The following is a 56,498-nucleotide window of genomic DNA, read 5'->3' as shown; positions in this document are numbered from 1 at the left end:
CGCCTATTCTCGGAGATGAGCAGGCATGGACGTATCGGTATGAGTGGATCGAAAAAGGGCGGGTCGCGGCTTGTCGCGGACAAACGCCCCAAAAAATCCAAACCCGCCCCGGCGGCCCGGACAAAACGAAAGCGGCGGACGAGCCGTTCCAGACGCAGGGGCCCCATCGCGTGGCTCTTCGGCGGGCTCTTCCGGTTTGTCTGGGGGATCGGCTGGCGCGTGACGGCGCTGGTCGCGCTCGCGGTGGGCGGGGCGGTTCTCTATTATGCCGCCACCCTGCCCCCGGTGACCGCCCTTCTCGATGGCCGCTCGAAAGGGTCCGTCACGCTTCTCGACCGCGATGGCGAAGTCTTCGCCTGGCGCGGCGAACAGTTCGGTGGCCAGATCACCGCGGAAACCGTATCGCCCGACCTGAAGAACGCGATCATCGCCACCGAGGACCGCCGCTTTTATCGCCATTTCGGCATCTCGCCGCGAGGCATCGCCAGCGCGGTCCGCATCAACCTCAGCGAAGGGCGCGGGCCGCTATCCGGGCACGGCGGGTCCACGATCACGCAGCAGACCGCCAAGCTGCTCTGCCTCGGCACCGTCTACGATCCCGCCTCGGGCCTGACCGAAGCCGAGTTCGAGGCAGATTGCCGCCGCACCACCATCGCGCGGAAGATCAAGGAAGCCGTCTACGCGATGGCGATGGAGCTGCGCTATTCCAAGGACGATATCCTGACCATCTACCTGAACCGCGCCTATCTGGGCGCAGGCTCACGCGGCTTTGAGGCGGCGGCGCAGCGCTATTTCGGGCGCTCCGCGAACGAGGTGCTGCCGTCCGAGGCGGCGATGCTGGCCGGTCTTCTGGTCGCCCCCACGCGGTATGCCCCAACCGCGAACCTCGAACGCAGCCAGAACCGCGCCAACCTGATCCTCGGCCTGATGGAGGAGCAGGGATACCTGACCACCGCCGAGGCGACCCGCGCGCGCCAGAACCCCGCGCGCCTGTCCGAGGCGGCCGAGGCCCGCGCCGGCGGATATTTCGCGGATTGGGTCATGGATCAGGGGCCGACCTACCTGACCGACGAGACCACCGAAGACGTCATCATCCGCACCACCTTTGACCAGCGCATCCAGAATGCCGCCGAAGAGGCCCTGCAATGGGTTTTCGACAACAAGGTGCGCGAAGGCTCCAAGGCGCAGGCGGCGATCGTCGTGATGTCCGCCGATGGCGCAGTGCGCGGCATGGTCGGCGGGCGAAAGTTCCGGGGTGTCGCAGGCCAGTTCAACCGAGCGATCCAGGCCAAGCGGCAGACCGGCTCGGCCTTCAAACCCTTCGTCTACGGCGCGGCGCTGGACCTCGGCTACAGCCCGAACGACACGGTGATCGACGAACCATATTGCCTCGACATCCCCGGCTCGGGCCGCTGGTGCCCGTCAAACTACACGAACGACTACAAGGGCCGCGTGACGATGACCGACGCGCTGGCGCAGTCGCTGAACATCCCCGCCGTGAAGGTCTTCGAAACCGTGGGCCGCGAGGCGGTGGTCAATATCGCCAACGATTTCGGCATCGAAAGCGATATCGCCGGCGGCCCTGCCGTTGCGCTCGGCGCGTCGGAGTCGACGCTGCTGGAGATGACGGGCGCATTTGCGGGCATTCTGAACGGCGGCTCCTCGGTCGATCCCTATGGTCTCGTCACGCTGAGCCTGAAGGGAGACACCAGCCCGCTTCTGGAGCAGGAAGGCGGGATCGGTGAGCGCGTCATCACGCCCAAGGCGGCGCAGGAACTGGTCTGGATGATGCACCAGGTAATCGAGCGCGGCACCGGCACGCGCGCCAAGCTGCCGGGCGGCCACCCCGCGGCGGGCAAGACCGGTACGACACAGGCGGCGCGGGATGCGTGGTTCATCGGCTTCACCGCCGACTATGTCGCGGGCGTCTGGATGGGCTATGACGACAACACACCTCTCAGCGGCGTGACGGGCGGCGGCCTGCCGGCGGAAATCTGGCGCGAGACGATGGCGCGGGTCCACGAGGGCACCCCGCCTCGCCCGCTGCCGATGATCGCCCCCGCCCAACAAGCGCCTCAGGTCGCCCGCGACCAGACCGCCCCCCGCCGGCAGACGCAGCCCGACAATGCGGTCGAGCGTGTGATCCTGAACGTGCTGAACGAGCTTTTCGGGAACTGAGCGCCCCTGACGGACGATCGGTTGGGGCTCCGCCCATTCGCACCTTGAAAGGTCCACCGGACCTTTCACCGGCTGCGCCGGACCGGTGCTCATTCTTCTTGGCGAAAGTACTCCGGGGGGAGAGGCCCGTGGCCTCGGGGGGCAGCGCCCCCCTTTACGGCACCGCCGCGAGGAAGGCGCGAATGAGCGCCGCATCCTTGACCCCCGGCGCGGTCTCGACGCCCGAGGACAGGTCCACCTGTCGCGCGCCGGTCAGCGACACCGCCTGCGCGACGTTCTCGACGGTCAGGCCGCCCGCAAGCATCCAGGGCTTGGACCATTTACGTCCGGCGATCAGGCGCCAGTCGAAGGTGACGCCGTTGCCGCCTTCCAGCGTTGCACCGCGGGGCGGCTTGGCGTCCACCAGAACCTGATCGGCCACGGCCTCAAAGGCAGCGATGGCGGGCAGGTCCTCGGCGTCGCGAAGGCCCACCGCCTTGATCACGGGCAGACCATAGCGCGCGCGCACCTCGCTCACGCGTTCGGGCGCCTCGGACCCGTGGAGCTGCAGGAAATCGAGCGGAACGACCTCGAGAAGCGCGTCGAGCGCCGCATCGTCCTGATCGACAACGAGGCCGACCTTGGCCACGCCCTCGGGCACATCGAGCGCCAGCGTGCGCGCCAGTTCGGGCGCGGCGTAGCGCGGCGACTTCGGCACGAAGTTGAACCCGACATAAGCCGCGCCGGCCGATACGGCGGCCGCGACGGTCTGGGGCGTTTTCAGCCCGCAGATCTTGGTTCGGACGGTTGGGCGCATGGCCGGTGGGGTGTCAGCTTTTCTCGACGAGCGCAAGAATGTCATCGCCGCCCTTTTCGCGGGGGGCGGTGGCGCGCACCTGCTTTTCCAGCTCCTGCCGCTGGCGCCGCTCGGTCGTGGCGGCGGCCCGGTGCTTGTGCTCGCGCACCCATTCCCAGACGAAACCAAGGAACACGCCGACGGCGACCGCGATCACGAGGATCACGAATACGGGCAGCGTCACCTCCCAGTCGATACCGAAGAGCGCCTGAAGCGGCTCGGGCATCAGCCTGAGCGTCATCGGCCCGCGATTGGCGAGCGCGATCGTAATTAGAAAGATAGCGATGACGGCAAGTACGGCCGAGCGGATATAGCGCATGGAAGCCCCGTTATTCCTTGCCGTTCAGACGATCCCGCAAGAGCTTGCCTGTCTTGAAGAACGGCACGTGTTTCTCTTCCACCTGAACGCTGTCACCGGTGCGCGGGTTCCGCCCGACGCGGGCGTCGCGCTTCTTGACCGAAAAGGCACCGAAGCCCCGAAGCTCGACCCGGTCGCCGCGGGCCATGGCCTCGATGATCTCGTCGAAGATCGTGGACACGATCCGTTCGACGTCGCGTTGATAAAGGTGGGGGTTCTCGTCGGCGATTTTCTGGACCAGTTCGGATCTGATCATGCTTCCCCCCGGGATGGTTCTGACATCGTTATGTCCGGATCATCTCCCGCAGATGGGGCGCCCGGTTCTGGCCGATTATATTCCGAATACCGCCGCGCCGAAACAGATCTGTCATACCAAAAGCGCGGAATCTTCAGCCTATAGTGCTGAATTCCGTGGATAATCAGGCTTCCCCAACGGAATCCGAAGGACCGAGTATTGCGCGGCCGCCGGTGCCGCGCTGCAGCACGCACGCGATTCGCAGCCGGCCCCAGTGATGTTTTCGCCGGTTTTTCCGCCCCTGTCCCACGATCGGATGACAGGTCATGCGGCCAGCACGTGTCATTACGGATGCATATCGAAATCCTTGAAGGAGAGACGACATGGACCCGACACATTATCTTGCCAGCCCCTCGCGGGCGCCCCGCAGCAGCGGCAACAGGACCGAACAGGCCTTCTACGAGGACCACGCGACGAATCCGATCACCACGGTGGCGCGCACGGCTGCAGCCCTTCGCACCTGGTTTTCGCGACCGACGGATGGCTCTCCTGAGGCCCGCTTTGCGCCAGGCGTTCCTGCCGAGTAGACTGCATCTGAGAAGGAGCCTTCGCCATGAGCCTTGCCGAACAGATCCACCTGACAGACGAGGACGCGGTCCGCGCCGTCATTCACGAAGAAACCCGGTCTTTCATGGTGGGCGACATCGAGGCATGGAAAGATTGCTATCTGCATGACGACCGCACCACAGATGTCATGTCCGGGCCCGGTATGGGGCTTGTCGTGCATCGTGGCTGGCAGAATATCTACGACCACACGATGAGCGCCATCGCGCGCGGCAAGCGCTGCGACATGGTCGCCTTCGAGAAGCGCGAATACTCGATCACCATCGACCGGGATACCGCGTGGGCCACCTATGAGGGGATCACGCACCACGCGGATGGGCGCATCAGCGAGAATTTCGAGACCCGCATAGTCGAGCGCCATCGGGGCCGCTGGAAGATCGTCTACAATGCGTTCATCACCAAGCGCTCGGTTCTTGCGGGTGCGCCGCGCATCGCGCTCGACGCCGAAGGGCATGTCATCTGGATGAGCGACGAGGCCCACGAGAGCCTGCGCGATCATCCGGGCCTGACGGTATCGCACGACCGCCTCAGGGCGCGCCGCCCGGCATGGGACAGCGCGCTTCAGGAAGCGATCTCCCGCGCGGCCACGCTCCACGGATATTTCGATCAGTTCAGCTATATCCACGACACGGGCGACGCGTTCCGCTGCCCCGTGGTTCTGGGCGAAGATGACGAGGGCGGTATCGTGACCTGCGTGGTGACGGTCAGCGACGGGGTGACATATGTCGATATCGGCGGCGCAGATCAGCTTGCCCGCCGGCTTGCTGCCGCCGCAGCCATCTTCGGCCTGTCGGAGACGCAGGTGCATGTGGCGCGCGAGATCGCCAATGGTCACCCCCTGCCCCGTGTGGCCGAGCGTCTGGGGATCAGCGCGAACACGGTGCGCACGCATCTGACACGGATATTCGAGAAGACCGGCGTGAATGCTCAGCCCGCGCTTGTGCGGCTCTTGCTGAGCGTGGGGTGAGGGACGCTAGAGCACGGTCTTCCGGCGGTCGCCCAGAACGTCGACCACACCTGCCCCGATGACCAGAAGCGCGCCTGTTGCCTCGATCAGGCCGAAGGGTTCGTCGGTCAGGATCGCGGCGCTGCCTATGCCAACGATCGCTTCCAGTTGCAGAAGGATGCCCAAGCGCCCCGCGTCGATCTCTTTCGCGCCCCAGATCAGACCCCAGACCACCGGGATGACAAAGCCAAGCGCCGCTACGATCAGCCATGGCGCGAGCTGCAGCATGTCGGCCCCGGACGGCGCGGCAGCGTCCGGCTGGAACGGCAGGAAGACGATGACGAGCGCGGCGAGGCTGCCATAGAGGAAGAAGGAGAAGACCCCCTCGAAGGCGGAGAGCGACGGCGTCATCCGAACGCGCATGCTGCCCACCGCCCAGAGCATGCCCGCCACCAGCGCCATCACGTCGCCCGCGTTCTGCGGCAGCGGCACGCCGGTCCGTCCGCCAAGGATGATGACAAGCCCGAGAAGGCCAAGGATCAGCGCCAGCGCCCTCGCAGGGGTCAGGCGGCGGCCAAGGAGGAGGATTTCCAGCGCGGTGCCCCAGACGGGCGTGACGTAGAACAGGATCAGTGCCCGCGCCACATCGGTCCAGAGCAGGCTCTCTGAGTAGAGAACGACCGCACCCCCCACCAGAACGCCCGGCAGAACCTGACCCGCGCCTGCGGGTAGCCCTCGCATCCGGCGCCAGGTTGCCAACGGCACAAGCAGGAGCGCCGGTGTCAGAAAGATCGCGAGCGTGGTCCAGCCCGCCCCGAGCCCTGCCTCTTCGAAGGCGCGGATCGGCAGCCAGAAAAGGCCCCAGGCCGCTGCGGCTATCAGCGTGACGAGGATGGCCACTCGTTCCCTCTGCACGTTTTACCCTTCCCTGACGAACTGCCGGCGTTGGCCCGACCGGTATGGTCGAAAGTCCGTGGCAAGGCGAGGACCGCACAAAAGAAAAAGGCCCCGCCGGTCTGGCGGGGCCTTTCGGTCCGGACGGTGCCGGTAATTACTTGTCGTCGCCCTTGAGCGCGGCGCCAAGGATGTCGCCGAGCGACGCGCCCGAGTCGGACGAGCCATACTGCTCCACGGCTTCCTTTTCTTCCGCGATCTCGCGTGCCTTGATCGACAGGCCCAGGCGGCGGGTCTTGGGATCGACGTTGGTGACGCGGACGTCGACCTTGTCACCCACCGAGAACCGCTCGGGGCGCTGCTCGGCCCGGTCGCGCGACAGGTCGGAGCGGCGGATGAAGGACTTCATGCCCTCGTACTCCACCTCGATACCGCCATCCTCGATCGAGGTCACGACAACGGTGACGATCGAGCCGCGCTTCACACCGTCAACAACTTCGGTGAAGCTGTCGTCGAGCGCCTTGACCGAAAGCGAAATCCGCTCCTTCTCGACATCGACCTCGGTGACAACGGCCTTGACCATGTCGCCCTTGCGATAGTCCTGAATGGCGTCCTCGCCCCGCTGGTCCCAGCTGAGGTCCGACAGGTGGACCATGCCGTCGATGTCGTTTTCGAGACCGATGAACAGACCGAATTCGGTGATGTTCTTGACCTCGCCCTCGACATGGGTGCCGACGGGGTGCGTTTCCGCGAAGACTTCCCACGGGTTGCGCTGCGTCTGCTTCAGGCCCAGCGACACGCGCCGCTTGGCGCTGTCGATTTCCAGAACCATCACGTCGACTTCCTGAGAGGTCGAGACGATCTTGCCCGGATGGACGTTCTTCTTGGTCCAGCTCATTTCCGAGACGTGGACCAGACCTTCGACACCGGCTTCCAGCTCGACGAACGCGCCGTAGTCGGTGATATTCGTGACGCGGCCCTGATGGACCGAGCCAAGCGGGTAGTTGGCTTCGACGGCATCCCACGGATCGTCCTGAAGCTGCTTCATGCCGAGGCTGATGCGGTGGGTTTCCTTGTTGATCTTGATGATCTGGACTTTCACCGTCTCACCGATCGACACGATCTCGCTCGGGTGGTTGACCCGGCGCCATGCCATGTCGGTGACGTGCAGAAGGCCGTCAACACCACCCAGATCGACGAAGGCGCCGTATTCGGTGATGTTCTTGACGACGCCGTCCACGGAGTCGCCTTCCTGGATCTTGGCGATGACCTCGGCGCGCTGCTCGGCGCGGCTCTCTTCCAGAATGGCACGGCGCGACACGACGATGTTACCGCGGCGGCGATCCATTTTCAGGATCTGGAAGGGCTGCTTCATACCCATGAGCGGGCCGGCGTCGCGCACGGGGCGCACATCAACCTGAGAGCCGGGCAGGAACGCGACGGCACCGCCCAGATCGACGGTGAAGCCACCCTTGACGCGGCCGAAGATCGCGCCTTCGACGCGAGCGTCGTCGGCATAGGCGGCTTCGAGCTTGTCCCACGCGGCTTCGCGGCGGGCCTTGTCGCGGCTGATGACGGCTTCGCCACGGGCGTTCTCGACACGGTCAAGGAACACCTCGACCTCGTCGCCGACTGCGATCTCGGGCGCTTCGCCCGGATTTGCGAATTCCTTGAGTTCGACGCGGCCTTCCATCTTGTAACCGACGTCGATGATGGCCTGTCCCGCCTCGATGGCGATGACCTTGCCTTTGACAACAGACCCTTCGTCAGGCGTGTCGATTTCGAAGCTTTCGTTCAGGAGGGCTTCGAATTCCTCCATGGATGCGTTCTGAGCCATGTGGCTGTTCAGTCCTTTTCTCGGTTTTTAACTGGCCGTGCGGTTGGGTCCGCCGGTCTTTGGGTTGGTCTCTGTCAGGACGCCGCGTGCCGCAAACAAGAAGGGTCGGCGGTGACCGACCCTGCTCAAGTCTTCGCGTTCACGACTGTCCCGCCGCTTCGACGGGCGCTCTATAGGGCGTTTCGCGCTTCAGGGCAAGGCCCGTTGCCCCGCGCGGGCGAATCCGACACCCTGTCGCCATGACCGCACCCTCTGCAGCACATGAAAACCCCTGGAAGATCAGCGACGTCGTCATCTTCCCGCTCATCGCACTGGGACTGACCCTGGAATGGTTCCTGCCCACCTCTTTTGGGGGGCCGCGCACACTGACCCTTGTCGCGGGGCTTTTGATCGTCGGGGCGGGGTTTGGGCTGATCACGTGGTCGAAGCGCACTCTGGACGCCTCCGAACAACCCTCGCTGCCCGGCGCGCCGACCACGGAACTGGTCACTGGCGGTCCCTTCGCCCGGTCCCGCAATCCAAATTACCTCGGCGCGATCGTCGCCATTCTTGGCGGCGCGCTGGCATTCGACGCGCTCTGGCTGATCGGCGCCGCGTTTTTCGCAGCCCTCGTTCTGGACCGCTGGATGATCCGGCCGGAAGAGACCTATCTGGCCGAAACGTTCGGCAAGACATATGCAGACTACGCTGGGCGGGTCAGGCGCTGGTTCTGATCACGTTGACAGCCTGACATCCAATGCGGGAACCAAAGCGCGCTCTTGCGAATTTGCGTTGAAGGGAAAACGGCGAAGCGTGCTTGGATCACCTTTGTACTGCCGGTCGGCAAGCACATCGTCTGAAGGCTCGGGAAAGGCCTCGATATGTCCAGAAAACGTCGTACCGTCGCAGTCATCGGGCTCGGCACCTTCGGCAGCACCGTCGCCGCCGAGATGGCGCGGTTCGGCAATGACGTGATCGGCGTCGATATCGATGCCAAGCGCGTCAACGCACAGGCCGACAATCTGGCGCAGGCGCTGATCCTCGACGCACGCGACGACGCGGCGCTGCGCGAGGCGGGGTTGGAGGAATGCACAATAGGTCTTGTGGCCATCGGCTCGGATATCGAGGCCAGCATCCTCGCCACGATGAACCTGAAGACCCTTGGCGTGGGCGACATCTGGGCCAAGGCCGCCTCCAAGAACCACCACCGGATCCTCTTGAAGCTCGGCGTCTCGCGGGTGATCCACCCTGAGGCCGAGGTGGGCCAGCGCGTGGCGCAGATGATGAACAACCCGATGGTGCGGGATTTCGCCAGCCTCGGTAACGGCTTTCACATCGTCAGTTTCCGCGTGCCGGACAGCCTGGACGGCGCATCGCTCGACGACCTCGACCACACCCGCTTCGATCTGCGCTGCCTCGGCGTGATGCGCGGAACCGAGTTCCGGGGCCGCGACGGCGAACCCTGCCCGCTCAAGGAAAAGGACCTGCTGATCCTTCTGGGCGAGCGCGGCAAGCTGCGCGACTTCGGCGACAGCCTGCACTGATGAGCCTCGCGGGACGCGTCCGCCTGTCGCTGACCCGGCGACGGCTGAGCCCGCCGGCCGTTCTGGCGGTGATCTATGGCGCTTTCATCTGCGTTGGCGCCCTCGTTCTGTGGCTGCCGGTCAGCAACTCGGGCGACGTGACCCTCAGCGATGCGGTCTTTACCGCCGCCTCCGCCGTGACGGTGACGGGGCTGGTCGTGGTCGACACGGGCAGCGATTTCACCCTTCTCGGCCAGATTGTGATCGCGCTTCTGATTCAGGTGGGCGGGCTGGGGCTGATGACCTTCGCCGCGCTTCTTCTGTCGATGCTGGGCGTCAGCATCGGGATGCCGCAACGTCTGGTCCTGCGCGACGAACTGGGTCAGACATCACTAACCGAACTGGGCGCACTGGTACGCGCGGTCATCATGGTGGCGCTTCTCTGCGAGACGGCGGGCACGCTGATCCTGATGACCGTTTTCGTGCCGGAGTTCGGCTGGGCCGAGGGCACGTGGCAGGCGATCTTTCACGCCATATCCGCCTTCAACAACGCGGGCTTCTCGCTCTTTCCCGACAGTCTGACGGGCTATGTGGGCGACCCGGTGGTCACGATCACCATATCGCTCTTGTTCATGATCGGCGGGCTGGGCTTTGTCGTGCTGACCGACCTCTACCGGATGCGCCGCTGGCGGAAGCTGTCGCTCCACAGCAAGCTGATGCTCACGGGCTCGGCCGTGCTGATCCTGACGGGCTGGGTTCTGGTCGCCGCGCTCGAATGGGACAATCCGGGCACACTCGGGGCGCTCGAAGGCACCGGCACCAAGCTGCTCGCCAGCTGGTTTCAGGCGGTCACACCGCGCACGGCGGGTTTCAACTCGCTCGATTACGCAGAGATGGAGACCAGCACGACGCTGATGACCATGACGATGATGGTGGTGGGCGGCGGGCCGACCTCGACGGCGGGCGGCATCAAGGTCACGACGCTGATCGTGCTGATCCTCGCCACCATCGCCTTCTTCCGAAAGCAGGAACGCCTGCATGTCTTCGGGCGGAGCCTTGGCCTTGAAGAGGTCATGAAAGTGCTGGCGCTGACTACGGTCAGCCTGTTCCTCGTGCTCGCCGGGCTCTTCCTGATGTCGATCACATACGAGGGCGACTTTCTCGACATGGTGTTCGAGGTCACCTCGGCCTTCGGCACCGTCGGCCTGTCGCGCGGCGCCACCGGAGAGCTGTCCGAGGCCGGGCGCGCGGTCATTATCGTGATGATGTTCTTCGGCCGCCTCGGCCCGCTGACGCTTGGCTTTTTCCTCGCCGTGAGGTCGCAGCCCCGCGTGCGCTATCCCGAAGGTCAGGTGTTCCTCGGCTGAGCGCTCGCGGCAAGCACAGCCTCGACCGCCCGCTCCACCGCCGCCTCGATGGACAGATCGCTCGTGTCGATCACGACGGCATCCTCCGCCGCAACAAGCGGCGCGTCGGCGCGGCCCATATCGCGGGCGTCGCGTGCGCGGACCTCGGCCAGTACCGTCTCGTAATCGGTGCCGCTCGCCTCGCCGCCCAGCTCGTCGAAGCGCCGCCGCGCGCGCACCTCGGCGCTGGCGGTGACAAACAGCTTGGCATCGGCACCAGGACAGATCACCGTCCCGATGTCGCGCCCGTCCAGAACCGCCCCGCCCTCGGCCCGCGCGAAATCGCGCTGGAACTCGACGAGCGCCGCGCGCACCTCGGGGATCGCCGCCACCTGGCTTGCCGCCTCGGCCACGGCCTGCGTCCGGAGGTCATCCCGCGCGATATCGCGGTGGCGCAGCGTGCTGGCGGCGATCAGCGCAGGCGCTCCGTCCAGAACCCGCCGCCCCACGGCGCGGTAGAGAAGGCCGGTGTCCAGATGCTGAAACCCGAACCGCGCCGCAATGGCGCGGCTGATGGTGCCCTTGCCCGCCGCCGCAGGCCCGTCGATCGCAACTGTGAACCGCATCCCTAACCCCTTCTTCTTGGGCAAAATACTCCGGGGGTGAGGCCCCGGCAACGGGGCCGAGGGGGCGGCCCCCCCTCAGACAGCCGCCTTCAGCGCCTCGGTCAGGTCGGTCCGCTCCCACGAGAAACCGCCGTCTTCTTCGGGTGCGCGCCCGAAATGGCCATAGGCCGCCGTCCGGCTGTAGATCGGCCGATTGAGGTCGAGATGCTCGCGGATGCCACGGGGGCTGAGATCCATGACCTTGGCCACCGCGCGTTCGATGGCCGAAGGGTCGACCTCGCCCGTGCCGAACGTGTCGGCATAGACCGAAAGCGGCTTCGAGACGCCGATCGCATAGGACAACTGGATGAGGCAGCGCTCGGCCATGCCGGCGGCCACCACGTTCTTGGCCAGATACCGCGCGGCATAGGCGGCCGAGCGATCCACCTTGGTCGGATCCTTGCCCGAGAACGCGCCGCCGCCATGGGGGGCTGCCCCGCCATAGGTGTCGACAATGATCTTTCGGCCCGTCAGACCCGCGTCGCCGTCCGGTCCGCCGATCACGAACGTGCCGGTGGGATTCACCCACCATTCGGTGGCCTCGGTCAGCCAGCCATCGGGCAGAACCTCGCGGATATAGGGCTCGACGATGGCGCGGATGTCGTCCGAGCTCTGATCCTCGCTCTCGTGCTGGGTCGACAGCACGATGGAGGTCACCTCGACCGGCTTGCCGTTCTCGTAGCGGAGGCTGATCTGGCTCTTGGCGTCCGGGCGGAGCGTCGGCTCGGCGCCGCTCTTCCGCGCCTCGGCCAGCCGTTTCAGGATCGCATGGGCATAATGGATCGGCGCCGGCATCAGTTCGGGCGTCTCCCGGACGGCATAGCCGAACATGATGCCCTGATCCCCCGCACCTTCTTCCTTGCTGTTGCTCGCGTCGACGCCCTGCGCGATATGCGCCGACTGCCGGTGCAACAGGTTGGTCACCTCGCAGGTGGCGTGGTGGAATTTGTCCTGCTCATAGCCGATGTCCCGGATGCAGTCCCGCGCAATGGCCTCGACGCGGTCGAGGTACACCGACAGACGCTCGGGGTCGCTCAGACCCACCTCTCCCCCGATGACAACCCGGTCGGTCGTCGCGAAGGTCTCGCAGGCCACGCGCGCCTCGGGCTCTTCGCTGAGAAAGGCATCGAGGATGGCGTCCGAAATCCGGTCGCACACTTTGTCTGGATGGCCTTCGGAAACGCTCTCCGAAGTGAAGGTATAGTCTTGCCGGTTCATTGGGGATCGCTCCGTTAAGAAAGTACCCCGCCACGCCAGGAAGCCGTTGTAGCGGTTTTGCTCGCCTATCCCGGCTTGCGCCTGTTTGCAATCCGGTTGCGCATCGAGGTCAGGGAAAGTGCGGTGAACAGCAATAATAGCAACGCAGCGACCGGAAGGTCACCGATCCGGGCGTAAACGGTGGCGGACAGGGGGGGCGGCACCTCGGCATCGATATACCCCTCCTCGCCCAGCCCAAGGCTCGCGAAGACCTCGCCCGTGGGGGTGATCACCGCCGAGACACCGGTATTCGCGGCCCGTATCAGGGGCAGCCCCTGCTCTGCCGCGCGAAATCGCGCCTGCTCCAGATGCTGGAACGGTCCGGCGAAAGTGCCGAACCAGGCGTCATTGGTGATCTGGATCAGAAGGTCGGGACGCTCAATCGCACGACCGATATGGCCCGGAAAGATCGCCTCGTAGCAGATGAGCGGCACGGCGCGGCCAAGAGGTGTGTCAATGGCCCGGACCGCCGCGCCGGGGGTGAACCCGAAGCCCGTAAAGGCCGCCATCCGCCGAAGAAGGTCGATCCGGCCCGGAATGTATTCTCCGAAGGGCACGAGGTGCACCTTGTCATAGGTCTCGGTCACCTCGCCGCCCGGCCCGACGGTCACCAGCGCGTTGAACCACTGACCATCTTCGGTCCGCCGGTTGAGTCCGGTGATGAGCGGAGTGCCCCCTGCCTCAATCGCAGCACGCGCCAGAACCGGCCCGGCGATGTCCAAAGGATAGGGGATCGCCGTTTCCGGCCAGACGATCAGGTCCGGCGACGCTTCGCCTGCAGCAGTCGAAGTCAGAAGGCGCCGCATGAAGACAGGCGCGCGCTCGGGGTTCCATTTCTCGTCCTGCGGCACATTGGGCTGGACGAGGCGCACGGACGGCCTGTCCAGGATTTCTTCGCCCGGTTTCGCCCAAAGGCCGACGATCGCGCCTGCACCGAAGAGACCCGCCAGCACCGCGAGCGTCAGCCCTCCGCGCCAGAGCCGGGACAGCCCGACCGAGGGCAGCGCCGCGAGAACGAGGGTCAGCGCGGTCAAACCGTAGGGTCCCCAGAGCGCCGCGCTCATCCGGACCGGCGTGTCGGTCCATAGATAGGCCGGCAAGGCCCAGGGAAAACCGGTCAGCACATGGCCACGCGCCATTTCGGCCAGCGCCAGCCCCAGCGCCACGGCCAGAGCCCCGCCGCCCGCCAGCCGTCGGGCCAGCCACGCCGCCAGTCCCCAGAAAAGCGCCAGCCCACCCGCCATGAAGACCAGAGCGAAGGGCGCCATCCAGCCATGGGTGGCGGCATCGACAAGGAAGGGCTCGACAATCCAGTGCAGCGCAACCGCGAAATAACCAGCGCCCCCGGCCCAGGCCGCCCAGGCGGCGCGGCGGGGAGTGACCTCTCGGACGATCAGGGCGATGAGACCGGCGAACCCGATCAGCGCAAGCGGCCAGAGCCCGAAGGGCGCATGACCAAGCGCCGCCACAGCGCCGGCGATCAGACCGAGCGCCAGAAGTGCCCAGCGGCCCGTCACGCGCCGTGCGTCCCCGTCACTCCGCGGCCTTCGCCACGCCGAAACGCACCCTCAACCGCTTGATCCGGCGCGGGTCGGCATCGACCACCTCGAAATCCAGCCCGTCGGGATGTTCGACCACCTCGCCCCGGGCCGGCACGCGGCCCGCCAGCATGAAGACGAGACCGCCGAGCGTGTCGATCTCTTCCTCGTCCTCTTCATCGACAAGGCGGCGTCCGATCTCGGTCTCGAACTCGTCGACGGGGGTCCGCGCCTGAACGAGGTAACAGCCCGGCGCCTCCTCGGTCCAGAAGCGTCCTTCGGCAATATCGTGCTCGTCCTCGATCTCGCCGATGACCTGCTCGATCAGGTCTTCGATGGTCACGAGACCGTCGACACCGCCGTATTCGTCGATCACCAGGGCCATATGGACGCGGTCGGACTGCATCTTCTGCAAGAGAACACCGATCGGCATGGAGGGCGGCGCAAAAAGAAGCGGCCTCAGCATCCGCGACAGCGCAAAGCGCTCGCCCGAGCCGTTGAAGCCGTGGCGCAGCGCGAAATCCTTCAGATGGACCATGCCCACGGGCGAATCGAGCGTGCCCTTGTAGACCGGCAGCCGCGTCAGCCCCGATTGCCGGAACACCTCGACGAGGTCGTCCTTGCCGATGTCGGTGGGAACCGCGACGATCTCGACCTTGGGAAGCATCACGTCCTCGACGCGCATATGCGTCAGGTTGGCAAGCCCGCCCGCCGGTGTCCCCGCGGCGGGAACCATGGCCGTTCCAGGCACGGCGTCATCCGAGGCCTCACCCGCTCCGAAAGCATCGAACAGGCGCCCGAAAAAGCCCCGTCCGGCCTCGTCTTCCTCTGTCTGCTGCGCGCCTTGCGCTGCGTTAGAGGATCCGTCCGTCGTATCGCCCATCAATCCTTTCCATCGCTGACCGGCCCGCCGCCGTCCGTATCATATGGGTTCGGCAGGCCAAGCCCTTCAAGTATCGCGACCTCGACCGATTCCATCAAGTCGCCGTCGGCATCGTTTTCGTGATCATAGCCCAGAAGATGCAAGGTTCCATGAACAAGAAGATGCGTGGCGTGCTGAAGAAGCGGCAATCCGCCCGTTTCGGCCTCGCGGCGGCAGGTGTCGAAGGAAATGGCGAGATCGCCAAGGTCTTCCCTGGTCGCAGGCCGCGCGGGGCGCGCACCCGGCTCACTGGCCGCGCGCTCGGCCGCGGGCCAGGACAGGACATTGGTGGGCGCGGCCTTGCCGCGGAAGGTCTCGTTCAGCTCCGCGATCCGCGCGTCGTCACAGGCCAGTAGCACGAGCTCGCCCGGGCTCTCCACGCCGAGATGCGCCAGCGTCGCCGAAACGGCCCGCTCCGCCGCCGCCTCCAGCCCCGCGGCGCGCCAGCGGTCATCCTCGATCACGATATCCATGTCCATTCCGGCCCTGTGACACGGATTTCAACGCGGTAAAAGAGGGGGCTCTGCCCCCGCCGCCCTTCGGGCGCCTCCCCCGGGATATTTCGGAACAGGCGAAACGCAATTTTAATCAAATGCGAATTATCTGCGTGAACGGTACAGGCGGGGACGCCGATGACCGTAACAGGCGAAGCCCTCCGGTCCTCGTGCCGGGGGGCCGAGCGCCAGCGCTTCAGGCGCCAATCCCGGACAATTTGACTCGAATTGTCCTTCGCCTGTTCACAAATATCCCCGCGCGGAGCGCATCGCGATGGCCCCGGCGATTGCGCAGCAATCGATGGGGACGGCGCAAGGCATCACGTGCATGGCGCGCCTCGCGCCATGCCCCTTTTATCAGCGGATACGGGCTTCTGTGGCGCTGTCGAAGAGATATATGCGCGCGTCGTCGAAGCGCAGTCCGACACGGTCGCCTTCCTTGGAACGGATATCGCCCCGCTCCTCCACGATCATGCGCTCGCCCGTGTCGGACGTCAGATAGGCATAGCTGACACCGCCCAAAGCTTCGGTCAGGTCAACGCTGTGGCTGTCGCCTGAGGGATCGATCGTGACGTGCTCGGGCCGGATCCCCACCGTCACGGCCGTTCCCTCGCCCGGCAGCGTCACCTGCGGCGTCACGGTACGCCCCAGCCCGGCCACCTCGACCGCGCCACCCTGCACGCGGCCGGCCATGAAATTCATGGCGGGCGAACCGATGAAGCCCGCGACAAAGCGGTTGTCCGGATCGCGGTAGAGATCGAGCGGTGCGCCCACCTGTTCGATATTGCCGAGCCGGAGCACCACGATCTTGTCCGCCAGCGTCATCGCCTCGACCTGGTCGTGCGTCACGTAGATCATCGTCGCACCGATTTCCTTGTGGAGCCGCGCGATCTCGACCCGCATCTCGACCCTGAGCTCCGCGTCGAGGTTCGAGAGCGGCTCGTCGAACAGGAACACTTCCGGCCCCCGCACGATGGCGCGCCCGATGGCGACCCGCTGGCGCTGACCGCCCGAGAGCGCCGCGGGCTTCCGCTTGAGATACTCGTCCAGTTTCAGGATCTTGGACGCCTCAGCCACCTTGGCCTTGATCTCGGAGGCGGGGTGGCCGTTCATCTTCAGCCCGAAGCCCATATTCTCTTCCACCGTCATGTGCGGATAGAGCGCGTAGGTCTGGAACACCATCGCCACGCCCCGTTCGGCCGGGTCGAGCCGGGTCACGTCCCGGCTGCCGATGTTGATCTTGCCGTCGGTCGTTTCTTCCAGACCCGCCACCATGCGCAGCAGCGTGGACTTGCCGCAGCCCGAGGGGCCGACGAAGACGCAGAACTCCCCGTCTTCGATTCCGAGGTCGACGCCATGGATGACCTGCACATCGCCATAGCGCTTGATCACATTACTCAGTGTCACTCCTGACATTGTACGGTCCCCGTTGCTGGTTGATCTGCTTTGAGTTTGTCGGGAAACCGCCAGTGGCGTGCCTCTCCCGCGATGCGTTCTGCGGCGCCCCGCACCTTCGGCGCGAGCTGTTCCAGGTCGTTCAGTGTCCGCCGCGCCGTCGTCGACGTGACCGAGATCGCACCCAGAATCTGGCCAGATGCGGACAGGATGGGCGCAGCGACACAGATGATTCCCGCCTCGTGCTCTTCCCGGTCGAAGCCGTAGCCCCGCGCGCGGATCGCCGCCAACTCCTCTCTGAGAGCGGCCTCGGTAATCAGCGTTGCCGGCGTGAAGGCGTGGAAGCTCTGCTGGTCGATAACCGCCTGGAGTTCTGGCTCGGGCAGGAAGGCCATCATCGCCTTGCCGACCCCGGTACAATAAGCCGGGCCCACCTTGCCGGCCGAGGAATACATCTTCACCGCCTCTTCGGCGTTTCGCTTGTCCACATAGAGCACCTGCGCATGATCGAGTTGCGCCAGGTGCACCGTCTCACGCGTTGCCCGCGCCAGCGCATCCACGTGAGGCCGCGCGATGGGCGCCAGCGACGACTGCTCCCACGCCGCATGAGCAAGACGCACGAGCCGGATGCCCGGCGCATATGTGTGCCGCTCCTCGTCGAAGCTGAGCATGCCCTGATTGGTGAGCGTCTGAACGAAACGGTAGAGCGTCGCCTTGGGAAACGGCGAGGTCTCGAGCAGTTCGGCGAACCTGACCGGGCGCCCGAAAGCCGCCACGCGGTCAAGTACGTCGAGCGCCTTGCCGACGGTGCCGTCCCCCTTCGCCTCGCGATCCACGCGGTTCATCGCTGTCCTCCCCCTGCCGCGGCGATTGATTTTGAACTTCGTCCATCGGCATTGTTGACAAGGCTAAGCGATTCCGTGTTAGGATTTCAATATACAAAACCGAGTTTCATTATTTGGAACTCATTCCATAATGGGACACCAGGGAGGACACCATGCGTTCCATGCTCAAAGCGTCCGTCGCGACGCTGACCACGGCTGCCGTTCTGGCAGGCGGCGCTGCCTTTGCCGGCAGCCATTCGCTTTCCGGCGATCTGAAGATTTTCCTCGACACATCGAACCCCGCGCCCCGTGCGACGATGGAAGCGATGATCGCGGACTTTCAGGAAATGCACCCCGATCTGAACATCGAGACCACGGTGATCGACCGCGAGGCCTACAAGACGCAGATCCGGAACTTCCTGACCGCCGACGCGCCTGACGTGGCTACATGGTACGCCGCCAACCGGATGCGCCCCTATGTCGAAGCGGGCCTCTTCGAAGACGTCTCGGACCTCTGGCAGGAGCCGGAAATCGCCGAGAATCTCGCCTCGACCAAAGGCGCGCTGACCATCGACGACAAGCAGTGGGGCGTGCCCTATACCTACTACCAGTGGGGCGTATACTACCGCAAAGACATCTATGAAGAGCTGGGCCTCAGCGAGCCGTCCAACTGGGACGAGTTCAAGGCCAACTGCCAGGCCATCGTGGATTCGGGCCGCGCCTGCTTCACCATCGGCACCAAGTTCCTCTGGACCGCCGGGGGATGGTTCGACTACCTGAACGTCCGCACCAACGGCTTCGACTTCCACATGGACATGGCCGCGGGCAACGTCGAATGGACCGACGACCGCGTGCGTCAGACCTTCGCCAACTGGCGCGAACTGATCGACATGGGTGCCTTCGTCGAAAACCACCAGAACTACTCCTGGCAGGAGGCGCTTCCCTTCATGGTCAATGGCGAGGCCGCCGGCTACCTGATGGGCAACTTCGCCGTCGCACCGCTTCGCGAGGCCGGCCTGACCGACGATCAGCTCGACTTCTACCAGTTCCCGGCGATCAACCCGGATGTCGAACTGGCCGAAGACGCGCCGACCGACACGTTCCACATCCCGGCCAATGCATCGAACAAGGACGCTGCGCGCGAATTCCTGCGCTTCGTCGTCTCGGCGGACGTTCAGACCGAGATCAACAACGGTCAGAACCTGGGCCAGCTTCCGGTCAACGCGGCCGCGTCGGTGGATGACGACAAGTTCCTGAACGAAGGCTTCGCCATGCTGTCCTCGAACAGCCCCGGCGGCGTCGCGCAGTTCTTCGACCGCGACTTCCCGGCTGAAATGGCCGCCGAAGCGATGCAGGGCTTCCAGGAGTTCATGGTGTTCCCAGACAATCTGGACGACATCCTGAACCGCCTCGAGCGCGTGCGTCAGCGCGTGTACCAGTAAAGACCCGTCGGGCGGGGGCTACGGCCTCCGCCCTTCGCCCCGCAGCGACCCATCCGCAAGCCGCCCAGCTACGGGCTTTCGCATGTGCCGCGACCGAGGGAGTGAGACATGACCACAACCGCCCTTCCCGACACCCATGCCGACCGCGGCGGACGCGGCTGGTACAAGCGGAACGAGATCGCGCTGACGCCGTGGCTGTTCCTTGCGCCCGCGATCCTGTTCTTTGCGGTCTACGTCATCATCCCGATCTTCCAGTCGATCTACATCAGCTTCCTCGACTGGGACGGCCTGGGCGAAGCGCGTTGGGTCGGTCTGGAGAACTATGCCGAACTGATGGAGGACAGCGCCTTCGAGGTCTCCCTCTGGAACAACCTGAAATGGCTGGTCTTCTATCTTCTCGCCATTCCGGCGGGCCTCTTCATCGCCTTGTTTCTGAACCAGACCGTCACCGGCATCCGCATCTACAAGTCGTTGTTCTTCTTCCCCTTCGTCCTCAGCCAGGTGGTCGTGGGCCTCGTCTTTTCATGGTTCTACCTGCCGAACGAGGGAATCCTGTCGAACATCGTGCAGTTCTTCGGTGGAGATCCCCTGAACGTCCTTGGCGACCCGACGCTGGCCACCTACGGCATCATCGCCGCGGGTCTCTGGCCGCAGACGGCCTATTGCATGATCCTCTACCTGACGGGCCTCAACGCGGTGGACCCCGAACAGGTCGAGGCGGCGCGGCTGGATGGCGCACGGGGCTGGAAGATGCTCTGGTACGTCATCATCCCGCAGCTCAAGCCTGCGACCTTCATCGCCTTCGTGGTCACGATCATCGGTGCGCTTCGGTCCTTCGACCTGATCTCGATCATGACCAATGGCGGCCCCTTCGGCCAGACGCGCGTGCTGTCCTTCTACATGTTCGAGAAGGCGCTCTCGGAATACGGCTTCCGCATGGGCTACGGCGCGGCGATCGCGGTGGTGCTGTTCCTGATCATGCTGTGCTTCATCGCCTATTTCCTCTGGTCGATGTGGAAAGAGGAAAAGGGCCGGTGAGGCTCGCCGGTCCGAGAATTTGCGCCGGCTTCGCCGTCGCCCGATGCGAGGGGCCAGCCCCTCGCGCTCCCCGGAGTATTTCTCAAAAGAAGAAGCGAAAATTTGAGTCAAATTGTCTTCGCCTGTTCGCAAATATCCCGGGGAGTCGCGCGAAGCGCGGCGGGGCAGAGCCCCATGCCACGGCAGGCCTGTGCGCGGCTTACGTGACGGGAAGCGTCGCCTCAGAAAAGGTTGCGCCGTGACCCGCGCCGACTTCGATACGCTCTGCGCCGGGATGCCCGGCGCGGTCCTGTCCGGCCCGGGCGAACTGGACGCCTGGAAGGTCGGCGGCAAGATGTTCGCCTGTTTCGGGCACACTGAGAACCGCGCCAGCAACACCGACGCAGCCTCGGTCAAATGCCCCGATGCCGAGACGGCGGCCATGCTGATCGACGCGGGCGCCGCCCGGAAGGCGGCCTATTTCCACCGCTCCTGGGTGACGCTCGATCTGGGGCCCCTTGAACCGGACGAGGCGCGTCACCGTATCGCCGTCAGCTACGACACCATCCGCGCAAGTCTGAAAAGGGCCGCGCGCGACGCCCTGCCGCCGAGAGAGGAGGCCTGAGATGTTCCCGACACCGATCCAGCAGCGCCCGCAAGCCGCGCAGGTGATGTACAAGACCCTTCTGCCGATCTCGCTGATCCTGTGGCTGCTGCCGCTGATCGCCGTGGCGATGTTCTCGATCAAGCCCGACACCGATTTCACACAGGGCAATTACTGGGGGATGCCGGGGTCGTTCGAGCTGGTCAACAATTACGGGCAGGTCTTCTTCAACTCCGACATGCCGCGCTACATGCTGAATTCGGTGCTGATCACGGTGCCGACCGTGATCGGCGCGGTGGCGCTGTCGGCCATGGCAGGCTTTGCCCTCGGCATCTACCGGTTCCGGTCGAACCTGATCATCTTCTTCATGTTCGTCGCGGGCAATTTCGTGCCGTTCCAGATCCTCATGGTGCCGGTGCGCGACCTGACGCTGGACATGGGGCTCTACAACACCAAGACCGGTCTGGTGCTGTTCCACATCGCCTTCCAGACCGGCTTCTGCACGCTCTTCATGCGGAACTTCATCCGCCAGCTTCCCTTCCCGTTGATCGAGGCCGCGCGCGTCGAGGGTGTCGCTGAATGGCGCATCTTCTGGTACGTGGTACTGCCCCTGATGAAGCCCGCGCTTGCCGCGCTGGCGGTCCTGATCTTCACCTTCATCTGGAACGACTATTTCTGGGCCGTGGTCCTGACCCAAGGCCCCGATAGTCAGCCCGTGACCGCAGGCATCACCTCGTTCAACGCGCAGTACCGCGCCGCCTATCACCTGATGAGCGCGGGCTCGATCGTGGCAGCCCTGCCGCCGGTGCTGATGTTTTTCCTGATGCAGAAACATTTCATCGCGGGTCTGACACTGGGCGCCGTCAAATAATGCAAAGCTGGACGCTGGAAGACGGCCGCCAGACGCTGGTTCTGGCGGCCCGGGCAGAGCGTCTGCCCGAGGTTATCTACTGGGGGGCGGCGCTTCCCGGCACCGACAATGCCGCGGTGCTCGCGTCTGCCCAAGCGCTTGACGTCACGGGCGGCATGCTGGACGAAAACCCGGCCCTGTCGATCTGTCCGGAAGCATCGCGGACCTTTCCGGGCCAGCCGGGCCTGATCCTGCACGGCGCGGACGGGCAGCCCATCCTGCCCGCTTTCCTCTTCGCCGAGGAAGAGCGGTCGGACACCGCGCTGACGCTCACCTATCGCGACGCCGCGCACGGGCTGACCTATAGGGCGTGCTTTGCGCTCGATCCCGACACCCATGTCATTCAGGCCACCGCCGCGCTGGAGGCAGACCGGCCCGTCCATCTGCACTGGCTGGCCGCCCCGGTGATGCCCGGTCCGCAGCTTTCGGACGAGATGATCGACGTCTCGGGGCGCTGGTGCGGCGAGTTTCAGTTGAACCGGACCGCGTGGTCCCCCGGCGTTCGCTGTCGCGAAAACCGGACGGGGCGGACGGGACACGAGCATTTCCCCGGCCTGATCGTGCCGGGCCGGGGTGCCGCCAATGCCAGCGGCGAGGCCTGGGGATTTCATCTCGGATGGTCGGGCGGTCATCGGATGGTCGCGGAAGAGCTGCCTGACGGGCGCCGCCAGGTCCAGTTCGGGGTGGCGACGGGCCTGATGACCGAGCCGGCGACGCGGCACGAGACACCACCGCTCTACCTCGTCTATTCGCCGGACGGGCTGAACGGCTGCGCGGTCTCGTTCCAACGGCACCTGCGGGACCGGATCGTGACATGGCCCGACCCTGCGCGTCCCCGGCCTGTGCATTACAATTGCTGGGAAGCCATCTATTTCGACCACAATGTCGACGCGCTGAAAGACATTGCGGACCGCGCCGCGGCCCTTGGTGCCGAACGTTTCGTTCTGGATGACGGCTGGTTCGGAAAGCGCGACGACGACACGACATCCCTTGGTGACTGGGACATCGACCGGCGCAAATGGCCGGACGGGCTGACACCGCTTATCGAGCATGTCCATGCGCTCGGGCTGAGTTTCGGCCTCTGGTTCGAGCCGGAAATGGTGAACCCGGATAGCGACCTATACCGCGCTCACCCCGACTGGGCGCTTGGGCCCGCCGACCAGATCACGGGGCGTCAGCAACTCGTTCTGGACATGTCCCGGCCCGAACTCCGCGATTATCTCTATGAGAAGATCGCCGGGGTCCTCGGAGCGCACGACATCGACTACATCAAATGGGATCACAACAGGGTCCTGCCGCATCCCGATCAGGCTCAGACCCTGGGCACCTATGCCCTAATCGACCGGCTGCGCGCCGACTTTCCCAAGGTCGAGATCGAAAGCTGCGCCAGCGGCGGGGGCCGGATCGACTTTGGCATCCTCGCGCGCACGCAGCGCGTGTGGCTGTCGGATTCGAACGACGCGCTGGAGCGGCTCAGGATGCAGCATGACGCGGCTCTGTTTCTGCCCGCCGCCATCACCGGCAGCCATGTGGGCCCCCGCACCTGCCACAGTTCCGGCCGCACCCATGACATCCGCTTCCGGGCATGGGTCGCGGCGCAGCGGCATATGGGCTTCGAGATGGACCCCCGCGAGCTGACCGAGGACGAGGCAGAGGTCCTCACCCGCGTTACCGCATGGTGGAAAGCCAACCGCGACTGGATGATGGGCGCCGATATACTGCGTCTCGACAGCGCCGATCCGGCCGTCATCGCAGAGCAGCAACAGGCCAGCGACGGCCACCGTTTCGTGGTCTTCGCGGGCAAGGCGCGGACGTCGGATCAGATCCTGCCACGCCCGCTCCGGCTGACCCGCCTCGATCCCGCCGCGCGCTATCGCGTGACACTCGCAAACCGCGACGATGCCACCGGGCTTTCGCGCGGAACGCCTGCGCTGAAAGACGGGCCACTCGAGCTCTCAGGTCAATATCTGATGAGCCACGGCCTCAGCCTGCCCTGGAGTTTTCCCGAAACCATGTGGATCGTGGAGGGGGAAAGGCTTTAGATGCGGATCGAACCTATCGCAACCGGGACGCGTTCCCTTCCCGGGACACACAGAGAACAAGGGCCATACCGATGACAGATGCGATTTTCCCAGATCTCAAGGACGCCTCGGTCTTCATCACCGGCGGCGGCGCGGGTATCGGCGCCTACCTGACCGAGGGCTTTCTGCGGCAGGGCGCGAAAGTGGCCTTCGTCCAGCGCTCGGATGCAAGCGCCTTTGCCGACGAGATGGCCGAGAAGACCGGTAACCGCCCCCTCTTCCTGCAATGCGACGTGACCGATGTGCCGCTTCTGAGACAGCGGATCGCCGAGGCCGCCGAGGCGCATGGCCCGGTCACCGTGCTGGTCAACAACGCCGCCAACGACAAGCGCCACAAGACGCTGGAGGTGGACGAGGACTTCTACGACTGGTCGCAGTCGATCAACCTCAAGTCCTATTTCTTCGCCTGTCAGGCGGTCATTCCGGGGATGCAGGCGGCCGGCGGCGGGTCGATCATCAACTTCTCGTCCATCAGCTACATGATGGGCAACGCGGGCTACCCGATCTATACGGCCTCGAATTCCGGCATCAACGGCATGACACGCTCGCTCGCGCGGGAATTCGGCCCCGACCGCATCCGCGTGAATGCGCTGGCGCCAGGCTGGGTCCTGACGGACAAGCAGCTTGAGATGTGGGCCACCGACGAGGGTCTGGCCGCGCATATGGACCGCATGTGCCTGAAAGAGCACCTGAAGCCCGACGACATAGTCGGCCCGGTGCTGTTCCTGGCCTCGCACGTGTCCCATGCCATGACCGGACAGGCGATGGTCGTCGATGGCGGCGTCGTGGTGACCGGCTGATGACGGGCGAGGCGGCATATGCCGACTGGATCGCGGTCGATTGGGGCACAACGAACCTGCGTGCCTGGGCCATGCGCGATGGCCGCCCCGTGGCCGAGGCGACGTCGGACAAGGGAATGGGCGTGCTCGACCGCGCGGATTTCGAACCGGCGCTTCTTGAGCTGATCGACCCCTGGCTCGGGCAGGGCCGGATGTCGATCGTCGCCTGCGGCATGGTCGGATCGCGGCAGGGCTGGGTCGAGGCGCCCTATGCGGCGGTGCCCGCCCGCCCGCTCGGCGCAGACATGGCCACACCGACGGTCAGCGACAGCCGCCTCGATATCCGGGTCATTGCCGGTCTGAAACAGGCCTCCCCCGCCGATGTGATGCGGGGCGAGGAAACCCAGATCGCCGGTTTCCTGTCCGCAAACCCCGCCTTCGACGGCGTGCTGTGCCTGCCCGGCACCCATTCGAAATGGGCCCAGATCTCGGCTGGAGAGGTCGTCAGCTTCCGCACCTTCATGACGGGCGAGATGTTCTCGCTTCTCTCGAAACGCTCGGTCCTGCGCCTGTCCGTGACCGAAGGCTGGGATGCCGATGCCTTTGTAGACGCTGTCAGCGACGCGATGAGCCGCCCCGAGGCCCTGGCGGCAAAGCTCTTCACGCTCCGCGCCGAAAGTCTGATCGCCGGCCTCACGGGCGCCGCAGCTCTCTCGCGGCTCTCGGGCCTTCTGATCGGGGCCGAACTGGCCGCGGCGCGCCCCTACTGGCTGGGCCAGAACGTGGCGCTGATCGGGGCCGAACGGCTGACCGACGCCTATGCGACCGCGCTCAAGGTCCAGGGACTCGACCCGATCCGGGCAGACGCAACCGACGCCACGCTCGCGGGCCTTGCCGCCGCGCGTGCGCTCATCATGGAGACCACGGAATGAGCCGACCTCTGATCGCCATCCTGCGCGGCATCGACCGGCGAGAGGCGGCCGATGTCGCCGCCGCCCTGATCGACGCCGGGATCGACCGGATCGAAGTACCTTTGAATTCGCCCGACCCTTTCGCCTCGATCGGCCGCATGATCGAGGCCCACGGGAATGACGCGCTGATCGGCGCGGGTACCGTGCTGGATCCGGCCGATGTGCGCCGCCTTCACGAGATCGGCGGTCAACTGGTGGTCAGTCCCAATTGCGACACCGACGTCATCGCGGAAACCGTCCGGCTCGGGCTTCAGAGCTGGCCCGGCGTTCTGACCCCCAGCGAATGCTTCGCCGCGCTCAAGGCCGGTGCGACGGGGCTCAAGGTCTTCCCCGCATTCCAGATGGGTACCGACGGGCTCAAGGCGCTGCGCGCGGTCCTGCCCGTCGATTGCCAGGTCTTCATGGTGGGCGGCGTCGGGCCCGAGAACTTCGCCGACTGGCTCGCCGCCGGAGCGAATGGCTTCGGCATCGGCTCGTCGCTCTACAAACCGGGGGACAGCGTGGAGGACATCGCCGCCAAGGCGCGCGACCTCGTCGCCGCATGGGACGAGGTCGCCGATGACTGAGCTTGCCGTCTATGACGAAACGCCCTGCGCGCTTGGCGAGGGCCCGCTCTGGCATCCGGTGCGTCAGCAATTCTTCTGGTTCGACATCATCAAGCACCGGCTCTACAGCCGCGAAGGAGACCGGCTCAGAACCTGGGCCTTCGAGGAACACGTCTCCGCCGCCGGCTGGGTCGACGAGACGCGCCTCATGATCGCGTCCGAGACGCGCCTTTTCGTCTTCGACGTCGAGACAGGGACCCGCGAGGATGTCTGCGCGCTTGAGGACGACATGCCCGCCACCCGCTCGAATGACGGGCGCGCCGACCCATGGGGCGGCTTCTGGATCGGAACCATGGGCAAGGCGGCCGAGCCCGGCCTCGGCGCGATCTACCGCTACTATGGGGGCGAGCTGCGCAAGCTCTATCCGGATATCACCATTTCCAACGCCATCTGCTTCGCGCCCGAGGGCAACATCGCCTACTGGGCCGACACCGCGAAGGGGATCGTCATGCGGCAGCACTGCGACCCCGACACCGGCTGGCCGGTGGGCGCGCCCGAGCCGTGGCTCGACCTCTCTGGCGAGGATTTCGGCGTGGACGGCGCCGTGGTGTCCTCAGACGGCACCTTCTGGAACGCCCAGTGGGGCGGCTGGCGGGTGGCGGCCTATGCGCCTGATGGCAGCTTCCTCCGCGCTCTCACCGCGCCCGCAGCCCACACCTCCTGCCCCGCTTTCGGCGGCCCCGACCTCGATACGCTCTACTGCACCTCGGCCCGGCAAGGGCTGTCGGACGCGGACAAGGCGCGCTCTCCCCATCACGGGATGACCTTCGCCGCCCATGGCGTCGCCAGGGGACAGGCCGAACACCGGGTTCTTCTCGCATGACCCCATCCCTTTCTTTGGGTCCTGAAAATCCTCGGGGGGAGCCCGAAGGGCGGGGGGCAGACAGCCCCCCTTTCCCCGTCTCACACAAGATAAACGGTAAGGCCCGATGACCCGCCCAGAACTTGGCGTCTGCTACTATCCCGAACACTGGCCGGAAGATCTCTGGGCCGACGATGCCCGCCGCATGGCCGAGGCCGGTCTCAACTGGGTCCGGATCGGGGAATTCGCATGGACCCGGATGGAGCCCGAACCCGGCAAACTCGATTTCGGATGGCTCGACCGCGCCATCGACACGCTGGGGCAAGCGGGGCTCAAGGTCGTGCTCGGCACGCCCACGGCGACGCCGCCCCGCTGGATGCTGGAGCGTCACCCGGACATGCTGGCCCATGACCGGCAGGGCCGCCCGCGCGGCTTCGGATCGCGGCGGCACTACTGCTTCAGCCACGAAGGCTACCGTGAAGAATGCCGCCGGATCGCCACGCTTCTGGGCGAGCGCTATGGCCGGAACGAGCATGTCCATGCCTGGCAGATCGACAACGAATACGGCTGCCACGACACCGCCATCAGCTATTCGCCCGCCGCGCTGCGGGCCTTCCGCGACTGGCTGGCCCGCAAGTACCAGTCACCGCAGGCGCTGAACCGGGCCTGGGGCAATGTCTTCTGGTCGATGGATTATGACAGCTTCGACCAGATCGGCCTGCCGAACCTGACCGTCACCGAGCCGAACCCGGCCCATGTCATGGATTTCCGGCGCTTTTCGTCCGATCAGGTCGCAGCCTTCAACCGGGTCCAGGTCGATGCGCTCCGCCCGCTGACCGACCGGCCGCTTCTTCACAACTACATGGGCACCGGCCCCACCCACACCGATTTCGACCATTTCGACGTGGGCGCTGACCTCGATATCGCGACATGGGACAGCTACCCGCTCGGCTTTCTGGTCGACCGCGTATCGGACCGGGATGAGGCGTTCCGTCTGGATTTCGCGCGGCAGGGCGATCCCGACTTTCAGGCCTTCCACCATGACCTCTACCGCGCCGTGGGGCGCGGGCGGTGGTGGATCATCGAACAGCAGCCCGGCCCGGTGAACTGGGCACCGTGGAACCCGGCGCCGCTGCCCGGAATGGTGCGGCTCTGGACATGGGAAGCCATCGCCCATGGCGCCGAAGCGGTCTGCTATTTCCGCTGGCGACAGGCGCCCTTCGCGCAGGAACAGCAACACGCCGGGCTTCTCCGCCCCGACAGCGCGGACGCGCCCGCGCTGGCCGAAGCCCGGACCGTTGCCGAAGAAATCGCCCAATTGGGCGAGGTCCGGCCTGCCCTTGGCCACGCCGCTCTTCTGTTCGACTATCAGGCCGCATGGGCGATCGAGACCCAGCCACAGGGCAGCGATTTCTCGTACTGGACGCTGACGCTCGCCGCCTATTCGGCGCTGCGCCGTGCGGGGCTGTCGGTCGACATCCTCCACCCGTCCGAGGATTTGTCGAATCACGCCATGGTGCTGGCGCCGGGGCTCGTCTTCATGGATGACGCGCTGAAGGCGCGGCTTGCCGCTCATGAGGGGCCGGTGATCGTCGGCCCCCGTGCCGCCTCCCGCACGCCCGATTTCGCCATCCCGGTGCCCCTGCCCCCGGCCTTGCCCGGCCTGGATGCGCAGGTCGCGCGACTTGAAAGCCTGATGCCGGGGCTCGATCTGCCGCTTGAGGGCGGAGGGCACGTGCATCGCTGGCTCGAAGAGATTGAGGGCGACGCCGAGCGTGTCATCGAGACGACCGACGGTCGCCCCGTTCTGATGCGGGCGGGCGGTCTTCACTATCTGGCGGGCTGGCCCGATGTCGCCGGATGGGACCGGGTCGTCGATCATGGCGCGGCCGAGGCCGGTCTTGAGACCTTGGCTCTGCCCGAGGGCCTGCGCTTCCGCGACACCGAAACCCACCGCTTCGCCTTCAATTACGCGCCGCGCCCCGTGCAATGGGACGGTCAGGTCATCCAGGCCGCCGGGGTCGCATGGTGGGAGAAGCCGTCAGTCTGACGCGGGAAGAGGCACCGAGAAGGTCCAGTCGCCGCCGGGGTCGCGCGTCGCGACCTCGTCGGGAATGACGTCTGGCCCGAGGTAGAACACGTTGTTCCCGAAATGCCCCAATCGCCGCGACAGCGCGCGCATCCGGTCCGATGTGATCGCCTCGAACAGCGCCCGGTAATCCGGGTCGCGCATCAGCGCGGCGATCCGGGCGCGGTGCCAGTCCACGGCGGCTTCATGCACCTCTGCCACACCGGGCAGCGCCAGAAGCCGCGCCTTCTCCAGCGCGACGCGCTCGGCATACCGGTCGGCGGCGCGGTTCTCCGGGCCGTTGAAATTCATGCGGAACCAGTAGTTCAGCCCCTGATCCTGCCGCGTGTGATTGGTCCGGCCCCGGTCACGCTTGACGAGGAAGCTCTCGGCGCTTCTGACCGCGTAGTGGTTGATCTGGGCCAGACCGTAGCCTGCTGTCGCCGGCGTCATCCGCCAGCCTTCCTGCCATTCGCGCTCGGGGAATGGGCGCCCGCTTCCGTCAAGCCATGTAACCCCGGCCTGCCGCTCTGGGTCGAGCTGCCGGGGCGCGTGAACGCCGATCTTCGCGAAGGCGCCATCGTTCCGGTAGAGCGTCTTGAACCCCCAGGCCTGCAACGGGCGCGGCGCGAAATCCGGCGCGGCCATGTGGAACTGTTCGGTGACGGGCCGGTCCTCGAAGGTAACCCGATCGCCGCTTCCGAAAATCCGCCAGGGGATGGAAAAGACGGTGCCTTCGGGCGCGGCATTCATCAGGTCCGATATCCGCCCCTCACCCGGCCGGATCGTCAGATATTCGTCGACGTCGAGCGGCAGAATCCAGCCCGCCGCTGTGACATCCGGCTCGGACGGTGCGGCGCGAAAGGCCGCGCGCTGCGGTGCGCCGCCGTTCTTCCGGTAGGGGTTGTCGCGATGCGTCACGATGCCTTCAGCCGCCAGCAGATCAAGAAGCCGGTCGGTGCCGTCGTCGCAATCGTTGGTGTAGATCAGAAACCGCTCGACCCCGACGACCCGGTGATGCGCGAGCCAGTCCAGAATGAACGGCCCCTCGTTCCGCATTGTGGTCAGGATCAGGGCGGGCCGCTCCTCCTCCGATTGAGCGGGCCGCGGCCTGCGGCGCGGCTCGTATCCGGTGGCAGAGGTGAAGATCGTGCTGGCCTCGCCATCCTCGACCAGTGCCTCGGCGCGGGCCAGCGCGCCCGGCGCCGCACCGGGGAATACCAGCCCCATCGCCCGCGCCATCGGGGCGGAAGGCTCGGTCACGACCGCCCCCTGAACGCCTGCGATCCGCCAGACAGTATCGTCAGCGAGGCCATGAGGCGCGACGGCCCAGCCCGTGATCCACCGTGTCTCGGCCCGCCGCCCGTAGATATGATCGCTCAGCCGGTCGGGCGCCCCGCCCTCGGGCCAGACATAAAGCTCGCGCCCCCGGAGCGGCAGGACCTTGTCGGGCGCGCCGTCGAGCCGGTCGAAAAGGGGTCTTGCGTCCTCAGCCAGCAGGTAATCGGTCAGGTCCAGCCGGAAAACCGTGCGCGCCTCTGCGAGGAACCGGTGGCGCAGCGCCTCGAAGACGATTTCCTCGGCCAGCGGGCTGTGGCGCCCGTCCTCCGACCGGCGCGGCTCGGATTTAGGACCGTCAGGCGAAAGCGCGGGGTCGCGCGCATCGGGCGCACCGGGGAGGCCGAGAGGCGCGTCGGTGGTGACGTGCAGAATGGGAATGCCCAAGGCCATGCCGCCGAGCGCCTGCGCGAAACTCTCTGCCTCATCGGGCGCAGCGCGGTCAAGGATGAGCACACCGTCGAACCCCAGCCGCTGGTGAAAGGCGACCCACTCGCTTGCCGCCACGGCGCTCTGCCCGTTCCTGACCGCCAGCATAACACGGCGCCCGGCAAGGTGATCGGGCTCGGGCAAACGCGCCTCGTCCACCTCTGACACCACCGCCCGCAGCCCCCTCCCCACCTGCCTGAGCGAAAGGCGGCGCGCCCCAAGAGCGTCTCGCAGCAGGGTCGGATCGGTGCCGGACAGGAAGCAAGCGACAGCACGCGCGGGCGTTCCCGTCAGGTCGAGACAACGCCCGCCGCCCAGATCGGTGACGCTCAAGCGGCGGCGGACCACCCCGCCCGTCACAACAGGTGGACCCCGTCCATCCGGGAGAGCGCCGCGACATCCTCGGCAAAGCGCTGGTCCAGAAGCGTGGCGGTCAGCCGGTCGATGCCGAAGCGCGCTTCGAGTTCATCGTCAGAAGGACCGCTGCCCAGTCGAGAGAGGATATCCGTCAGAACGTTCTCCCCTGCGCCCGCCGCATCGAAGGTCTGCAACACTGCCTGCCCTTCGACCGAGAGATGGGCGTTCTGAAGACCGCGCGCATGGGTGGCGGCGGCGGCAGGCCCGAAGATCGTATCGAGCACCTCGCCCGCGCGGGCGACCGACGCCTCGGGCGTCACCACCAGAAGCTCGGCCTCGGGACAAAGCGCCCGGATGTCGCGCAGAAGCTCGGCCCAGCTCAGCTCGTAGAGCACCTCCCACGGGGTGTTTGACACACGCTTGGCCAGCGCCTCGGTCCCGGCGGAGGCGAAGAACAGGGTCAGCGGCTCGACGCCCACGACAATCCGCGCCCCGGCGTATCGTGTGCGGGCGAGGCCGGCGAAAAACGCGCCCATCTCGGGGAACAGGTCCCTCCCCGAGATCGCCTGAACCGGCGCGCCGAGCGCGTTCAACGACGACAACAGGACCGGACCCCCGCCGTCGGCATCCAGACCGACGGCTGCGTCGAACGCCGCCTCGCGCTCGGCCAACGACCCCTCACCCAAGGCAAGTGCCCTTGCGACAGGCGATGCCGTGCGGGATGGAAACGCGGTCAGCCCGGCCTCTGCCATATGGGCCCGCCGATCACGAACGGCGGCATTCAGCGCCAGAGTCGCCCGCGTATAGGGCCCGACCAGAAAGGTGACGGGCGGCAGTTTCATTCCCGGAAGACCGACCCGAATTCCGAGCGCGCCGCTTCCAGATCGTCCATGCGCCCAATATCGCGCCAGTAGTCGCGGAGCGGAAACACCGCCACCCGCTTGTCAGCCTCGTTGAGCGCGGTCAGAAGGTTGGGCATGTCCAGCGCCTCACCCTCGGGCACGTGATCCAGCGCCTCGGGCGACAGGACATAGATGCCGCCATTCACGAAGTACCGCGCGACGGGCTTTTCCTCGATCCCGGTCATCAGGTCACCCTCGTGCCGGACGACTCCGTAAGGCACCTGATGGGCGTATTCGCGGACCACCATGGTGCCCGCCGCGTCAAGCCGCCGGTGGAAATCCAAAAGCTGATCGAAGCGGAGCGAGACCAGAAGGTCGCCGTTCATCACCACGAACGGCCCCTCGGGCCGCTCCGGCAGAAGCGAAAGCGCACCGGCGGTGCCCATGCGCTTTTCCTCCTCGACATAATCGATCTCGACACCAAGCGCGCTGCCGTCCCCGAAATAGTCCTGCACCATCTCCTTGCGGTAATTGACCGACACGGTGATCCGCCAGAAGCCCTGTTCAGCAAACCCCGCGATGATCTGCTCAAGAAGCGGCTTGCCGCCTACTTCCAGCATCGGCTTGGGCACGGTCTCGGTCAGGGGCCGGAGCCGCGTGCCAAGTCCGCCCGCCATCAGCACGATCCGCGCCGGATTCGGGCGGACGCCGAACAGGTCCTCGACAAGGGCAAGGTCCACGAGCCGCCCGCCATCGTCCAGAACAGGCACATGGTGCAGCTTCCGCTCGGCGATCAGTCGGCGCGTCGCGGCATCGGGCGCACCCTGCCGGACAGTGGTGGGGCTGGTGTGCATGACCTCGGACACGGGCGCATCGAGAGAGACGCCCCGCAAGAGCCCCCGCCGCACGTCACCATCGGTCAGGCTGGCCACCAGACGGCCTTCGTCGTCGACAACCAGTGCGATCTGCCGCTTGGAGCGGTCGATCACTTCGAGCGCCGCGCGGATCGTCGTCTCGGGACCAATTGTCAGGCTTTTCAGGGTCGTCGCGTCCATGGGGCCAACTTTCTAGCCTTCCCGCTCAGGGGTCCAGCGTAAGTTTCTTCTGCAAAAGGCCGGGGTCCGACAGGTCGAGCCCGGCCAGGATATCGGCCACGCGCGGCCCGGTATCGCCCTCGCCATAGGGGTTGGGGCAGGTGCGCGCCAGTTCGCGGAATGCGGCATCGTTCAGACAGCGGTCAATCGCGGCAAAGATAGCATCCGCGTCATAGCCAACATGCAGCACGTTCCCGGCGGCCAGCCGCCCGGACTGCCGCGCGCCGATATTCACGGTGGGGCAGCCGAAGGCAGGCGTTTCCTTCAGCCCTGAGGACGAGTTCCCAAGGCACGCCCCCGCCTCGCCCGCGACGGCAAGAACGCCGTGATAGAGAGCGCGGCCGAGCGACTGACGAAGCCGCACATCGGCGCGCCCGTCGGCCCAATCCGTCAGTTCGGACAGGATCGCGGCACCGCCGTCATCGTTGTTGGGATAGGTGGCAACGACCTGCGCGCCGAATGCGTCGATGGCGCGGTCCATCGCCGCAAGGCTCGGGCGCACCTGATCGGCGGCGCGGTCCGGCTCGGTCGTGATGGAGTGCTGTGTGAACAGAAGGACGGGACGCGAGAGGTCCAGCTCCAGCCGCTCGGCCACCTCGTCGCGTCCCGGATAGTCGCCCGCCTTGATCCGGTCGATTACCGGCAGGCCCACGTCATGGACGCGCCACGGCTCCTCGCCCATCGCGCGGATGCGCCATGCGGCGTCGGGGTTCGTGGCAAGGTGGATATGGGCGAGCTTCGTCATCGCGTGGCGGACGCTGTCATCCAGCGCGCCGCCCTCGGTCTTGTCGCCACCTTCGATATGGGCGGTGGGCAGGTTCGATTGCGTGGCGGCAAGAAGTGCGGCGAAGGCCTCGAACCGGTCGCCGTAGACCACCAGCAGATCGGGCTTGAGGCGGTCGAGCACATCGGCGCTGTCCAGCACCCCCTGCCCGATGGCCCGCGCCGTGTCCAACCCGGGCCGGAGCGGCAGTTCGGCGGCGATCTCGAAACCGTCCGCCGAAATCTCGTCCTTGGTCCGACCATAGGCAGCGTCGAGATGCGCGCCGCCCACGATCAGCGACAGGTCCAGCCCTTTATGTGACCGGATCGCCTGCAGGATCGGGCTGAGCAGCCCGTACTCCGCCCGGTTGCCGGTAAAGACCGCGATGTTCCGCCTGCCGCTCATGCCACAGGCTTAGTCGCTTACGTGCCGGGCCGCCAGCCCGTCGTCAGACGATCTCGACCAGTTCGATCTGGAACGTCAGGTCCTTGCCCGCCAGCGGGTGGTTGGCATCAAGCACCACGGTTTCGTCGCTGACCTCGGCCACCACGACGGGCACGGGGCGGCCATCGGGCAACTGCATCTGAAGCTGCGTGCCGATGTCGAGCGGGATATCAGCGGGAATGTTCTCGCGCGGGATCGCCTGACGGCCGTCGGGGTTGTGAGGGCCATAGGCGTCCTCGGCCGGGATTTCGACCTTCTTCTCTTCGCCAACCGTCATGCCGTCCACGGCCTTGTCGAAACCGGGGATCACCTGGCCGCTGCCAAGGGTGAATTCCAGCGGATCGCGGCCCGCGGAGGTATCGAAGGTGGCGCCGTCTTCGAGGGTGCCGGTGTAGTGAATACGAACTGTGTCGCCGCTTTTTGCTTGCGTCATTGTCTCGGTCTCTCGGGATTGTTTCATTGGCGGGCGCCATCCGCGCCCTGGGTTCCGCCATAACCCAACATGCCATGGCTTGGGTGTAAACCCCCGCGCCCCTCTTTTCACCCGCGCGCGCCCATGCCACTTTCCCCGCGAAAGAGAGGCCCCATGACCGTGACCACCTGCGTTTTCGATGCCTATGGCACATTGTTCGATGTCTCGGCCGCCGCGCGGGTCGCCGCCGAGCAGCCCGGCCAGCAGGCACTGGCCGAAGTCTGGCCCAGGCTGGCCGCCGACTGGCGGATGAAACAGCTTCAGTACACCTGGCTCCGCGCGATCACCGGCGATCACACCGATTTCTGGCAGGTCACGGAGGATGGTCTGGACTGGGCGATGGAGGCATCAGGCCTCGACGATCCGGTCCTCCGCGAGACGCTTCTGGCGCTCTACTGGGAATGCCCGGCCTACAGGGAAGCGCCCAAGATGCTGGCGACGCTGAAGGCCGCCGGCCTGCAGACCGCGATCCTCTCGAACGGCTCGCCCGACATGCTGGAAGGCGCGGTCGACTTTGCAGGCATCGGCGCGTGGCTGGATGACACTCTGTCGGTCGAGGATGTGGGCATCTTCAAACCGGCCCGCGCCGTCTATGACTTGGTGGAGGCGCGGCTCGGTGCGGCCCCCGACAAGGTACTGTTCGTGTCGGCCAACGGTTGGGACGCTGCGGGCGCGGCGGCCTACGGGTTTACCACCGTCTGGGTCAACCGCGCGGGCGATCCGGTCGACCGCCTGCCCGCACGGCCCGCCCATGTGGTGAGCGACCTGACCGGCATCCCCGATCTCGTGGCGGGTCTTTGATGCCGGAGTTTCATACGCCCGACGGCACGCGCCTGCACTACACCGACGAAGGCGCGGGCAAACCCGTCCTCGCGCTGTCCGGCCTGACCCGGAACGGCACCGATTTCGACTATGTCGCCCCGCATCTCGGCGGCGTCCGCCTGATCCGGCTCGACTATCGCGGGCGCGGCAAATCGGACTGGTCCGGGGCCGAGACCTATACGATCCCGATCGAGGCGGGCGATGCGATTGCGCTTCTCGATCATCTGGACCTGCCCGCCACCGCCATCCTCGGCACGTCCCGCGGTGGCCTGATCGCGATGGTCCTTGCGGCCATGGCCAAGGACCGGCTGACCGGCGTCTGCCTTGTCGACATCGGCCCCGAGATCGACCCGCGCGGCCTCGATGTCATAAAGACCTACATCGGCAAGAACCCCGCACAGAAAACATATGACGAGGCTGTGGCGATGCGCGCCGAGCTTCTGGCGGGCTTCAAGGGCGTGCCGGAAAGCCGCTGGCGCGAAGAGGTGGTCAAGCACTATCGCGAGACGCCCGATGGCCTGCAGATCAACTACGACCCCGCGCTCCGCGACGCGGTTCTGGCGGCAGGCGCACAGCCGACGCCGGACCTCTGGCCTCTCTTCGACGCGATGGCGGGCCTGCCACTTGCCACGATCCGGGGGGCGAATTCCGACCTGTTGACGCCGAAGACGCTGGCCGAGATGCAGCGCCGGCGCCCCGACATGATCGTGGCCGAGGTGCCGGACCGGGGGCATGTCCCCTTCCTTGACGAAGCCGAGGCGCTCAAGGCGCTCGAGCAATGGCTGGAGAAACTTCCGTGAACATCGACGATATCCGCGCCGCCCGCGCGCGGCTTGAGGGCTTTGCCGTCCGCACGCCCCTTCTGAACGCCCCGCTTCTGGATGCGGATGCGGGACGCCGCATCTTCGTCAAGGCCGAGTGCCTGCAGAAGACAGGCTCGTTCAAATACCGTGGCGCGCGATCGGCCCTCTCGGCGCTCGACCCCGAGACACGGGCCCGCGGCGTCCTGGCCTATTCCTCGGGCAACCACGCGCAGGGCGTGGCGCTTGCCGCGCGCGAACTCGGCGCACCGGCCGTGATCGTGATGCCGTCCGACGCGCCCGCGCTAAAGATTGCGAATACCAGGGCGGTCGGGGCAGAGGTCGTCTTCTACGACCGCGCGACCGAGGACCGCGACGCCATTGGCGCAGCGCTGGCCGAGGAACGCGGGCTGACGCTGATCAAGCCTTTCGACACCCCGATGGTCATTGCCGGTCAAGGCACCACCGGGCTGGAGATTGCCGAGGACGCCAAGGCGCGCGGGATCGACGAGGCGGACGTGCTGGTCTGCTGCGGCGGCGGCGGCCTGACCTCGGGCATTGCGCTGGCGCTTGCCGCCGAGGCGCCCGGCCTCCGCGTCCGCCCCGTGGAACCCGAAGGTTTCGACGACGTGGGCCGCTCGCTTGTCTCGGGCACGATCCAGACGAACCCGTCCACCACAGGTTCGATCTGTGACGCGATCATCACGCCCCGGCCCGGGGACCTGACCTTTCCGATCATGCAGGCCCATTGCGGCCCCGCTTATGCCGTGTCGGATGACGACGCGCTCCGCGCCATGGCGGTGGCCTTCAACCGGCTCAAGATCGTGCTGGAACCGGGGGGCGCGGTGGCGCTGGCGGCGGCGCTTTTCCACGCGACGGGGGACGCGGATGTCATCGTCGTCGCCTCGGGCGGGAACGTGGACGCCGCGATGTTCCAGACCGCGCTCGACCGTTTCGCCTGACGCCCCCCTCGCCCCGCCCGGATCGCCACGCTATCATCCGATCAAGAACGACCAAGGATCCGAGAATGACAAAGTCACCCTGCATCATCTGTGTCGCCATCACCGGCTCGGTGCCCCGGAAGGAAGACAATCCCGCCGTCCCGATCTCGGTCGAGGAACAGATCGAGTCCACCCACGAGGCGTTCGAGGCCGGCGCGTCCATCGCCCATTGCCATGTGCGCCTGCCCGACCAGACGCCCACCTCGGACCCCGAGCTTTTCGGACGCCTGAAAGAAGGCATCGAAAAGCACTGCCCCGGCATGATCGTGCAACTATCCACCGGCGGGCGCTCGGGCGCGGGGCAAGCTCGTGGCGGAATGCTGCCCCTCCGACCCGACATGGCGTCGCTCTCGGTCGGGTCGAACAACTTTCCTACGCGCGTCTACGAGAACCCGCCCGATCTGGTCGACTGGCTAGCGTCAGAGATGCTGAAATATGACGTGAAGCCCGAGATTGAGGCCTTCGACCTCAGCCACATTTTCCAGGCCGCCAAGATGCAGAAGGACGGCCGTCTCAAAGGGCCGCTTTACGTGCAGTTCGTCATGGGCGTGAAGAACGCAATGCCCGTCGACCGCCCGTCCTTCGACTTCTTCCGCGAGACGCTCGCCCGGATCGCGCCCGACGCCGTCTGGTGCGCGGCGGGTGTTGGCCCGGGACAGGTCATCGTCAACGAGTGGTGCATCGAGACCGGCGGGCATTGCCGCACCGGGCTGGAAGACAATATCCGGATCGACCGCGAGACGCTGGCGCCCTCGAACGCGGCGCTTGTCGCGCGCACTGTCGATCTCTGCAAAAAGCACGACCGCCCGGTGGCGACCCCAGCCGAGGCGCGCGCAATCCTCGGGCTCAGGGCCGCCTGAGCCCTTCCCGCAACAAAGACACGGCCTCCGGAAAAAGGCGCCGCGCGAACGGCGCCTTTTTTGTTGCCCCTCGGCCCAACGCGGGTCTAATGCCGCCCCGAGAGGACCCCCGATGCGCCTGCCCCTTGTTTTCGTGCTGCTGACGACCGTGATCGACTCCATGGGCATCGGGCTGATCCTGCCGGTAATGCCGGCGCTCCTGCGGGAAATCGCTAACATTCCGCTGTCAGAGGCGGCGCTTTACGGCGGAGTTCTGGCCACCGCTTTCGCGATAATGCTGTTCCTCTGCGGGCCTGTAGTGGGCGCTTTGTCGGACCGCTACGGGCGGCGTCCGATCATGCTGGCCTCGCTGGCGGTGATGGCGCTGGATTATCTCGTCATGGCGCTTGCCGGGGCATTCTGGCTCTTGCTGGTCGGACGGATCGTGGGCGGCATGGTTGCCGCGACCCAGGCGACCGCCATGGCCTTCATGGCCGACATCTCGAAACCCGAAGAAAAGGCTGCCCGCTTCGGCATGATCGGCGCGGCCTTCGGCGTGGGCTTCGTCCTCGGGCCGCTTCTGGGCGGGCTGCTGGCCGAGTTCGGCACCCGCGCGCCCTTCTTTGCCGCCGCCGCGCTGGCCGCAATGAACCTTGTCTTCGGCTATGTCGTCATGCCCGAGACCAACCGGAACCGCCGTCCCCTGACGCTGGCCCGCGCCAACCCTTTCGGCGCCTTCCGGCAGGTAGGCCAGACGCCAGAGCTTCGGCCCCTTCTGATCCTGTTTTTCCTCTATCAGGTCGCCTTCTTCGTCTATCCCGCCGTCTGGGCCTATTTCACCGAGGCGCGCTTCGGCTGGGAGCCGTCGATGATCGGCGCGTCGCTCGCGGCCTTCGGCGTGTCCATGGCGCTCGTGCAGGGCTGGCTCATCCGATACGTGCTGAAGTGGCTGGGGGAACGCGGCACCGTTATCTACGGCCTGGTCTTCAACTTCTTCGCCTTCCTTGTTCTGGCACTGGTGCAGAGCGGCACGGTCGCGCTTCTTTTCGTGCCCCTGACGGCGCTCGGCGCAGTGGTGACACCCGCCGTGCAGGGGATGATGTCGCGCCGCACCGCCGATGACAGCCAGGGCGAGCTGCAGGGGGTTCTGTCCTCGACCGCCGCGCTTGCAACCGTGATCTCGCCCCTCGTGATGACGCAGGTCTTCGCCGTCTTCGCCGCCGAGGATGCCGCCTATTTCATGCCGGGCGCGCCGTTCCTCGTCTCGATGGCGCTGATGGTGGCTTGCGGCGCGGTCCTGCTCGGCACCCGCCGCGTCGCGCCCGCCTGACGCGGCCAGGGTGGCGCGTGTCGCTTTCCGGCTTGATCGGAAAGCGCCCCCGCCCCAGCCTGAGCGCGGGCAACGGAAGGGACGGACCATGACATCCATGCGCGCGGCGGTCTGCCGGGAATTCGGCAAGCCGCTCACCATCGAGACCGTGACGCTGGCCCCGCCCACCGGGCGGGCGATAGAGGTCACGCTCGAGGCCTGCGCGATCTGTCATTCCGACATCTCCTATGCAGACGGCGCCTGGGGCGGCACGCTTCCTGCGGTCTACGGGCACGAGGCAGCGGGCCGGATCACCGCGCTCGGCGAGGGTGTCACCGGCTTTGCGATGGGCGAGCGCGTGATCGTGACGCTGATGCGCGCCTGCGGCGGCTGCGCGCCCTGCACCACCGGGCATCCCGCCACCTGCACGGCGCCTGTCGGTCCCGACCCGCTGACGCTGGCCGATGGCGCGCCCTGCCATCAGGCCATGGCGACCGGCGCTTTTGCCGAAAAGGTGGTCGTCGACCAGAGCCAGATCGCGCGCATTCCCAAGGGGCTTTCAGCGGACGTCGCCTCGCTTCTGTCCTGCGGGGTCATTACCGGGATCGGCGCCGTGGTGAACTCGGGCGGTCTGAGACCGGGTGAGGACGCCGTGGTGATCGGTGCGGGCGGCGTTGGTCTGAACGCCATTCAGGGCGCACGGCTGGCGGGCGCGCGCCGGATCGTGGCCGTTGACATGGTGCCCGGGAAACTGGAGGACGCCCGCGCCTTCGGGGCCACCGACACGATCCTCGCCACCCGCCCCGCGCCATGGGACGACCTGTTCCAGATGATCGGCAAGGGGGCGGATGCGGTCTTCGTGACCGTGGGCGCGGCTCCGGTCTATACCAGCGCGCCAAATTATCTCGCCCGGGGCGGGCGGCTGGTCATGGTGGGAATGCCTGCGAGCGGCGCAATGTCGGAATACGACGCCGGTACGATGGCCGCCTACGGGCAACGCCTGATCGGGTCCAAGATGGGCGACACGGTGCTGGCGCGGGACATTCCGTGGCTCGCGGATCTCTACCTCCAGGGTCGGCTGAAACTGGATGAGCTGATATCCGGGCGCTGGCCTCTGGAAGAGATCAACGAGGCCATCGCCGACACCAAGTCGGGCAAGAGCCGCCGCAACGTGATCGTTTTCTGAGCCCGATCAGAGCGCGGTATCGTCCCAGTCATAGACCACGATGCCGCCCGTCTCGCGGGCCTGCATCGCCTTGTAGAGCCCGCGCGCGGCGGCGTTGCCCTCTTCCGTGGCCAGCCAGATGCCTTCGCAGCCCCGGTCCCGCGCAAGGTCCAGAAGTCGCTCCATCAGCCGCGTTCCAATACCCTGACGCCGCATATCCTCGTGGACGCCCACCTCGTTGACGAAAAACTGTGGCGCCTTGTCGGGGTGCATCAGCACCGTGCCGGTGGCAAAGCCCACTACCTCGCCCGCGGTCAGCGCGACGACGATCTCGTTCACCCGCGTGGCCAGAAACGCATAAGCCCGCGCAGGGTCCACAGGGTTATCGAATGTGCCGGGCCGCACGCGGTCGAGGATCGCCACATCCTCTGGACCGAGATTGCGAATGGTGATTGGAATACCCGACATGACGCTTTCACCCATGAGGAGACGCCCGTGAAGCTTGCCGATCTCGAGGTAATTGTCACGGCTCCGCCGGCGCCCGGCTGGGGCGGGCGATACTGGATTCTGGTCAAGCTGACAACCGATACGGGCGTTACGGGCTGGGGCGAGTGCTATGCCGCCGCCGTCGGACCGGAGGCCATGCGCGCCGTGATCGCGGATGTGTTCGCGCGCCATATGGAGGGTGAAAGCCCCGAAAACATCGATCTGATGTTCCGCCGCGTCTATTCTGCAGGCTTCACGCAGCGGCCCGATCCGACGGTGATGGGCGCTTTCTCGGGGCTGGAGATCGCCTGCTGGGACATCCTCGGCAAGGACCGCGACCGCCCGGTCTGGGCGCTTCTGGGCGGGCGGACGACGCCGCGCGTCCGGGCCTATTCCTATCTGTACCCTCTGGACGGTCACCCACTGCCCGCCTTCTGGGGTGACGCGGACATGGCCGCGGAAAGCGCGCTCGATCTGGTCGCGCGCGGCTATACGGCGGTCAAGTTCGACCCAGCCGGTCCCTACACGATCCGGGGCGGGCACCAGCCCGCGCTGGCGGATATCGAGCGCTCGACCCGCTTCTGCGCCCGCCTCCGCGAGGCGGTCGGCACGCGCGCGGACCTGCTCTTCGGCACCCATGGCCAGTTCACCGCATCCGGTGCGCTGCGCCTCGCCGAGGCGATCCGCCCCTACGACCCCCTCTGGTTCGAGGAGCCGGTGCCACCCGACGATGTCGCCGGGCTGGCCCGCGTCGCGGCGGGCACGCCCATCCCCGTCGCCACGGGCGAGCGTCTGACCACCAAGGTCGAATTCGCTGCCGCGCTCGACGCGGGCGCGCGTATCCTGCAACCGGCACTCGGGCGCGCGGGCGGGCTCTGGGAGGGCCGCAAGATCGCCGCGCTGGCCGAGGCGAAGGCCGCGCAGATCGCCCCGCATCTCTATGCCGGGCCGGTGGAATTGGCGGCGAATATCCACCTGGCGGTCGCCTGCGCCAACACGCTTCTGGCCGAGACCATCGAGACGCCCTTCCACGCCGCGCTGATCCGCAACGCGATCCGGGTCGAGGACGGCCACATCGCCGCCCCCAAGGCGCCCGGACTGGGGATCGAGGTGGACGAGGCGCTGGCCCGCGCGCATCCCTACACCGGCACCGGACTTCATCTGGAAATGCAGGAAGCTGCCGTAGACTACGGGAAACCTGGCGTTTTCGCCGGTGGTGCCCCGCGCGAAAACTAGGCTGGCGCCATCAGCGCATGGTGGTGGGCGATGGCCTCTTTGACATCGTCGAAGACCCGCGCCTCCCCCCGGTCGAGCACCACCGCGCTGGAGCAGATGCGCTCGAGAAGCGGCATGTTATGCGACACGACCACCGCCGCGCGCCGCTCCAGCCGGTCCATCAGGATCGCCTCGCTCCGCTCCCGAAACGCGGCATCGCCCACGCTGGTCACCTCATCGATCAGCACCGTGTCAAAGTCGATGGCCATGGAGATCGCGAATGCCAGACGCGCCTTCATCCCCGAGGAATAGGTGCGGAACGGCAGCCGGAAATGCGGCCCGATTTCGGCCAAATCCTCGACCAGCCGGACCATCGCGTCGCTGTCGATTCCGTGGATGCGGGCCACGAAACGGGCGTTCTGCGCGCCGGACAGATCTCCGTGGAAACTGCCTGCGAACCCCACCGGCCACGATACGCTGCCCCGCGTCTCGATCCACCCGCCATCGGGTTTAAGTGTGCCCGCGATCATCCTGAGAAGAGAAGACTTTCCCGCCCCGTTCCGCCCGATCAGCGCCACCGCGCCCCGGTCCGGCACGGTGAATGAAACCTCGCGCGCCACGACGGTCCTGTGCCCCCCGGACCAGAGGCTTTTCGAGACGCGGACGAGCCGGATCATCGCCGGTCGCGGATGCTGTAATAGACAAGCGCCGCCAGCGCCCAGAGGCAGAGCGCAAAAAACCCCACCATGGCGGTCAGCACGATCCGGCGCGGATGTTCCGACGATTGCGCCAGCGTGGGCCGGATATGCGCGGCAAGGTACCGGCTTTTCCGCCGCGCCTCGGCCTGTGCCTGATCATGAGCGGCGAGCGCGGCGCGATAGGACTGCTCGGCGAATTCCCGGTCGACCGCAAGTCGCTCGAACTCGGAGAGAAGCGAGGCATAGTCTCCGCCACCCGTGCCGCCCGCGCCCTGCCCCAGTTTCCGCCGTTCGGCGGCGATCCGCGCCTCGATAACGGCGATCCGCCTCTCGGCCTGGCGAAGCCGCGGATCGCCCGAGCGGGTGCTTTCGCGCAGAAGATCGGCGTCGATCAGCGTGGCGGCCAACTGTCCCTCCAGACTGCCCAGCACGCCCATCTGCCCCTGCAGGTCGGCGCTCGGGTCCACGATCTGGGTGACCGAGCGGAACCGTGTCAGACGCTCCCGCGCGAGTTTCAGCCGCTCGACCGCGCGCTCAAGCTCTTCCCGCGCGAAGGCCGTCGTGTCGTCACGGGCCACTCGGGACAGGTCATCGATCAGGCGCGCGCTTTCCTCCATGACGCCGGTGGCGATGACGCGGGCATCCTCGGGCGCGAAGGCCAGCGCGCGCACCTCGATCAGACCGGTTCCGGGGTCATAGATGACCTCGACCATGCGCCGCCAATAGTCGGTCAGGTCCTCAATCGAGCCGGTGGGATCAAAGCCGAAAACCGGGTCGCCCTCGGGCCGCGAGAACATCTCGACCAGCCCAAGCCGCGCATCCAGCGTCTCGACCATTTCCTGACTGCGGATGAACGCGAAAAGGATATCGGCGTCGGCGCTGCCCGAGGTCGGAATATCCGCGATCCCGCCGATCAGCTCGATGGGGGACGGCATGGATTCGGTCCGGACCGAAAAGGCCACGGTGGAGGCGTATTGGTCCACCGCGCGGGTATAGAGATAGCCTGCCGTGACCAGCACCGGAAGCAGAACTCCGACAACGAGACTTGCCAGAAGCGCCACCTGGCGCCGGTTGGTGCCCACGACGGACGCGCCCGGCGGGACAAGAGCCACATGCGACACCTCTGGCACCCCCTTCTAAGGTTCCGGTTCGCCGCCATCATCGGGGCGCAGTCGTTAATTCCCCGTAAACCTCGTTGGCGTAGTCGGAAGGCGATGCAGATGCCCAGCCCGTCCCCGCCGCCAACGGCCCCGCTCCGCGCCCCCGTTCAGCCGCTTCGGCCGGCGGGCGGCGCGGGCACCGGCACGTTTCGGACCATCGGCGCGCTGATCCTGAGGGAAATGGCTACGACGCACACCCGCTCGCCCGGCGGCTGGATCTGGACGGTGGCCGAACCGGTCCTGACGATCGCACTTCTTTCGGTGGCGTTCTCCTTCGCCTTCGTCGCCCCGCCCCTCGGCAGCGATTTCGCGCTTTTCTACGCAACGGGCTTCCTTCCCTTCATGCTGTTCCTCGACGTCAGCCAGAAGGTCGCGACCGCGCTCCGCTTTTCGCGCCCGCTTCTGGGCTTCGCCTCGGTCACCTGGGCCGATGCGCTGATCGCGCGGGCGGCGGTGGCGGTCTTTACGCAGTGCCTGATCTCGATCCTCGTCCTCGGCACGCTTCTGGCGATCGCACGCGATGCCAGCCTGCCCGATCCCGTCCTCGCCGCTCATGCCTATGCGATGGCGACTGCGCTGGCGCTCGGGGCGGGCACGCTCAACGCCTACCTCTTCCCGGCCTTCCCGGCGCTCGAACGGATATGGGCTGTGGTCATGCGGCCGATGTTCATCGTCTCGGGCGTGGTCTTCCTTTTGGAAACCGTGCCGCACCCGCTGCGCGGCTGGCTGGAATGGAACCCGCTCTTCCACGTCACGGGCGAGATGCGGGCGGCCTTCTACGCGGTCTATCAGCCGACCTATCCCGATCCGATCCTGATCTACGCGCTGTCGTTGGCCTTGATGACGCTCGGCGCGCTTCTTCTTCACCGCTTTCACGACGAGATTGCCCAATCATGAGTTTCGACCGCGCGCTCATCCCCGAAGCTCAGAGGCCGCCCCTCCCGGGCCTTGCCCGCCGGGTCGGCCCCAAACACGTCACCATCGTCATGGCCACCTTTAACGGGGGATGGACCATCGACGCGCAGCTGACCTCGATCGCGCGGCAAAGTCATACGGACTGGTCTCTTATCGTCTCAGACGACGGCTCGACCGACGATACCGTGGCACGGGTTCAGCGCTTTGCCGCGCTGCATCCCGAGCGAAAGATCATCACGTTGAGGGGGCCCGGCAAGGGGGCCGCGATGAATTTCCTGTCGCTCCTGCGGGCGGCCGGGGGCGCAGCCTACCTCGCCTTCGCGGATCAGGACGACTATTGGCTGCCCGACCGGCTGTCACGCGGACTTGCCGCGCTCGACGGGCTCGACCGACCGGCAATCTATGGCAGCCGGACGGTCATCGCGGACCACGATCTGACGCCGCTTCGGCTCTCGCCGGCCTTTGTCCGGCCGACCGGGTTCCGGAACGCGCTAGTCCAGAACGTGGCGGGCGGCAACACGATGCTTCTGAACCGCAAGGCGCTGGACCTTCTGCAACCGGCGAGCAGCCGCATCGACCGGCTGATCGCCCATGACTGGTGGGCCTATCAGCTTGTGACCGCCGCCGGGGGCGAGATGATTCTCGATCCGCGGCCCAGTCTGCTCTACCGGCAGCATGGCGCAAATCAGGTCGGCGCAAACGACACCACCCGCGCCCGGATCGCCCGGATTGGCGCGGTTCTGAATGGCCGCTTCGCAGGGTGGATCGACGTGCAATACGCCGCGCTGGATGCGGCGCGCGACGCCATGACACCAGAGGCGCGCGTAACCTTCGATGCCGCCCGCACAGTGCGGCGGCACGGCGCACTGGGACGCCTCGCAGGCCTGTGGCGCACAGGCCTCTACCGTCAGACCGGACCCGGATCACTCGCGTTATGGGGCGCGGCGCTGATCGGGCGTTTGTGACACGAACGTCAAAAATCTCCTGAGACGGCTGACGGTACGTCAATGCGCCGCTAAGCTGCTAACGCCAGCAAGAACTGCGGAGCGTCCAAGATGGCCAAAGCAATAGCGCCAGTCACAATGTCAGAAGAACTGCGCCAGGCGCGTGCCCGCTCGATGCATTTCATATGGTTTTCGTTCTTTTTCAGTATTTTCGTGAACCTTCTGATGCTGACTGGCCCGCTGTTCATGCTTCAGGTTTATGACCGCGTGCTTGGCTCGCGGTCCGAGGAAACGCTGGTCGCGCTGACCATCCTCGTCGTGGCGCTTTACGGGCTGATGTGGCTTCTGGACTTTGCCCGGTCGCGGCTGGTGGCGCGCTACGGCGCCCGGTTTCAGTCCGATCTGGACGAGCGCGTCTTCAAGGCCGTGATTGAGGCGCGGGGCCGCCGGACACCCAGCCGTGGCGCCCTGACCGCGTCCCGCGACCTTGAGGCGATACAGGGCTTTTTCGCCTCGCCCGGCCTGATCGCGATGCTGGACACGCCCTTCACGCCCATCTTCGTCGCCGCGATCTTCGTCTTCCACCCGGCGCTCGGCTGGCTCGCCTTGGGCGGCGGCGTGGCGCTGATCACGCTTACGCTGGTCAACCAGGCACTCACCAACCGCAAGACGCGCGAGGCGCAGCAGGTCACCGAAGACGCGCACCGCTTCGCTGAAAGCGCCGCGCAATCGGCAGAGCTTTTGCGCGCCCAGGGCATGGTCGACGCGGTCAGCGACCGCTGGCTCGCCCGGCGGGACGAGGCGCTTGGCAAGACCATGAACGCCGTCGACTGGACCGGCAGCTTCACGACCTTCACCAAGGCATTCCGCCTGACGCTCCAATCCCTGATCCTCGCCCTTGGTGCATGGCTGGTTCTTGGGGGCGAACTGACGGCAGGCGCGATGATCGCTGCATCGATCCTGCTCGGCCGGGCGCTCGCCCCGATCGAACAGGTGCTGGGCCGCTGGCCGCAAATCCAGCGCGCGCGTCAGGGCTGGGCGTCGCTCTCCGACTTCCTCGCCGCTGTCCCGCAGCCCGAGGAGAAAACCCGCCTGCCGCGCCCCGAAGGCCGGCTCGACGTCAAGGGCGTCACGGTAACCTCCGGACCGGGCACGCCCGCGATCCTCTACAACATTTCCTTCACCCTCGCGCCCGGCGAGGCGCTTGGCGTCATCGGGCGGAGTGGTTCGGGGAAGACCACCATCGCGCGGCTCCTTCTCGGCCTGATCGATCCGCCGGTCGGCGAGGTGCGACTGGGCGGCGCGCTTCTGTCGCAATACGATCCCGCCGATCTGGGCCAGCATGTCGGCTACCTCCCGCAGGAGGCGCAGATGGTCACCGGCACGCTGGCCGAAAACATCGCGCGCATGTCTACCTCGCCCGACAGCGCCGCCGTGGTCGCCGCCGCGCAGAAGGCCCGCGCGCACGATCTGATCCTCTCGCTGCCCGACGGCTATGACACGATGGTGCGCGAGGGGATGCTGGCACTTTCGGGCGGCCAACGGCAGCGCATCGCGCTGGCGCGCGCGCTGTACGGCGACCCGGTTCTGCTGGTGCTCGACGAGCCCAATTCAGCGCTCGACCTGGAAGGCACCGAGGCGCTGAACGCGGCCGTGCGCGACATGAAGTCCGACGGACGCTCGGTCGTGATCATGACGCACCGGCCCATGGCGATCTCGGAATGCGACCGGCTGATGGTGATCGACGGCGGGCGGGTCAAGGCGCTCGGCCCTCGTGACGAGGTGCTGAAATCCATGATGAAGAACGCGGGCGACATCCAGCGCACCATCGGTCGGGGGGACAGCACATGAGCAGCGGTCAAAGACGCGAATGGCGCGCGGGAATGCCGCTGACCGTGGGGTTCGTCGCGCTGATCCTTCTGGTCGGCGGCATCGGTTTCTGGAGCGTCCGAACCGAGATTGCGGGCGCCGTGGTGGCCAGCGGCATCATCGAAGTCGAGTCGAACCGTCAGGTCGTCCAGCACGCCGAGGGCGGTGTGGTGGGCGAAATCCTCGCCCGCGACGGCGAGCGTGTTGCGGCGGGCGATGTCCTGATCCGTCTCGACGACACGCTTCTGCGGTCGGAACGCGCCATCATCGAAAGCCAGCTCATCGAAATCCGGGCCCGCCGCGCCCGGCTGGAGGCCGAGCGCGACGGTCGTGACGAAATCACCTTTCCGGACATGCTTCTGGCGGCTGCCGAGAGAAATCCGGCGGCGGCGGAGCAGATTGCCGGGCAGACCTCGCTTTTTCAGGCGCGTGCGATCACCGAAGAACGCGAGGCGCTGCAACTCGAAGAGCGTATCCTTCAGACCGAGAACCAGATCGCCGGGACAGAGGCGCAGCTTGACGCGCTCGGCGTACAGGAAGATCTGATCCGCGACGAGCTGGCAGATCAGGAAAGCCTGCTCGAACGGGGGCTTGTGCAGATGCAGCGCGTCACCGCGCTTCGTCGCGAGGCGGCGCGGCTCTCGGGCGAGATCGGCAAGCTGACAGCCGACATCGCTCAGTTCCGGGGGCAGATCGCTTCGCTTGAGATCGAACGGCTGAAGCTGGAAAGCGGCCGCCGTGAAGAGGCGATCGTGACGCTCCGAGACCTGCAATACCGCGAGATCGAACTGGCCGAGCGGCTTCTGAACCTGGACGAACGGCTTGACCGTCTGGACGTGCGTGCGCCGGTCTCGGGCATCGTCCACGGCTCGGCCGTCTTTACGGTCAAGGGCGTGATCCGGGCGGCGGATACGCTGATGTTCATCGTGCCGCAGGACCAGCCGCTTGTGGTTTCGGCCCGGGTCGAGGCGATCCACATCGATCAGGTCCACGCCGGCCAGCCCGCCACGCTGCGCTTCACGGCGTTCGACCAGCGCCGCACACCCGAGATCAGCGGCCATGTGATCGACGTGTCGGCTGATGTTTTCCAGGACGAGGTGACTGGGCAGAGTTTCTACCGTGTGCAGCTTCTGCCCGATCCGGGCGAGATGACGAAACTCGACAATCAGCTTCTTTTGCCGGGGATGCCCGTCGAGGCGTACCTGAGAACAGCGGACCGGACGCCTCTATCCTATCTGACCAAGCCGATGACCGACTATTTCACCCGCGCGATGCGCGAAGGCTGATCCGCGCCAGCCGCCTCAGCCGCCGCCCGCCCCGCGGGTTGCGCCAGAGCGTCATGATCAGCACATAGGCCGCCAGCCCCGCCGAGGCCCGCCTGCGATAGAGCCGGTCGAGCCGGCGTTTCGGCGGCAGGCAGCGACGGCGGTAGATGTTGTGCAAGCGCTCGGGATCGTCGATCCGCGACAGCAGCCGGTCTTCTCTCCGGCAGAGATGCACCGTGGCGAGTCCTGTGATCCCCGGTCGGTCCTTCAGGATCTCGGCGTAGTCGTCCGGAAACGCGTTCCATGCGGCCACAAGCGGCGGGCGCGGGCCGATGAAGCCGATATCACCGGCCAACACGTTGATGATCTGCGGCAACTCATCGAGCCGCGTACGCCTCAGAAAGCGGCCGATCGGCGTGACGCGGTCGCGCCCCACGCCTCCCAGAATACGTTCATCCCCTTCGGCGGGCGACATCGAGCGTATTTTCCACAAGGTGAAGGGCCGCCCGTTCCGGCCCGCCCGCCGGGAGGCATGAAGGAACGGTCGCCCCTGCGCGATCAGGCAGACCGGCCAGAGCAGGGCCAGCAACGGCAACACAAGCGGAAGAAGGCAAAGCGCGGCGAGCCTGTCCGCGCGCCACTTCTCCTTCTGAAAGCGATGCGCGGGTGTCCGCGACCCCGCCCCGACAAGACTGATCCCACCGTCACGCATGGCGGCGCCGCGCTTTTACGACCTCGGCCCCTGCCGCCTTGTCCAGTCGGACCGCGAGGCGGCTCACCAGATCATCGAGCGGGCAGCCGAGCCGCGTGAGGTCGATCAGGCGGTCGCGCATCCCCGGCGGCGGTTCGCCCCATGCCTCATGCAGGGCAGCGGCGATGGCCAGTTCGGTGGGCGGAACCGAGCGTATTGCCGGAGAAAGGACGCTCAGGTCCTTGGCGCCGAAGCCGTTCGTGACAACCCGCGCGCCGGCCGCCGCCATTTCGATCGGCGGATGGCTGGGATGGGGCGACAGCATCAGCGACAGGCCGATATCCGTCTCGGCAAGAAATCCTGGATAGTCGTCCCACGGAATCTTCCCGAGGCTTTTCAGGACATGCCCGTTCGCGAAGCCGATATCATCATGCTTCAGACCGACGCTCACCAATTCGATATCCTGCGGCGCCAGGCCTGCGCCGCCGAGAAAACGGTCAAGTGCCGCGACACCGGTCTCGAACAGGTTCCGAGCCACTTCGGGCCTGCCGTAGAAGGCAAGCCGCCGCTTCAGCCGGACCGTGCGCTTCAGCCCCGCATAGCGTCCGATATCTATGGACGGGTGGAAGGTGAGACGGGTATCCGCGTCCGGGAAATGCCCCTCTGCCAGAACATGGTCGCGGAGCGTCGTCGTGTTGAACACCGGCGTCGCGCCAAGATCATAGCTGGCCAGTGCACCCGCATGTTCCCGGCCCCACGGGTAGAAGCCCGGTTCATAATCCTGCACGAGATAGAGAAACCCGTCCTCGGGCAGCGCGAAGTCGGCCACCATGTCAGCCGCCACATGCGCCGTCCACCATGCGGTCGCTAAGAGCGACGCGTCGGGAGCCAGCGTCGCCGTGTCACCCCGCGCGGCGCAGACGAGCGTGACATTTTCGTCCCCGCCCGTGCCGCGGGACAGAACGAAAGACCGCGACGCCGAGGGGTTGGCGATCGGCAGGTCGGTCGCGATGAAGGACACACGATGCCCGCGCGCCGCCAGCCCCATTCCGATATCGAGCGCCGTGGCGATGCCCGCAAAGACCTCGGACGGGTTCAGCGACGGCACGAGGATTGCGATACCACCGGAGAGGTTCGGGTCGATCCGCACCTGAAAACGGCGGGTCAGGCGCGGATCGCGAAAGCTGTTGGCGGCGGTGGGAACAGGCGTTGCCGCGACCGCCGCCGGGGTGCGCACCGCTTGCGGCTCCACGCCAGGCGCCACGGAAAAAGCAGCGCGGTCGAAGGCCGCGAGCGCGGGCAGGTATCCGCCCAGAAGCGCGCTTCGCGCCGCCAGCGTGGCACGGCCCATGCGGACGAAAGCGAACATGGCCGAGTGCCAGCCAAGGCCCGGATACCCGGCCAGCGTTAGGCGCACCGCATCCAGAAGATGCGCAAAGCCGAGGCCTTTTTCAGACAGATACGGGGCAAGGGCGCGCAGTCGACGGCGGTCAACCTCCTGCCCGGCGCCTTCGGCCAGTTCGGTCATGCGGAGGTAAAGCGCCTTGGCCAGATAGGCGGCCACGTAATAGGTCCCGCCCCAGTGCCGCTGCCAGGCCTTGCTGGCGAAGCGGGGCGCGCGCGCGGTCTCGGTCACCGCGCCAACCACGTTCGCACCGTGCTGGCGATAATCGACGAGCGGCGCGCGGATCACCTCGATCCGGCCAAGAGCCTGCGCCACCAGCGCAATCCAGAGGTCGTGATGGAAGAAAAGCGCGGCCTGCGGCGGGAAGGGAAGCGCCGCTTCGGCGATGCGGCGGGGCATGATCAGCGTCATGCCGGTCACGCAGTTGCGGATCAGGATATCCCGGAGCGAGCGCGGCTCTTTCCGCCGCTCGAGACGGAACAGCGAGGGCGCGATCACACGCCCGCCGGCATCCACCACACGCGCGTCGGAATGGGCCAGCGCCGCGCCGGGCCGTTCCAGCGCGGCCAGACCGCGGGCCAGGCGGTCGGGATGCCAGATGTCGTCCTGGTCCGAGAAGGTGAAGGCGTCGGCCTGCGGAAAGGCCTGAAGCGCCGCGCCCAGGCCAAGTTCGAAGCTGCGGTAAGAGTTCGTGCGGGCATCGGGCAGGAAAAGTTCCACCGCAAGCCCGTGGCGCGCGGCCACCTCGGTCGTCAGGGCGCCCGACGTGCCGTCCGCGATCACCGCCAGAAGGCGGAGCGTGACGCACCGCTGCGTGGCCAGCGACGCGATCTGCGCGTCGAGCGCGTCGGGGTCCGGTTCGTAGACGGCTAGGACGACGGCAACCTCGGGCGCGCTCATGCCGTCACCTCGCGCCAGAGCCATTGGTCAACGATGGTGCGTTTCGACAGGATTTGCCGGATAAGCGGGCTCGCGGTGTCGATGGCCCGCGTCGCCCTGCCCGCGTTCACGCGGGTCTCTGGCACGGGAAGCGGCAATCCAAGCGCCTCGGACAGGCGCGGGATATCCTGACCCAGCCGGTCCTGCCGAAGCACCACGTCGAAGCCCTGAAGCGCGCCCCTGATCGTCTTCGCGTCGGTCAGGGTCAGCGGTTGCATGTTCCTCAGACCGCGCCTGTCATTGCCGATCAGGTAGCGGCACTGACAATTGTCGAAAAGCGCGATCTCGGCCGGGCCGAGATGGGTCAGGTACTCGTCAAGCTGCGCAGGCTCCGACAGGTTCACCGCGCCGATCCGGTCGATCACGCGGCGATGCGCCTCGTCAAGGAGGGCGTATTCGCCCCGCATATCGGGGCGGTTGTAGTGATCGAGCCAGAGAAGATGCGAGGCCAGATGCTCGTGCGGTTCGCGCAGGATTGTGATTTTGCGGAACCGCATATCGAGCGGGGCGGCGATCTCCTCCCAGAGGGCGTTCATCACATGGCCCGAGATCACCCGCGTGCCGCTGGCCAGACGTCGGCGCAGATCGTCGCTGTTGCCCAGCCATTCCTCGGAATGGGTCGCCACCTGCCCCGGCCCGAAGGCATCGGCCAGCACCATGTTCAGATAGGACCCGGCGGTCTTTGCGATATGCATGAAGAAAACCGGCGGCTCGTCGCCCGCATCGCGGGTGGCCGGGCCGCTTTCGGGGCGGGTCAGGGTCGCCGCGCCGCTCACAGGATCACATCCCCGGCATCGAAATCCGCGAGGTCCAGACCGTCGATCAAAAAGGCGTCGCCGCCGCCGAGGGCAATCTCCAGCTCGCCACCGGCAAGGTTCGAGGACGCGGCCAGCACCTCGCCCCATGTCAGGTCGAAGGCGCTCAGGTCGATCCGGTCCTGCCCGTCCTGCCAGTCGACGATGCGGTCGCGCGCGTCGCCGGGCCGGAGCACGAAGACATCGGCACCAAGCCCGCCCTTCAGGTTATCGTCCTGCGCGCCACCGATGAGCGTGTCGTCGCCGCCCCGCGACTCGAGACGGTCCATGCCGCGCCCGCCCATCAGCACATTCGCGCCGTGCGAGCCGAGGAGGTAATCGGGAAAGTCGGAGCCCGACAGGTTCTCGAAGCCCGAGATCACGTCGCCCACCGCGTGGCCCAGAAAGACATTGCCGTTGAGCAGATCGACGACCACCCGCGAGACGGATGTCGCGTAGCTGACCGTGTCGATCCCGTCGCCGCCGGTCAGCGTGTCGGCGCCGGCACCGCCTTCGATCCAGTTGTCGCCCGCGTCGCCGGTCAGCACGTCGTCGAATTCGGTTCCGATCAGCCCCTCGATGCTGGTGAAGGTGTCGCCCGCCGCCGCGCCCGAGGCCGCGCCGGTGGCCAGACTGACATTCGCCGCCAAGGCCGCGCCTTCGTAGCTGGCAAGGTCGCTGCCGTCTCCGCCAGACAGCGCGTCCGCACCATCACCGCCCGAAAGCGTATCGTTACCACCACCGCCGGAAAGCTGATCATTGCCCGCCCCCCCGATCAGATGGTTGGCCCCGCCGTCGCCGGTCAGGCTGTCATTACCGCTGCCGCCCTCGATATTCTCAAAGCCCGTGAAACTGTCGCCATTGGCGTCGCCCCCGGACGCCGTGCCAAGCGCAAGGGAAACGGAAACCGCAACCGTTTCAGAGGCATAGCTCAGCGTATCCCGCCCCGCGCCGCCGTTCATGACGTCGGCACCGCCGCCGCCCTCGATCACGTTGTCGAAAAAGTTCCCGGCCAGCGTGTCATTGAATTCGCTGCCGATCAGGTTGTCGATCTTCAGAAGGACATCGCCGGTGGCATCCCCGCCCGTCGCGACCCCGTTGTAGAGCAGCACCCTCACCGCCGCCGAGCTGCCCCGATAAGCTGCGGTATCCGTATTGCCCGAGCCGTCGAGCGTATCGGCGCCCGCGCCACCCTCCAGCGTATCGTCCCCGAAACGGCCCTGAAGCTCATCATTCCCGGTGCCGCCCCAGATCCAGTTATCGGCATGGTCGCCCAGCAGCGTGTCGTTCGCCGCGCCGCCCTCGAGATCCTCGAAATTGGTGAATACGTCACCCGCCGCGAAAGTGCCGGCGGTGCTGCCGTTCAGCATGTCGATGACGACTGACGTTGCCGCGTCGGCATAGGACAGCCGGTCGCGCCCCTGCCCGCCATCCATCAGGTCGGCACCCGCGCCGCCAAGGATCACGTCATCGCCGAGCCCGCCGAAGATCGTGTCGTTGCCCAGTCCCCCGTAAATCGTGTCGTTGCTCACACTCAACCTCGATCGAAACACGCAGCCCAGCTCTGCGGGGTGCATCATCGAACGGTTGGGTTAACGCGAGCTTACTGTCCGGCGATTTCGCGGATGAGCGCGATCTGCGCCTCAAGGCAGTCAGAGAGTCGGTAGCGCGACAGCACCGTCTCGCGCGCGGCGACGCGGAGCGCATCCATATCGCCCCGCCGGGCCAGCCCGTCGCTGATCCGCGCGGCCATGGCCTCGGTGTCGAAGAAATCAACAAGCCAGCCGTTCCGCCCGTCTTCGATCACTTCCTCGACGGGCGGCGTGGCCGACCCGATGACAAAGGCGCCCGCCGACATGGCCTCGAGCATCGACCACGAGAGGACGAAGGGATAGGTCAGGTAGAGATGCACCGAGGACACCTGCAAAAGCCGGACATAGTCCGAGTAAGGTATCCGACCGGTGAAATGGACCCGCTCGGGCAGCGGCCCGACCTCGTCCAGAAGCACCTCGCGCCATGTCTTGCCATCGGGCGCGCGGCCGCCATAGCTGACCTCGTCGCCCCCCACGATCACCACATGCGCCTGCGGACGCTCGGCCAGAACGCGGGGCAAGGCGCGCATGAAGGAATGGAACCCGCGATAGGGTTCAAGATTGCGGGATACATAGGTCAGCACCTCGTCCGCCTTGCTCAGCTCCGGGCCGCCCGGCACAAGGAACCGCGCCGCCGGGTCCGGCACCAGCCTGTCGGTGTCGATCCCGTCGTGGATGACCCGGATCTTCGGCCGATGGGCCGCAGGAAACTGGGCCTTCTGCCATTCGGTCGGGGCATAAGCCGCATCCGCCGCCTCGATCGCCAGAAGATGCGGCGCCGAGCGCGCCCGCGCGCGCAGAACCGAATCCCGCCCGCCGTCGAATTCGGTGTCGAACCCCACGTCCGAACCCCGCCCCCGGTAGAAGAACTCGACCAGCGTGATCAGCGGCACGTCGGGCCAGACATCCTTGAGGAACAGCGTCTCACCCCACCCCGGGTTGCCGATGATGACGTCCGGGCGAAATCCCTTGTCGGCCAGCGCAAAGCCCAGCCGGGCAACGGCCTGCCCGTTTAGAACCGCTCCTTCGGTGGTCGCGAGATAGGGATGAATGCCGGTCGTAACGGTCCGGTGCGGCGCATATTCCAGCTTTCGCACCCCGGGGATATCGGGCTTGCCTTTCTGCGTGATGAAAAGGACTTCGTTGGCCGGATCGCGCGCCAGATGCGGCGCCAGGTGACGGAACTGTCCCGGACAGTTCTGATGGACGAAGACGATCTTCACCGCACCCGATCCACGGGTTCGAAGGGGGCGTATCCTGTCACTCTAAACACGGGCGTCGGTTCACCGGGCCTTTGGGATGCCGCATGATGCGGCGTTCCTTCATTGCTAGCGCAGCAATGCCGCCGGCGCGACAGAAAAGCCCCCCGCGCTCAGCCGCTCTGCCCCGGCCCTTTTTTCTGGCTTCGCGCCACCTCTGCGTCGAAGGCGATGAACAGGCCATAGAAAGCGTAAGCCGCAAGCGCGGCAAAGATCGCCGCCCATCCGGTATTCCCCATCGAGAACTCGAACGCCGCCCAACCCGCACTGAGCGCCACCGTGACCACCCGCCGCCAGACGGGCAGAAAGAACGGATGGCTGAGATCAAAGGCCTTCTTCATCACGTCCCCTCCCGTCCCCGGCTGCGACTGGCGATCCCGCGAGGACTCGAACCCCGAACCTGCTGATTAGAAGTCAGCTGCTCTATCCAGTTGAGCTACGGGACCGCTCGCCGCCTTATGA

General features: G+C 66.3%; 53 protein-coding genes, 1 tRNA gene and 1 riboswitch. Of the genes, 27 read left to right on the top strand and 27 right to left on the bottom strand.

Features of this window, described 5'->3' with window-relative positions; genetic code table 11:
* The first annotated feature begins 39 nt into the window (after positions 1-39).
* Positions 40-2,178, top strand: a complete 2,139-nt coding sequence (locus GQ651_RS15105) for a transglycosylase domain-containing protein (RefSeq protein ID WP_160765031.1) — start codon at positions 40-42, stop codon at positions 2,176-2,178.
* A gap of 154 nt (positions 2,179-2,332) precedes the next feature.
* Here the strand turns inward: GQ651_RS15105 and GQ651_RS15100 are convergent, their stop codons facing one another.
* The 3 genes from GQ651_RS15100 to ihfB are packed head-to-tail and all read right to left on the bottom strand — an operon-like array spanning position 2,333 to position 3,642.
* The gene (locus tag GQ651_RS15100) at positions 2,333-2,974 is read right to left on the bottom strand and encodes a phosphoribosylanthranilate isomerase (protein ID WP_160765030.1); all 642 of its coding nucleotides are present in this window, start codon (positions 2,972-2,974) and stop codon (positions 2,333-2,335) included.
* A 13-nt stretch (positions 2,975-2,987) separates the two neighbouring features.
* Positions 2,988-3,332: a LapA family protein gene (locus GQ651_RS15095; protein WP_160765029.1), complete on the bottom strand. Its 345-nt coding sequence runs from the start codon at positions 3,330-3,332 to the stop codon at positions 2,988-2,990.
* Positions 3,333-3,342: 10 nt separating this feature from the next.
* The gene (gene ihfB, locus GQ651_RS15090) at positions 3,343-3,642 is read right to left on the bottom strand and encodes an integration host factor subunit beta (RefSeq protein ID WP_160765193.1); all 300 of its coding nucleotides are present in this window, start codon (positions 3,640-3,642) and stop codon (positions 3,343-3,345) included.
* A 347-nt stretch (positions 3,643-3,989) separates the two neighbouring features.
* On the opposite strand from ihfB, the gene GQ651_RS15085 reads away from it, so the two are divergent.
* On the top strand, positions 3,990-4,193 hold the full coding sequence (locus GQ651_RS15085) for a hypothetical protein (RefSeq protein ID WP_160765028.1): 204 nt from the start codon (positions 3,990-3,992) through the stop codon (positions 4,191-4,193).
* A gap of 26 nt (positions 4,194-4,219) precedes the next feature.
* Positions 4,220-5,197, top strand: a complete 978-nt coding sequence (locus GQ651_RS15080) for a LuxR C-terminal-related transcriptional regulator (RefSeq protein WP_160765027.1) — start codon at positions 4,220-4,222, stop codon at positions 5,195-5,197.
* Positions 5,198-5,203: 6 nt separating this feature from the next.
* On the opposite strand, the gene GQ651_RS19055 is transcribed toward GQ651_RS15080, so the two are convergent.
* Together GQ651_RS19055 and rpsA are read right to left on the bottom strand one after the other, a co-directional pair.
* Positions 5,204-6,091, bottom strand: a complete 888-nt coding sequence (locus GQ651_RS19055; protein WP_160765026.1) for a DMT family transporter — start codon at positions 6,089-6,091, stop codon at positions 5,204-5,206.
* Between the two features lie 136 nt (positions 6,092-6,227).
* A complete protein-coding gene (gene rpsA / locus GQ651_RS15070) occupies positions 6,228-7,907 on the bottom strand; it encodes a 30S ribosomal protein S1 (protein WP_160765025.1) in 1,680 nt (559 codons plus the stop codon).
* 239 nt (positions 7,908-8,146) lie between these two features.
* Between rpsA and GQ651_RS15065 the strand changes: the two genes are divergently transcribed.
* From GQ651_RS15065 to GQ651_RS15055, 3 genes are all read left to right on the top strand, one after another.
* On the top strand, positions 8,147-8,620 hold the full coding sequence (locus GQ651_RS15065; RefSeq protein WP_160765024.1) for a methyltransferase family protein: 474 nt from the start codon (positions 8,147-8,149) through the stop codon (positions 8,618-8,620).
* 147 nt (positions 8,621-8,767) lie between these two features.
* Entirely contained in the window at positions 8,768-9,430 is a 663-nt protein-coding gene (locus tag GQ651_RS15060; RefSeq protein ID WP_160765023.1) for a potassium channel family protein, read from the top strand.
* The gene (locus GQ651_RS15055) at positions 9,430-10,776 is read left to right on the top strand and encodes a TrkH family potassium uptake protein (RefSeq protein ID WP_160765022.1); all 1,347 of its coding nucleotides are present in this window, start codon (positions 9,430-9,432) and stop codon (positions 10,774-10,776) included. The genes GQ651_RS15060 and GQ651_RS15055 overlap by 1 nt, the downstream gene beginning before the upstream one ends.
* On the opposite strand, the gene GQ651_RS15050 is transcribed toward GQ651_RS15055, so the two are convergent.
* The 7 genes from GQ651_RS15050 to GQ651_RS15020 form a co-directional block, all read right to left on the bottom strand.
* Entirely contained in the window at positions 10,758-11,381 is a 624-nt protein-coding gene (locus GQ651_RS15050) for a (d)CMP kinase (protein WP_160765021.1), read from the bottom strand. The two genes, GQ651_RS15055 and GQ651_RS15050, sit on opposite strands and share 19 nt — an antisense overlap.
* A gap of 75 nt (positions 11,382-11,456) precedes the next feature.
* Positions 11,457-12,638 (bottom strand): methionine adenosyltransferase, encoded by a 1,182-nt coding sequence (gene metK / locus GQ651_RS15045; RefSeq protein ID WP_160765020.1) that lies wholly within the window; start codon positions 12,636-12,638, stop codon positions 11,457-11,459.
* A gap of 7 nt (positions 12,639-12,645) precedes the next feature.
* A riboswitch (SAM-SAH riboswitch) is annotated at positions 12,646-12,696 on the bottom strand.
* A 7-nt stretch (positions 12,697-12,703) separates the two neighbouring features.
* Entirely contained in the window at positions 12,704-14,194 is a 1,491-nt protein-coding gene (gene lnt / locus GQ651_RS15040; RefSeq protein ID WP_160765019.1) for an apolipoprotein N-acyltransferase, read from the bottom strand.
* A gap of 16 nt (positions 14,195-14,210) precedes the next feature.
* Positions 14,211-15,098 (bottom strand): hemolysin family protein, encoded by an 888-nt coding sequence (locus tag GQ651_RS15035; protein WP_160765018.1) that lies wholly within the window; start codon positions 15,096-15,098, stop codon positions 14,211-14,213.
* The gene (gene ybeY, locus GQ651_RS15030; RefSeq protein ID WP_160765017.1) at positions 15,098-15,616 is read right to left on the bottom strand and encodes an rRNA maturation RNase YbeY; all 519 of its coding nucleotides are present in this window, start codon (positions 15,614-15,616) and stop codon (positions 15,098-15,100) included. Before ybeY ends, GQ651_RS15035 begins: the two co-directional genes overlap by 1 nt.
* Before the next feature lie 372 nt (positions 15,617-15,988).
* Positions 15,989-17,047, bottom strand: coding sequence for an ABC transporter ATP-binding protein (locus GQ651_RS15025; protein ID WP_160765016.1), 1,059 nt, complete (start codon positions 17,045-17,047; stop codon positions 15,989-15,991).
* Complete coding sequence (locus tag GQ651_RS15020) at positions 17,035-17,871, bottom strand: IclR family transcriptional regulator (RefSeq protein ID WP_160765015.1); 837 nt, start codon at positions 17,869-17,871, stop codon at positions 17,035-17,037. Before GQ651_RS15020 ends, GQ651_RS15025 begins: the two co-directional genes overlap by 13 nt.
* Before the next feature lie 152 nt (positions 17,872-18,023).
* Between GQ651_RS15020 and GQ651_RS15015 the strand changes: the two genes are divergently transcribed.
* The 10 genes from GQ651_RS15015 to GQ651_RS14970 all read left to right on the top strand — a co-directional run bounded on the left by GQ651_RS15015 (position 18,024) and on the right by GQ651_RS14970 (position 29,111).
* Positions 18,024-19,292: an ABC transporter substrate-binding protein gene (locus GQ651_RS15015; RefSeq protein WP_160765014.1), complete on the top strand. Its 1,269-nt coding sequence runs from the start codon at positions 18,024-18,026 to the stop codon at positions 19,290-19,292.
* 108 nt (positions 19,293-19,400) lie between these two features.
* Entirely contained in the window at positions 19,401-20,330 is a 930-nt protein-coding gene (locus tag GQ651_RS15010; protein WP_160765013.1) for a carbohydrate ABC transporter permease, read from the top strand.
* Between the two features lie 238 nt (positions 20,331-20,568).
* Complete coding sequence (locus GQ651_RS15005; RefSeq protein ID WP_319637448.1) at positions 20,569-20,934, top strand: MmcQ/YjbR family DNA-binding protein; 366 nt, start codon at positions 20,569-20,571, stop codon at positions 20,932-20,934.
* Position 20,935: 1 nt separating this feature from the next.
* Positions 20,936-21,784, top strand: coding sequence for a carbohydrate ABC transporter permease (locus GQ651_RS15000; protein WP_160765012.1), 849 nt, complete (start codon positions 20,936-20,938; stop codon positions 21,782-21,784).
* A complete protein-coding gene (locus tag GQ651_RS14995) occupies positions 21,784-23,865 on the top strand; it encodes an alpha-galactosidase (RefSeq protein ID WP_227258203.1) in 2,082 nt (693 codons plus the stop codon). The genes GQ651_RS15000 and GQ651_RS14995 overlap by 1 nt, the downstream gene beginning before the upstream one ends.
* Positions 23,866-23,936: 71 nt before the next feature.
* A complete protein-coding gene (locus GQ651_RS14990; RefSeq protein WP_160765011.1) occupies positions 23,937-24,704 on the top strand; it encodes an SDR family NAD(P)-dependent oxidoreductase in 768 nt (255 codons plus the stop codon).
* A complete protein-coding gene (locus tag GQ651_RS14985; protein WP_160765010.1) occupies positions 24,704-25,615 on the top strand; it encodes a 2-dehydro-3-deoxygalactonokinase in 912 nt (303 codons plus the stop codon). The genes GQ651_RS14990 and GQ651_RS14985 overlap by 1 nt, the downstream gene beginning before the upstream one ends.
* Positions 25,612-26,220 carry a 2-dehydro-3-deoxy-6-phosphogalactonate aldolase gene (locus GQ651_RS14980; protein ID WP_160765009.1) on the top strand — a complete coding sequence of 203 codons (609 nt, stop codon included), beginning with the start codon at positions 25,612-25,614 and terminating at the stop codon, positions 26,218-26,220. Before GQ651_RS14985 ends, GQ651_RS14980 begins: the two co-directional genes overlap by 4 nt.
* Entirely contained in the window at positions 26,213-27,082 is an 870-nt protein-coding gene (locus GQ651_RS14975; RefSeq protein ID WP_160765008.1) for an SMP-30/gluconolactonase/LRE family protein, read from the top strand. Before GQ651_RS14980 ends, GQ651_RS14975 begins: the two co-directional genes overlap by 8 nt.
* A 106-nt stretch (positions 27,083-27,188) precedes the next feature.
* Positions 27,189-29,111, top strand: coding sequence for a beta-galactosidase (locus GQ651_RS14970; protein WP_160765007.1), 1,923 nt, complete (start codon positions 27,189-27,191; stop codon positions 29,109-29,111).
* Here GQ651_RS14970 and GQ651_RS14965 read toward each other — a convergent pair.
* From GQ651_RS14965 to GQ651_RS14945, 5 genes are read right to left on the bottom strand one after another with little or no spacing between them, the layout of a single operon-like run.
* Complete coding sequence (locus GQ651_RS14965) at positions 29,103-31,229, bottom strand: glycosyltransferase family 2 protein (RefSeq protein WP_160765006.1); 2,127 nt, start codon at positions 31,227-31,229, stop codon at positions 29,103-29,105. The genes GQ651_RS14970 and GQ651_RS14965 overlap by 9 nt on opposite strands.
* Before the next feature lie 23 nt (positions 31,230-31,252).
* Positions 31,253-32,095, bottom strand: coding sequence for a hypothetical protein (locus GQ651_RS14960; RefSeq protein WP_160765005.1), 843 nt, complete (start codon positions 32,093-32,095; stop codon positions 31,253-31,255).
* Positions 32,092-33,150 (bottom strand): nucleotidyltransferase family protein, encoded by a 1,059-nt coding sequence (locus tag GQ651_RS14955; RefSeq protein ID WP_160765004.1) that lies wholly within the window; start codon positions 33,148-33,150, stop codon positions 32,092-32,094. Before GQ651_RS14955 ends, GQ651_RS14960 begins: the two co-directional genes overlap by 4 nt.
* 25 nt (positions 33,151-33,175) lie before the next feature.
* On the bottom strand, positions 33,176-34,357 hold the full coding sequence (neuC, locus tag GQ651_RS14950) for a UDP-N-acetylglucosamine 2-epimerase (protein WP_160765003.1): 1,182 nt from the start codon (positions 34,355-34,357) through the stop codon (positions 33,176-33,178).
* A gap of 43 nt (positions 34,358-34,400) precedes the next feature.
* Complete coding sequence (locus GQ651_RS14945; protein ID WP_160765002.1) at positions 34,401-34,829, bottom strand: FKBP-type peptidyl-prolyl cis-trans isomerase; 429 nt, start codon at positions 34,827-34,829, stop codon at positions 34,401-34,403.
* 153 nt (positions 34,830-34,982) lie between these two features.
* Between GQ651_RS14945 and GQ651_RS14940 the strand changes: the two genes are divergently transcribed.
* The 6 genes from GQ651_RS14940 (at position 34,983) to GQ651_RS14915 (ending at position 40,825) form a co-directional block, all read left to right on the top strand.
* Positions 34,983-35,669, top strand: a complete 687-nt coding sequence (locus GQ651_RS14940; protein ID WP_160765001.1) for a haloacid dehalogenase type II — start codon at positions 34,983-34,985, stop codon at positions 35,667-35,669.
* Positions 35,669-36,490 carry an alpha/beta fold hydrolase gene (locus GQ651_RS14935; RefSeq protein ID WP_160765000.1) on the top strand — a complete coding sequence of 274 codons (822 nt, stop codon included), beginning with the start codon at positions 35,669-35,671 and terminating at the stop codon, positions 36,488-36,490. Before GQ651_RS14940 ends, GQ651_RS14935 begins: the two co-directional genes overlap by 1 nt.
* A complete protein-coding gene (locus GQ651_RS14930; RefSeq protein ID WP_227258202.1) occupies positions 36,469-37,452 on the top strand; it encodes a threonine ammonia-lyase in 984 nt (327 codons plus the stop codon). Before GQ651_RS14935 ends, GQ651_RS14930 begins: the two co-directional genes overlap by 22 nt.
* Before the next feature lie 65 nt (positions 37,453-37,517).
* Positions 37,518-38,351 (top strand): BKACE family enzyme, encoded by an 834-nt coding sequence (locus GQ651_RS14925; RefSeq protein WP_160764999.1) that lies wholly within the window; start codon positions 37,518-37,520, stop codon positions 38,349-38,351.
* Positions 38,352-38,463: 112 nt separating this feature from the next.
* On the top strand, positions 38,464-39,660 hold the full coding sequence (locus GQ651_RS14920; protein ID WP_160764998.1) for an MFS transporter: 1,197 nt from the start codon (positions 38,464-38,466) through the stop codon (positions 39,658-39,660).
* An 88-nt stretch (positions 39,661-39,748) separates the two neighbouring features.
* A complete protein-coding gene (locus GQ651_RS14915; RefSeq protein ID WP_160764997.1) occupies positions 39,749-40,825 on the top strand; it encodes a Zn-dependent alcohol dehydrogenase in 1,077 nt (358 codons plus the stop codon).
* A gap of 6 nt (positions 40,826-40,831) precedes the next feature.
* Here the strand turns inward: GQ651_RS14915 and GQ651_RS14910 are convergent, their stop codons facing one another.
* On the bottom strand, positions 40,832-41,287 hold the full coding sequence (locus tag GQ651_RS14910) for a GNAT family N-acetyltransferase (RefSeq protein WP_160764996.1): 456 nt from the start codon (positions 41,285-41,287) through the stop codon (positions 40,832-40,834).
* Positions 41,288-41,299: 12 nt separating this feature from the next.
* On the opposite strand from GQ651_RS14910, the gene GQ651_RS14905 reads away from it, so the two are divergent.
* Positions 41,300-42,526, top strand: a complete 1,227-nt coding sequence (locus tag GQ651_RS14905) for a mandelate racemase/muconate lactonizing enzyme family protein (protein ID WP_160764995.1) — start codon at positions 41,300-41,302, stop codon at positions 42,524-42,526.
* Here GQ651_RS14905 and GQ651_RS14900 read toward each other — a convergent pair.
* Together GQ651_RS14900 and GQ651_RS14895 are read right to left on the bottom strand one after the other, a co-directional pair.
* A complete protein-coding gene (locus tag GQ651_RS14900; protein WP_160764994.1) occupies positions 42,523-43,182 on the bottom strand; it encodes an ABC transporter ATP-binding protein in 660 nt (219 codons plus the stop codon). The two genes, GQ651_RS14905 and GQ651_RS14900, sit on opposite strands and share 4 nt — an antisense overlap.
* Positions 43,179-44,324, bottom strand: coding sequence for a sugar transporter (locus GQ651_RS14895; RefSeq protein ID WP_319637446.1), 1,146 nt, complete (start codon positions 44,322-44,324; stop codon positions 43,179-43,181). The genes GQ651_RS14900 and GQ651_RS14895 overlap by 4 nt, the downstream gene beginning before the upstream one ends.
* A 99-nt stretch (positions 44,325-44,423) precedes the next feature.
* Here GQ651_RS14895 and GQ651_RS14890 point away from each other — a divergent pair, with 99 nt between their 5' ends.
* From GQ651_RS14890 to GQ651_RS14875, 4 genes are all read left to right on the top strand, one after another.
* Positions 44,424-45,260, top strand: a complete 837-nt coding sequence (locus tag GQ651_RS14890) for an ABC transporter permease (RefSeq protein ID WP_160764993.1) — start codon at positions 44,424-44,426, stop codon at positions 45,258-45,260.
* Positions 45,257-46,243 (top strand): glycosyltransferase family 2 protein, encoded by a 987-nt coding sequence (locus GQ651_RS14885; RefSeq protein WP_160764992.1) that lies wholly within the window; start codon positions 45,257-45,259, stop codon positions 46,241-46,243. The genes GQ651_RS14890 and GQ651_RS14885 overlap by 4 nt, the downstream gene beginning before the upstream one ends.
* 117 nt (positions 46,244-46,360) lie before the next feature.
* Complete coding sequence (locus tag GQ651_RS14880) at positions 46,361-48,073, top strand: type I secretion system permease/ATPase (protein WP_160764991.1); 1,713 nt, start codon at positions 46,361-46,363, stop codon at positions 48,071-48,073.
* Positions 48,070-49,377 (top strand): HlyD family type I secretion periplasmic adaptor subunit, encoded by a 1,308-nt coding sequence (locus GQ651_RS14875; RefSeq protein WP_227258201.1) that lies wholly within the window; start codon positions 48,070-48,072, stop codon positions 49,375-49,377. Before GQ651_RS14880 ends, GQ651_RS14875 begins: the two co-directional genes overlap by 4 nt.
* Here the strand turns inward: GQ651_RS14875 and GQ651_RS14870 are convergent.
* The 7 genes from GQ651_RS14870 to GQ651_RS14840 all read right to left on the bottom strand — a co-directional run bounded on the left by GQ651_RS14870 (position 49,352) and on the right by GQ651_RS14840 (position 56,482).
* Positions 49,352-50,068, bottom strand: a complete 717-nt coding sequence (locus tag GQ651_RS14870; RefSeq protein ID WP_160764990.1) for a sugar transferase — start codon at positions 50,066-50,068, stop codon at positions 49,352-49,354. The genes GQ651_RS14875 and GQ651_RS14870 overlap by 26 nt on opposite strands.
* Positions 50,061-52,376 (bottom strand): rhamnosyltransferase WsaF family glycosyltransferase, encoded by a 2,316-nt coding sequence (locus GQ651_RS14865; RefSeq protein ID WP_160764989.1) that lies wholly within the window; start codon positions 52,374-52,376, stop codon positions 50,061-50,063. Before GQ651_RS14865 ends, GQ651_RS14870 begins: the two co-directional genes overlap by 8 nt.
* Positions 52,349-53,167 carry a hypothetical protein gene (locus GQ651_RS14860; RefSeq protein ID WP_160764988.1) on the bottom strand — a complete coding sequence of 273 codons (819 nt, stop codon included), beginning with the start codon at positions 53,165-53,167 and terminating at the stop codon, positions 52,349-52,351. The genes GQ651_RS14865 and GQ651_RS14860 overlap by 28 nt, the downstream gene beginning before the upstream one ends.
* Positions 53,164-54,717 carry a calcium-binding protein gene (locus GQ651_RS14855; RefSeq protein WP_160764987.1) on the bottom strand — a complete coding sequence of 518 codons (1,554 nt, stop codon included), beginning with the start codon at positions 54,715-54,717 and terminating at the stop codon, positions 53,164-53,166. Before GQ651_RS14855 ends, GQ651_RS14860 begins: the two co-directional genes overlap by 4 nt.
* Before the next feature lie 71 nt (positions 54,718-54,788).
* Entirely contained in the window at positions 54,789-56,000 is a 1,212-nt protein-coding gene (locus GQ651_RS14850; protein ID WP_160764986.1) for a glycosyltransferase family 4 protein, read from the bottom strand.
* Positions 56,001-56,149: 149 nt separating this feature from the next.
* Positions 56,150-56,377 carry a hypothetical protein gene (locus GQ651_RS14845; protein WP_160764985.1) on the bottom strand — a complete coding sequence of 76 codons (228 nt, stop codon included), beginning with the start codon at positions 56,375-56,377 and terminating at the stop codon, positions 56,150-56,152.
* A gap of 28 nt (positions 56,378-56,405) precedes the next feature.
* Positions 56,406-56,482: transfer RNA gene (locus GQ651_RS14840), tRNA-Arg, on the bottom strand.
* Between the last annotated feature and the right edge of the window lie 16 nt (positions 56,483-56,498).

This window comes from Kangsaoukella pontilimi, assembly GCF_009830125.1.
In the GTDB taxonomy this organism is placed as follows: Bacteria; Pseudomonadota; Alphaproteobacteria; order Rhodobacterales; family Rhodobacteraceae; genus Kangsaoukella; species Kangsaoukella pontilimi.
Note: the sequence above shows the minus strand (reverse complement) of the source record. Positions and strands in the feature narration are given on the sequence as shown.

Excerpts from the sequence above, each read along its gene's own strand:
- GQ651_RS14955 (WP_160765004.1), bottom strand. The coding sequence starts at position 33,150 with ATGGACGCGACGACCCTGAAAAGCCTGACAATTGGTCCCGAGACGACG.
- GQ651_RS15060 (WP_160765023.1), top strand. The coding sequence starts at position 8,768 with ATGTCCAGAAAACGTCGTACCGTCGCAGTCATCGGGCTCGGCACCTTC.
- GQ651_RS14970 (WP_160765007.1), top strand. The coding sequence starts at position 27,189 with ATGACCCGCCCAGAACTTGGCGTCTGCTACTATCCCGAACACTGGCCG.
- GQ651_RS14935 (WP_160765000.1), top strand. The coding sequence starts at position 35,669 with ATGCCGGAGTTTCATACGCCCGACGGCACGCGCCTGCACTACACCGAC.
- GQ651_RS15085 (WP_160765028.1), top strand. The coding sequence starts at position 3,990 with ATGGACCCGACACATTATCTTGCCAGCCCCTCGCGGGCGCCCCGCAGC.
- GQ651_RS14865 (WP_160764989.1), bottom strand. The coding sequence starts at position 52,376 with ATGGCTCTGGCGCGAGGTGACGGCATGAGCGCGCCCGAGGTTGCCGTC.
- rpsA (WP_160765025.1), bottom strand. The coding sequence starts at position 7,907 with ATGGCTCAGAACGCATCCATGGAGGAATTCGAAGCCCTCCTGAACGAA.
- GQ651_RS14940 (WP_160765001.1), top strand. The coding sequence starts at position 34,983 with ATGACCGTGACCACCTGCGTTTTCGATGCCTATGGCACATTGTTCGAT.
- GQ651_RS14890 (WP_160764993.1), top strand. The coding sequence starts at position 44,424 with ATGCCCAGCCCGTCCCCGCCGCCAACGGCCCCGCTCCGCGCCCCCGTT.
- GQ651_RS14880 (WP_160764991.1), top strand. The coding sequence starts at position 46,361 with ATGTCAGAAGAACTGCGCCAGGCGCGTGCCCGCTCGATGCATTTCATA.
- GQ651_RS14910 (WP_160764996.1), bottom strand. The coding sequence starts at position 41,287 with ATGGGTGAAAGCGTCATGTCGGGTATTCCAATCACCATTCGCAATCTC.
- ybeY (WP_160765017.1), bottom strand. The coding sequence starts at position 15,616 with ATGGACATGGATATCGTGATCGAGGATGACCGCTGGCGCGCCGCGGGG.
- GQ651_RS14985 (WP_160765010.1), top strand. The coding sequence starts at position 24,704 with ATGACGGGCGAGGCGGCATATGCCGACTGGATCGCGGTCGATTGGGGC.
- GQ651_RS14990 (WP_160765011.1), top strand. The coding sequence starts at position 23,937 with ATGACAGATGCGATTTTCCCAGATCTCAAGGACGCCTCGGTCTTCATC.
- GQ651_RS14920 (WP_160764998.1), top strand. The coding sequence starts at position 38,464 with ATGCGCCTGCCCCTTGTTTTCGTGCTGCTGACGACCGTGATCGACTCC.
- GQ651_RS15050 (WP_160765021.1), bottom strand. The coding sequence starts at position 11,381 with ATGCGGTTCACAGTTGCGATCGACGGGCCTGCGGCGGCGGGCAAGGGC.
- GQ651_RS15025 (WP_160765016.1), bottom strand. The coding sequence starts at position 17,047 with ATGTCAGGAGTGACACTGAGTAATGTGATCAAGCGCTATGGCGATGTG.
- GQ651_RS14870 (WP_160764990.1), bottom strand. The coding sequence starts at position 50,068 with ATGCGTGACGGTGGGATCAGTCTTGTCGGGGCGGGGTCGCGGACACCC.
- GQ651_RS14925 (WP_160764999.1), top strand. The coding sequence starts at position 37,518 with ATGACAAAGTCACCCTGCATCATCTGTGTCGCCATCACCGGCTCGGTG.
- GQ651_RS15035 (WP_160765018.1), bottom strand. The coding sequence starts at position 15,098 with ATGGGCGATACGACGGACGGATCCTCTAACGCAGCGCAAGGCGCGCAG.
- GQ651_RS14845 (WP_160764985.1), bottom strand. The coding sequence starts at position 56,377 with ATGAAGAAGGCCTTTGATCTCAGCCATCCGTTCTTTCTGCCCGTCTGG.
- GQ651_RS14980 (WP_160765009.1), top strand. The coding sequence starts at position 25,612 with ATGAGCCGACCTCTGATCGCCATCCTGCGCGGCATCGACCGGCGAGAG.
- GQ651_RS15080 (WP_160765027.1), top strand. The coding sequence starts at position 4,220 with ATGAGCCTTGCCGAACAGATCCACCTGACAGACGAGGACGCGGTCCGC.
- GQ651_RS15065 (WP_160765024.1), top strand. The coding sequence starts at position 8,147 with ATGACCGCACCCTCTGCAGCACATGAAAACCCCTGGAAGATCAGCGAC.
- GQ651_RS15100 (WP_160765030.1), bottom strand. The coding sequence starts at position 2,974 with ATGCGCCCAACCGTCCGAACCAAGATCTGCGGGCTGAAAACGCCCCAG.
- GQ651_RS14945 (WP_160765002.1), bottom strand. The coding sequence starts at position 34,829 with ATGACGCAAGCAAAAAGCGGCGACACAGTTCGTATTCACTACACCGGC.
- GQ651_RS14995 (WP_227258203.1), top strand. The coding sequence starts at position 21,784 with ATGCAAAGCTGGACGCTGGAAGACGGCCGCCAGACGCTGGTTCTGGCG.
- GQ651_RS14930 (WP_227258202.1), top strand. The coding sequence starts at position 36,469 with ATGGCTGGAGAAACTTCCGTGAACATCGACGATATCCGCGCCGCCCGC.
- GQ651_RS14915 (WP_160764997.1), top strand. The coding sequence starts at position 39,749 with ATGACATCCATGCGCGCGGCGGTCTGCCGGGAATTCGGCAAGCCGCTC.
- GQ651_RS15105 (WP_160765031.1), top strand. The coding sequence starts at position 40 with ATGAGTGGATCGAAAAAGGGCGGGTCGCGGCTTGTCGCGGACAAACGC.
- GQ651_RS14960 (WP_160765005.1), bottom strand. The coding sequence starts at position 32,095 with ATGAAACTGCCGCCCGTCACCTTTCTGGTCGGGCCCTATACGCGGGCG.
- GQ651_RS14900 (WP_160764994.1), bottom strand. The coding sequence starts at position 43,182 with ATGATCCGGCTCGTCCGCGTCTCGAAAAGCCTCTGGTCCGGGGGGCAC.
- GQ651_RS15020 (WP_160765015.1), bottom strand. The coding sequence starts at position 17,871 with ATGAACCGCGTGGATCGCGAGGCGAAGGGGGACGGCACCGTCGGCAAG.
- GQ651_RS15010 (WP_160765013.1), top strand. The coding sequence starts at position 19,401 with ATGACCACAACCGCCCTTCCCGACACCCATGCCGACCGCGGCGGACGC.
- GQ651_RS14885 (WP_160764992.1), top strand. The coding sequence starts at position 45,257 with ATGAGTTTCGACCGCGCGCTCATCCCCGAAGCTCAGAGGCCGCCCCTC.
- GQ651_RS15095 (WP_160765029.1), bottom strand. The coding sequence starts at position 3,332 with ATGCGCTATATCCGCTCGGCCGTACTTGCCGTCATCGCTATCTTTCTA.
- GQ651_RS14875 (WP_227258201.1), top strand. The coding sequence starts at position 48,070 with ATGAGCAGCGGTCAAAGACGCGAATGGCGCGCGGGAATGCCGCTGACC.
- GQ651_RS15055 (WP_160765022.1), top strand. The coding sequence starts at position 9,430 with ATGAGCCTCGCGGGACGCGTCCGCCTGTCGCTGACCCGGCGACGGCTG.
- GQ651_RS15015 (WP_160765014.1), top strand. The coding sequence starts at position 18,024 with ATGCGTTCCATGCTCAAAGCGTCCGTCGCGACGCTGACCACGGCTGCC.
- metK (WP_160765020.1), bottom strand. The coding sequence starts at position 12,638 with ATGAACCGGCAAGACTATACCTTCACTTCGGAGAGCGTTTCCGAAGGC.
- neuC (WP_160765003.1), bottom strand. The coding sequence starts at position 34,357 with ATGAGCGGCAGGCGGAACATCGCGGTCTTTACCGGCAACCGGGCGGAG.
- GQ651_RS15000 (WP_160765012.1), top strand. The coding sequence starts at position 20,936 with ATGTTCCCGACACCGATCCAGCAGCGCCCGCAAGCCGCGCAGGTGATG.
- GQ651_RS14975 (WP_160765008.1), top strand. The coding sequence starts at position 26,213 with ATGACTGAGCTTGCCGTCTATGACGAAACGCCCTGCGCGCTTGGCGAG.